The organism is Actinosynnema sp. NPDC004786, from assembly GCF_053601135.1.
Map to the genome: position 1 here is coordinate 1 of NZ_JBSGBG010000016.1, position 55,503 is coordinate 55,503.

General features: G+C 73.7%; 54 protein-coding genes and 1 pseudogene (1 of these 55 only partly in view). 21 read left to right on the forward strand and 34 right to left on the reverse strand.

Going from position 1 to position 55,503, the window contains the following annotated elements:
* Window positions 1-105 precede the first annotated feature (105 nt).
* The 7 genes from ACWEFJ_RS16415 to clpS all read right to left on the reverse strand — a co-directional run bounded on the left by ACWEFJ_RS16415 (window position 106) and on the right by clpS (window position 3,950).
* Complete coding sequence (locus ACWEFJ_RS16415; protein ID WP_449714209.1) at window positions 106-1,056, reverse strand: PLP-dependent cysteine synthase family protein; 951 nt, start codon at window positions 1,054-1,056, stop codon at window positions 106-108.
* Window positions 1,057-1,076: 20 nt separating this feature from the next.
* Window positions 1,077-1,349, reverse strand: a complete 273-nt coding sequence (locus tag ACWEFJ_RS16420) for a MoaD/ThiS family protein (protein ID WP_378095273.1) — start codon at window positions 1,347-1,349, stop codon at window positions 1,077-1,079.
* 71 nt (window positions 1,350-1,420) lie between these two features.
* The gene (locus ACWEFJ_RS16425) at window positions 1,421-1,876 is read right to left on the reverse strand and encodes a Mov34/MPN/PAD-1 family protein (protein WP_073889135.1); all 456 of its coding nucleotides are present in this window, start codon (window positions 1,874-1,876) and stop codon (window positions 1,421-1,423) included.
* Window positions 1,877-1,928: 52 nt separating this feature from the next.
* A complete protein-coding gene (locus tag ACWEFJ_RS16430) occupies window positions 1,929-2,450 on the reverse strand; it encodes a DUF2231 domain-containing protein (protein ID WP_449714210.1) in 522 nt (173 codons plus the stop codon).
* Between the two features lie 89 nt (window positions 2,451-2,539).
* Window positions 2,540-3,097 (reverse strand): P1 family peptidase, encoded by a 558-nt coding sequence (locus ACWEFJ_RS16435; protein WP_378095268.1) that lies wholly within the window; start codon window positions 3,095-3,097, stop codon window positions 2,540-2,542.
* Window positions 3,097-3,654: a DUF2017 domain-containing protein gene (locus tag ACWEFJ_RS16440; protein ID WP_378095266.1), complete on the reverse strand. Its 558-nt coding sequence runs from the start codon at window positions 3,652-3,654 to the stop codon at window positions 3,097-3,099. Before ACWEFJ_RS16440 ends, ACWEFJ_RS16435 begins: the two co-directional genes overlap by 1 nt.
* Window positions 3,651-3,950 carry an ATP-dependent Clp protease adapter ClpS gene (gene clpS, locus ACWEFJ_RS16445; protein ID WP_053717098.1) on the reverse strand — a complete coding sequence of 100 codons (300 nt, stop codon included), beginning with the start codon at window positions 3,948-3,950 and terminating at the stop codon, window positions 3,651-3,653. Before clpS ends, ACWEFJ_RS16440 begins: the two co-directional genes overlap by 4 nt.
* 76 nt (window positions 3,951-4,026) lie before the next feature.
* On the opposite strand from clpS, the gene ACWEFJ_RS16450 reads away from it, so the two are divergent.
* Both ACWEFJ_RS16450 and ACWEFJ_RS16455 read left to right on the forward strand, forming a co-directional pair.
* Window positions 4,027-5,301, forward strand: coding sequence for a nicotinate phosphoribosyltransferase (locus ACWEFJ_RS16450; protein WP_449714211.1), 1,275 nt, complete (start codon window positions 4,027-4,029; stop codon window positions 5,299-5,301).
* A gap of 13 nt (window positions 5,302-5,314) precedes the next feature.
* A complete protein-coding gene (locus ACWEFJ_RS16455) occupies window positions 5,315-5,884 on the forward strand; it encodes an isochorismatase family protein (RefSeq protein ID WP_378095264.1) in 570 nt (189 codons plus the stop codon).
* 173 nt (window positions 5,885-6,057) lie between these two features.
* Here ACWEFJ_RS16455 and ACWEFJ_RS16460 read toward each other — a convergent pair whose 3' ends face one another.
* From ACWEFJ_RS16460 to ACWEFJ_RS16470, 3 genes are all read right to left on the reverse strand, one after another.
* Complete coding sequence (locus tag ACWEFJ_RS16460; protein WP_378095262.1) at window positions 6,058-6,720, reverse strand: hypothetical protein; 663 nt, start codon at window positions 6,718-6,720, stop codon at window positions 6,058-6,060.
* A gap of 130 nt (window positions 6,721-6,850) precedes the next feature.
* Window positions 6,851-8,014: a non-hydrolyzing UDP-N-acetylglucosamine 2-epimerase gene (gene wecB, locus ACWEFJ_RS16465; protein WP_378095260.1), complete on the reverse strand. Its 1,164-nt coding sequence runs from the start codon at window positions 8,012-8,014 to the stop codon at window positions 6,851-6,853.
* Window positions 8,015-8,266: 252 nt separating this feature from the next.
* Entirely contained in the window at window positions 8,267-9,019 is a 753-nt protein-coding gene (locus ACWEFJ_RS16470; protein ID WP_378095256.1) for a choice-of-anchor P family protein, read from the reverse strand.
* Window positions 9,020-9,287: 268 nt separating this feature from the next.
* Between ACWEFJ_RS16470 and xrtP the strand changes: the two genes are divergently transcribed.
* From xrtP to ACWEFJ_RS16485, 3 genes are all read left to right on the forward strand, one after another.
* A complete protein-coding gene (gene xrtP / locus ACWEFJ_RS16475; RefSeq protein WP_378095254.1) occupies window positions 9,288-9,806 on the forward strand; it encodes an exosortase P in 519 nt (172 codons plus the stop codon).
* Entirely contained in the window at window positions 9,803-11,161 is a 1,359-nt protein-coding gene (locus ACWEFJ_RS16480) for a glycosyltransferase family 2 protein (protein ID WP_378095252.1), read from the forward strand. Before xrtP ends, ACWEFJ_RS16480 begins: the two co-directional genes overlap by 4 nt.
* 215 nt (window positions 11,162-11,376) lie before the next feature.
* On the forward strand, window positions 11,377-13,311 hold the full coding sequence (locus tag ACWEFJ_RS16485; protein WP_378095279.1) for an ATP-dependent DNA helicase: 1,935 nt from the start codon (window positions 11,377-11,379) through the stop codon (window positions 13,309-13,311).
* 135 nt (window positions 13,312-13,446) lie between these two features.
* On the opposite strand, the gene ACWEFJ_RS16490 is transcribed toward ACWEFJ_RS16485, so the two are convergent.
* The 5 genes from ACWEFJ_RS16490 to ACWEFJ_RS16510 all read right to left on the reverse strand — a co-directional run bounded on the left by ACWEFJ_RS16490 (window position 13,447) and on the right by ACWEFJ_RS16510 (window position 19,671).
* On the reverse strand, window positions 13,447-14,856 hold the full coding sequence (locus ACWEFJ_RS16490) for a phospholipase D-like domain-containing protein (protein WP_449714212.1): 1,410 nt from the start codon (window positions 14,854-14,856) through the stop codon (window positions 13,447-13,449).
* A gap of 30 nt (window positions 14,857-14,886) precedes the next feature.
* A complete protein-coding gene (locus ACWEFJ_RS16495) occupies window positions 14,887-15,567 on the reverse strand; it encodes a peptidyl-tRNA hydrolase (protein WP_378095277.1) in 681 nt (226 codons plus the stop codon).
* A gap of 14 nt (window positions 15,568-15,581) precedes the next feature.
* Window positions 15,582-16,808 carry a phosphoserine phosphatase SerB gene (serB, locus tag ACWEFJ_RS16500; protein WP_378095248.1) on the reverse strand — a complete coding sequence of 409 codons (1,227 nt, stop codon included), beginning with the start codon at window positions 16,806-16,808 and terminating at the stop codon, window positions 15,582-15,584.
* A 90-nt stretch (window positions 16,809-16,898) separates the two neighbouring features.
* A complete protein-coding gene (ctaD, locus tag ACWEFJ_RS16505; RefSeq protein ID WP_378089645.1) occupies window positions 16,899-18,686 on the reverse strand; it encodes an aa3-type cytochrome oxidase subunit I in 1,788 nt (595 codons plus the stop codon).
* 196 nt (window positions 18,687-18,882) lie between these two features.
* Complete coding sequence (locus tag ACWEFJ_RS16510) at window positions 18,883-19,671, reverse strand: hypothetical protein (RefSeq protein ID WP_449714213.1); 789 nt, start codon at window positions 19,669-19,671, stop codon at window positions 18,883-18,885.
* 253 nt (window positions 19,672-19,924) lie between these two features.
* On the opposite strand from ACWEFJ_RS16510, the gene ACWEFJ_RS16515 reads away from it, so the two are divergent.
* Window positions 19,925-20,533, forward strand: coding sequence for an HD domain-containing protein (locus ACWEFJ_RS16515; RefSeq protein WP_449714214.1), 609 nt, complete (start codon window positions 19,925-19,927; stop codon window positions 20,531-20,533).
* On the opposite strand, the gene ACWEFJ_RS16520 is transcribed toward ACWEFJ_RS16515, so the two are convergent.
* The 7 genes from ACWEFJ_RS16520 to ACWEFJ_RS16550 all read right to left on the reverse strand — a co-directional run bounded on the left by ACWEFJ_RS16520 (window position 20,508) and on the right by ACWEFJ_RS16550 (window position 26,780).
* Complete coding sequence (locus ACWEFJ_RS16520; RefSeq protein WP_378089639.1) at window positions 20,508-21,080, reverse strand: 1,2-dihydroxy-3-keto-5-methylthiopentene dioxygenase; 573 nt, start codon at window positions 21,078-21,080, stop codon at window positions 20,508-20,510. The genes ACWEFJ_RS16515 and ACWEFJ_RS16520 overlap by 26 nt on opposite strands.
* Before the next feature lie 5 nt (window positions 21,081-21,085).
* A complete protein-coding gene (mtnB, locus tag ACWEFJ_RS16525) occupies window positions 21,086-21,673 on the reverse strand; it encodes a methylthioribulose 1-phosphate dehydratase (protein WP_449714215.1) in 588 nt (195 codons plus the stop codon).
* On the reverse strand, window positions 21,670-22,335 hold the full coding sequence (gene mtnC / locus ACWEFJ_RS16530; protein ID WP_449714216.1) for an acireductone synthase: 666 nt from the start codon (window positions 22,333-22,335) through the stop codon (window positions 21,670-21,672). Before mtnC ends, mtnB begins: the two co-directional genes overlap by 4 nt.
* Complete coding sequence (locus tag ACWEFJ_RS16535; protein WP_449714217.1) at window positions 22,328-23,335, reverse strand: s-methyl-5-thioribose-1-phosphate isomerase; 1,008 nt, start codon at window positions 23,333-23,335, stop codon at window positions 22,328-22,330. The genes mtnC and ACWEFJ_RS16535 overlap by 8 nt, the downstream gene beginning before the upstream one ends.
* On the reverse strand, window positions 23,335-24,459 hold the full coding sequence (locus tag ACWEFJ_RS16540) for an acyl-CoA dehydrogenase family protein (RefSeq protein ID WP_449714218.1): 1,125 nt from the start codon (window positions 24,457-24,459) through the stop codon (window positions 23,335-23,337). Before ACWEFJ_RS16540 ends, ACWEFJ_RS16535 begins: the two co-directional genes overlap by 1 nt.
* Before the next feature lie 93 nt (window positions 24,460-24,552).
* On the reverse strand, window positions 24,553-25,689 hold the full coding sequence (locus tag ACWEFJ_RS16545; RefSeq protein WP_449714219.1) for a hypothetical protein: 1,137 nt from the start codon (window positions 25,687-25,689) through the stop codon (window positions 24,553-24,555).
* The gene (locus tag ACWEFJ_RS16550; protein ID WP_449714220.1) at window positions 25,686-26,780 is read right to left on the reverse strand and encodes an XRE family transcriptional regulator; all 1,095 of its coding nucleotides are present in this window, start codon (window positions 26,778-26,780) and stop codon (window positions 25,686-25,688) included. Before ACWEFJ_RS16550 ends, ACWEFJ_RS16545 begins: the two co-directional genes overlap by 4 nt.
* 199 nt (window positions 26,781-26,979) lie before the next feature.
* Here ACWEFJ_RS16550 and ACWEFJ_RS16555 point away from each other — a divergent pair, with 199 nt between their 5' ends.
* Window positions 26,980-27,216 carry a hypothetical protein gene (locus ACWEFJ_RS16555; protein ID WP_449714221.1) on the forward strand — a complete coding sequence of 79 codons (237 nt, stop codon included), beginning with the start codon at window positions 26,980-26,982 and terminating at the stop codon, window positions 27,214-27,216.
* 67 nt (window positions 27,217-27,283) lie between these two features.
* Complete coding sequence (locus ACWEFJ_RS16560; protein ID WP_449714222.1) at window positions 27,284-28,111, forward strand: hypothetical protein; 828 nt, start codon at window positions 27,284-27,286, stop codon at window positions 28,109-28,111.
* A gap of 77 nt (window positions 28,112-28,188) precedes the next feature.
* On the opposite strand, the gene ACWEFJ_RS16565 is transcribed toward ACWEFJ_RS16560, so the two are convergent.
* Window positions 28,189-29,967: a family 20 glycosylhydrolase gene (locus ACWEFJ_RS16565; protein ID WP_449714223.1), complete on the reverse strand. Its 1,779-nt coding sequence runs from the start codon at window positions 29,965-29,967 to the stop codon at window positions 28,189-28,191.
* A gap of 440 nt (window positions 29,968-30,407) precedes the next feature.
* Window positions 30,408-32,615, reverse strand: coding sequence for a terpene synthase family protein (locus tag ACWEFJ_RS16570; protein WP_449714224.1), 2,208 nt, complete (start codon window positions 32,613-32,615; stop codon window positions 30,408-30,410).
* Window positions 32,616-32,843: 228 nt separating this feature from the next.
* Here ACWEFJ_RS16570 and ACWEFJ_RS16575 point away from each other — a divergent pair, with 228 nt between their 5' ends.
* The 4 genes from ACWEFJ_RS16575 (at window position 32,844) to ACWEFJ_RS16590 (ending at window position 37,246) form a co-directional block, all read left to right on the forward strand.
* Window positions 32,844-33,302: an SRPBCC family protein gene (locus tag ACWEFJ_RS16575; RefSeq protein WP_449714225.1), complete on the forward strand. Its 459-nt coding sequence runs from the start codon at window positions 32,844-32,846 to the stop codon at window positions 33,300-33,302.
* A 90-nt stretch (window positions 33,303-33,392) separates the two neighbouring features.
* Window positions 33,393-34,211 (forward strand): ABC transporter ATP-binding protein, encoded by an 819-nt coding sequence (locus ACWEFJ_RS16580; protein WP_378089615.1) that lies wholly within the window; start codon window positions 33,393-33,395, stop codon window positions 34,209-34,211.
* 36 nt (window positions 34,212-34,247) lie between these two features.
* Window positions 34,248-35,216, forward strand: coding sequence for an ABC transporter substrate-binding protein (locus ACWEFJ_RS16585; RefSeq protein WP_449714226.1), 969 nt, complete (start codon window positions 34,248-34,250; stop codon window positions 35,214-35,216).
* Window positions 35,216-37,246, forward strand: coding sequence for an iron ABC transporter permease (locus ACWEFJ_RS16590; RefSeq protein ID WP_449714227.1), 2,031 nt, complete (start codon window positions 35,216-35,218; stop codon window positions 37,244-37,246). The genes ACWEFJ_RS16585 and ACWEFJ_RS16590 overlap by 1 nt, the downstream gene beginning before the upstream one ends.
* Before the next feature lie 2 nt (window positions 37,247-37,248).
* Here ACWEFJ_RS16590 and ACWEFJ_RS16595 read toward each other — a convergent pair whose 3' ends face one another.
* The gene (locus tag ACWEFJ_RS16595; RefSeq protein ID WP_449714228.1) at window positions 37,249-38,535 is read right to left on the reverse strand and encodes a hypothetical protein; all 1,287 of its coding nucleotides are present in this window, start codon (window positions 38,533-38,535) and stop codon (window positions 37,249-37,251) included.
* A gap of 126 nt (window positions 38,536-38,661) precedes the next feature.
* Between ACWEFJ_RS16595 and ACWEFJ_RS16600 the strand changes: the two genes are divergently transcribed.
* Window positions 38,662-39,204 carry a nuclear transport factor 2 family protein gene (locus tag ACWEFJ_RS16600; RefSeq protein WP_378089608.1) on the forward strand — a complete coding sequence of 181 codons (543 nt, stop codon included), beginning with the start codon at window positions 38,662-38,664 and terminating at the stop codon, window positions 39,202-39,204.
* On the opposite strand, the gene hisS is transcribed toward ACWEFJ_RS16600, so the two are convergent.
* The 3 genes from hisS to ACWEFJ_RS16615 all read right to left on the reverse strand — a co-directional run bounded on the left by hisS (window position 39,201) and on the right by ACWEFJ_RS16615 (window position 43,610).
* The gene (gene hisS / locus ACWEFJ_RS16605; protein ID WP_449714229.1) at window positions 39,201-40,499 is read right to left on the reverse strand and encodes a histidine--tRNA ligase; all 1,299 of its coding nucleotides are present in this window, start codon (window positions 40,497-40,499) and stop codon (window positions 39,201-39,203) included. The genes ACWEFJ_RS16600 and hisS overlap by 4 nt on opposite strands.
* Before the next feature lie 63 nt (window positions 40,500-40,562).
* The gene (locus ACWEFJ_RS16610; protein WP_449714230.1) at window positions 40,563-41,936 is read right to left on the reverse strand and encodes a serine hydrolase; all 1,374 of its coding nucleotides are present in this window, start codon (window positions 41,934-41,936) and stop codon (window positions 40,563-40,565) included.
* A gap of 54 nt (window positions 41,937-41,990) precedes the next feature.
* Window positions 41,991-43,610 (reverse strand): sulfatase-like hydrolase/transferase, encoded by a 1,620-nt coding sequence (locus ACWEFJ_RS16615; protein WP_449714231.1) that lies wholly within the window; start codon window positions 43,608-43,610, stop codon window positions 41,991-41,993.
* A 136-nt stretch (window positions 43,611-43,746) separates the two neighbouring features.
* On the opposite strand from ACWEFJ_RS16615, the gene ACWEFJ_RS16620 reads away from it, so the two are divergent.
* Window positions 43,747-44,418, forward strand: coding sequence for a RibD family protein (locus tag ACWEFJ_RS16620; protein WP_449714232.1), 672 nt, complete (start codon window positions 43,747-43,749; stop codon window positions 44,416-44,418).
* Here the strand turns inward: ACWEFJ_RS16620 and ACWEFJ_RS16625 are convergent.
* On the reverse strand, window positions 44,400-44,801 hold the full coding sequence (locus ACWEFJ_RS16625; RefSeq protein WP_449714233.1) for a DoxX family protein: 402 nt from the start codon (window positions 44,799-44,801) through the stop codon (window positions 44,400-44,402). The two genes, ACWEFJ_RS16620 and ACWEFJ_RS16625, sit on opposite strands and share 19 nt — an antisense overlap.
* A complete protein-coding gene (locus ACWEFJ_RS16630) occupies window positions 44,794-45,510 on the reverse strand; it encodes a CDP-alcohol phosphatidyltransferase family protein (RefSeq protein WP_449714234.1) in 717 nt (238 codons plus the stop codon). Before ACWEFJ_RS16630 ends, ACWEFJ_RS16625 begins: the two co-directional genes overlap by 8 nt.
* A gap of 32 nt (window positions 45,511-45,542) precedes the next feature.
* Here ACWEFJ_RS16630 and ACWEFJ_RS16635 point away from each other — a divergent pair, with 32 nt between their 5' ends.
* Together ACWEFJ_RS16635 and ACWEFJ_RS16640 are read left to right on the forward strand one after the other, a co-directional pair.
* Window positions 45,543-46,520, forward strand: coding sequence for a dehydrogenase (locus ACWEFJ_RS16635; RefSeq protein ID WP_449714235.1), 978 nt, complete (start codon window positions 45,543-45,545; stop codon window positions 46,518-46,520).
* Entirely contained in the window at window positions 46,507-47,190 is a 684-nt protein-coding gene (locus tag ACWEFJ_RS16640; RefSeq protein ID WP_449714236.1) for a creatininase family protein, read from the forward strand. The genes ACWEFJ_RS16635 and ACWEFJ_RS16640 overlap by 14 nt, the downstream gene beginning before the upstream one ends.
* An 82-nt stretch (window positions 47,191-47,272) precedes the next feature.
* Here the strand turns inward: ACWEFJ_RS16640 and ACWEFJ_RS16645 are convergent.
* The 4 genes and pseudogenes from ACWEFJ_RS16645 to ACWEFJ_RS16660 form a co-directional block, all read right to left on the reverse strand.
* Window positions 47,273-48,112 (reverse strand): annotated as a pseudogene (locus ACWEFJ_RS16645) (lysylphosphatidylglycerol synthase domain-containing protein); the annotation flags it as partial.
* A 106-nt stretch (window positions 48,113-48,218) separates the two neighbouring features.
* Window positions 48,219-49,004: a class I SAM-dependent methyltransferase gene (locus ACWEFJ_RS16650; protein ID WP_449714237.1), complete on the reverse strand. Its 786-nt coding sequence runs from the start codon at window positions 49,002-49,004 to the stop codon at window positions 48,219-48,221.
* A complete protein-coding gene (locus tag ACWEFJ_RS16655) occupies window positions 49,001-50,020 on the reverse strand; it encodes a glycosyltransferase family 4 protein (protein WP_449714238.1) in 1,020 nt (339 codons plus the stop codon). Before ACWEFJ_RS16655 ends, ACWEFJ_RS16650 begins: the two co-directional genes overlap by 4 nt.
* Window positions 50,017-50,415 carry a 6-pyruvoyl trahydropterin synthase family protein gene (locus ACWEFJ_RS16660; RefSeq protein WP_449714313.1) on the reverse strand — a complete coding sequence of 133 codons (399 nt, stop codon included), beginning with the start codon at window positions 50,413-50,415 and terminating at the stop codon, window positions 50,017-50,019. Before ACWEFJ_RS16660 ends, ACWEFJ_RS16655 begins: the two co-directional genes overlap by 4 nt.
* 87 nt (window positions 50,416-50,502) lie before the next feature.
* On the opposite strand from ACWEFJ_RS16660, the gene ACWEFJ_RS16665 reads away from it, so the two are divergent.
* From ACWEFJ_RS16665 to ACWEFJ_RS16685, 5 genes are all read left to right on the forward strand, one after another.
* Window positions 50,503-51,123, forward strand: a complete 621-nt coding sequence (locus tag ACWEFJ_RS16665; RefSeq protein ID WP_449714239.1) for a GTP cyclohydrolase II — start codon at window positions 50,503-50,505, stop codon at window positions 51,121-51,123.
* Window positions 51,124-51,318: 195 nt separating this feature from the next.
* Window positions 51,319-52,725: an alpha/beta hydrolase gene (locus ACWEFJ_RS16670; RefSeq protein ID WP_449714240.1), complete on the forward strand. Its 1,407-nt coding sequence runs from the start codon at window positions 51,319-51,321 to the stop codon at window positions 52,723-52,725.
* Between the two features lie 12 nt (window positions 52,726-52,737).
* A complete protein-coding gene (locus ACWEFJ_RS16675; RefSeq protein ID WP_449714241.1) occupies window positions 52,738-53,823 on the forward strand; it encodes a sensor histidine kinase in 1,086 nt (361 codons plus the stop codon).
* Entirely contained in the window at window positions 53,820-54,464 is a 645-nt protein-coding gene (locus tag ACWEFJ_RS16680) for a response regulator (RefSeq protein ID WP_378093559.1), read from the forward strand. Before ACWEFJ_RS16675 ends, ACWEFJ_RS16680 begins: the two co-directional genes overlap by 4 nt.
* Before the next feature lie 50 nt (window positions 54,465-54,514).
* Window positions 54,515-55,503, forward strand: partial view of a hypothetical protein gene (locus ACWEFJ_RS16685; RefSeq protein WP_449714242.1) — the 5' portion only. 487 nt of this gene lie beyond the right edge of the window; only the first 989 of its 1,476 coding nucleotides appear in the window; the start codon lies at window positions 54,515-54,517; its stop codon lies beyond the right edge, outside the window.

Below are 55,503 nucleotides of genomic sequence, written 5' to 3' on the forward strand. Positions count from 1 at the left end.
CGGCCCGACCCGCCCGTACGGCGGCACGTTCCTGGTGTTCAGCGACTACATGCGGCCGGCGGTCCGGCTCGCCGCGCTGATGAAGTCCCCGCCCCTTCTCCGCGCTCAGGCCCAGAGGTGGCCGTCGAGCCGTTCGGCCGCCTCGTCCAGCGTGCCCGCGTACGCGCCGGTGGACAGGTACTTCCACCCCGCGTCCGCGACCACGAACGCCACGTCCGCCGACTCGCCGCGCGCCGCCGCCTTCTCCGCCGCGGCCAGCGCCGCGTGCAGGATCGCGCCGGTGGAGATGCCAGCGAAGATGCCCTCCACCTCCAGCAGCTGCCGGGTGCGGCGCAGCGCGTCGTACGAGCCGACCGAGTAGCGGCCGGTCAGCACCTCGGCGTCGTACAGCTCCGGCACGAAGCCCTCGTCGAGGTTGCGCAGGCCGTAGACCAGCTCGCCGTACCGCGGCTCGGCCGCGATGACCTGCACGTCCGGCTTGTGCTCGCGCAGGTACCGGCCGACGCCGACCAGCGTGCCGGTGGTGCCCAGGCCCGCGACGAAGTGCGTGATCGTCGGCAGGTCCTTGAGGATCTCCGGCCCGGTGCCGTGGTAGTGCGCGCCGGGGTTGGCCGGGTTGCCGTACTGGTACAGCATCACCCAGTCCGGGTTCTGCGCGGCGAGTTCCTTCGCCAGCGCCACGGCCTGGTTCGAGCCGCCCGCCGCGGGCGAGAACACGATCCGCGCGCCGTACGCCTGCAGCAGCTGCTTGCGCTCGGCGGACGTGTTCTCGGGCATCACGCACACCAGGCCGTAGCCCTTGAGCTTGGCGGCCATGGCCAGGGCGATGCCGGTGTTGCCCGACGTCGGTTCGAGGATCGTGCAGCCCGGCGTGAGCACCCCGGTCCGCTCGGCCTCCTCGATCATCATCAGGACCGGGCGGTCCTTGATGGAGCCGGTCGGGTTGCGGTCCTCCAGCTTCGCCCACAGCCGCACGTCCTTCGACGGCGACAGCCGGGGCAGCCCCACCAGGGGCGTGCCGCCGACCGCGTCGAGCAGTGACTCGTACCGGGCCACGATCAGACCTCCGGGATCGGTCAGCCGCCCGCGACGGCCGGGAGGATCGTCACGGTGTCGCCGTCCTTGACCGCGGCGTCCAGGCCGCCCGCGAACCGCACGTCCTCGTCGTTGACGTAGACGTTGACGAACCGGTGGAGCGCGCCCTCCTTGACCAGGCGCTGCTTCAGGCCACCGTGGTTGCTCTCCAGGTCGTCGATGACCTCCGCGAGCGTGGTGCCCGCGGCCTCGACGGACTTCTGCCCACCGGTGTGGGTGCGCAGGATCGTGGGGATGGAGACGGTGACGGCCATGCTGGTACCTCCGAGGAGCCGGGTTTGGTGAGAGTGGTGCCACGAGTGGTGCGCGGGCGCACCTGGAGGGCTCAGGGACAGTCGGGGGTGTCGTCGGCGCCGGTGTGCGCGAACATGTACGACTCCACGACCTCGACCGGCTCTTCGGTCACCACGCCGTCCACGATCCGGTAGGAGCGCAGCTCGTGCTGCTCCGGGTCACGGGTCGAGATGAGCACGTAGTGCGCCTGCGGCTCGCTGGCGTAGGAGATGTCCGTGCGGGACGGGTACGCCTCCGTCGCGGTGTGCGAGTGGTAGACGACGATCGTCTCCTCGTCGTTCGCGCTCATCTCGCGGTGGACGCGCAGCTGCTCCATCGAGTCGAAGCGGTAGAACGTGGGCGAGCGCTCGGCGTTGTCCATCGCGATGAACCGCTCCGGGCGGTCGGAGCCCTCGGGGCCCGCGATGATCCCGCATGCCTCGTCCGGGTGGTCACGACGGGCGTGAGCCACCATCGCGTCCACGAGGTCACGGCGAATCACCAGCACGTCCACCATCCTACGTGGTGGGGGAAGTCGTCCCGCCGTGTGAGAACCCGCACTACACCGGTTCGCGGACGCCCCGAACGGCCGTCCGGTCGACCGCGCGGACGCCCAGCAGCCCGCCCGCGCCCAGTGCCGCGAGCCCGAGGGCCGAGACGGCCCTGGCCACCACGCCGAAGCCGTGGCCGCGGAGGCGGAACGACGTGAGGTAGCACACGTTCGCCGCCGCGTTGGCCGCGAGCTGCACGAAGGCCGTGCGCCGCTGCTCCTGGTCCAACGTCCCGTACTCGGCCAGCTCGGTCGCCAGGGCGGCGGGCGCGAGGGCGAGCCCCGCGCCGATCGCCGCCCGTGCCGCGCGGGAGCTGCCGGGCATGAGGTCCAACGCCGCCGACGCCGCGTACAGCCCGATGGGCAGCGCCACGACCGCCGGGTGCACCGGCCGTCCCAGCGCCCGCGCGCGCAGCAGGTCGGTCACCTCACGGCGGCGCAGCGCCGCCGGCACCGCCTCGGCCAACGCCCCGGCCGCCTTGTCGACCGCCGGACTGGTCCGCACCCACCTCAACGCCCTCTCCACACCCATGCCGACCGGGTACCCGCTCCTGAGCGTTGAATTCGGGTGTTCTGAACGTTGGACACTCGCGTTCCGAACGTAGGACTCACGCGGAGGGGTCAGGGCGTCGCGCGTTCGAGGGCGTCGGTGGCGCTGGTGCACAGGTCGTTCAGCGGGGTGGCGGTCGGGCGGCCGGTGGCCACCGCGAACACGGTCGCCGGCACGGTCACGCCGGCCCGCGCGAACCCGTCGTGCGCCGACATCGCGACCCTTCGGCATTCCGCCGGCCCGAGTTCGGCGTCCACCACGACGAGCCCCACCGCCGTCCCGCCGACGAACGCCAACGCCCGCTCATCGGACACCGACGCCGCCTCGCACGCCGCGTAACCGTCACCCCCGGGCATCCCCAGGGCCTCCGCCGCCGGCACGATCGGCACCACCTCGAACGGCCGCGCGCCGACCGCGAACCCGTGCCCCCGCTCCGCCAGCCACCGCACCACCCCGTCGACCGCCGACGGCCCGCCCAGCACGACCGCGTGCACCCGCCGCACCAGCGTCGAGGGGTCCAGCAGGTCCAGCTCCCGCGTGCCGACCGGCGCGCCCCGGACGTCCACCCCGGCCACCGCGCCGTCCGGCGCGAGCAGCACCGCCACCCCCGGCGCGCGACCGACCAGCATCAGTCCATGACCGCTTCGACCAGCGTCTCCTGCACCCACGTCAGCCAGTGGTACACGCCCAGGTGCGGCGACCGCGGGTCGTCCGGCGGCAGCTCGTCGGGCATGTCCTCCTGCACGTCCAGCGCCGTGCCCAGCGCCAGCCGCACGTCGTTCAACGCCGACAGCCACGCCTCGGCCTGCTCCAGCGCCAGCCGCACCTCGCCGCCGTCCGGCGGGCACGTCCGCAGCACCACCGCCGCCACCCCGGTCTTCAGGTCCAGCAGCTCGGGCTCGTGCAGCGACCGCAGCGCGTTGGCCGAGTCGACCTCGGACGGGTCGGGCGCGTCCGGGTCGAGCCGGTGGAAGTCGGGCAGCAGCCGGCCCAGGATCGGGTCGTCGGGCGGCGTGGACGGCCCGGTGCGGATGCCGGTCAGCTCCGCCAGCTCGTCCCGCGGCGCCTCCTCGGCACGGGCCAGCAGCATGTCCTGGATCTGGCTCACCAGGCCGCGCACCACCGCGGCCTCCTGCCGGTCGAACCGGCCGAGCACCTGGTCACCCCTGCGGGTCCACTTCTTCACGACGAACGCTGCATGGTCGCCCAGAGCCCGGCCGCGTGCAGCTTGGCCACGTCGGCCTCCACCTTGTCCTTGGTCCCCGACGACACGATCGCCCTGCCCTTGTGGTGCACGTCCAGCATCAGCTTGGTCGCGTGGTCGCGGCTGTAGCCGAACAGCTTCTGGAACACGTACGTCACGTAGGACATCAGGTTCACCGGGTCGTTCCAGACCAGGGTCTGCCACGGGCGGTCCTCGGTGCGGACCTCCTCGCCGGCTGGGTCAACCTGCGTCCGCTCATGCTCGACGGGCGTGGTCATACCGCCAATGGTGTCATGTTCCGCTCCGCGGTGGAGCCCGCAGGGCCGCCGTTTCGGACCGCTTAGGCTTCCGTGCATGTCGACGTCGCTGTTCACCGACCACTACGAGTTGACGATGCTCGCCGCGGCGCTGCGCGACGGCACCGCCGACCGGCCGTGCGTCTTCGAGGTCTTCGCCCGGCGACTGCCGGAGGGCAGGCGCTACGGGGTGGTGGCGGGCACCGGCAGGCTGCTGGACGCGATCACCGACTTCACGTTCACCGAGAGTGACCTGGAGCTGCTGCAACGCACCAACGTGGTGGACGACGCCACGCTCCAGTGGCTCGCCGACTACCGGTTCACCGGGGACGTGGACGGCTACCCCGAGGGCGAGCTGTACTTCCCCGGCTCGCCGATCCTGTCCGTGCGGGCCCCGTTCGGCGTGGGCGTGGTGCTGGAGACGCTGGCCCTGTCGATCCTCAACCACGACAGCGCGATCGCCTCGGCGGCGGCGCGGATGGTGGGCGCGGCCAACGGCCGGCGGATGATCGAGATGGGGTCGCGCCGCACGCACGAGGAGGCGGCGGTGGCGGCGGCGCGGGCCGCGTACCTGGCCGGGTTCACCGCGACGTCGAACCTGGAGGCGGCGCGGCGGCACGGCATCCCGACCGCCGGGACGTGCGCGCACGCGTTCACGCTGCTGCACGACACCGAGGAGGAGGCGTTCCGGGCGCAGGTCGAGGCGCTGGGCGTGGACACGACGCTCCTGGTGGACACCTACGACATCACCAACGGCATCAAGACCGCCGTCGAGGTCGCCGGGCCGGGGCTGGGCGCGGTGCGGATCGACTCGGGCGACCTGGGCGTGCTGGCGCGGCAGGCGCGCGACCAGCTCGACTCGCTGGGCGCGCGCAACACCCGGATCGTCGTGTCGGGCGACCTGGACGAGTTCTCGATCGCCATGCTGCGGGCCGAGCCGGTGGACGCGTACGGCGTGGGCACGTCGCTGGTCACGGGGTCCGGCGCGCCCACCGCGGGCATGGTCTACAAGCTGGTCGAGGTGGACGGGCGGCCGGTGGCCAAGCGCAGCTCGCACAAGGAGTCGCGCGGTGGGCGCAAGAGCGCGCTGCGGCGGCACAAGGAGACCGGGACGGCGTTGGAGGAGGTCGTGTTCCCGCACGAGGCGCAGCCGGAGCTGGGCGAGCACGACCGGCTGCTCGCCGTGCCGCTGGTCCGGGGCGGCCGGCGGGTGGACGGCCTGGACACGTTGGCGCAGAGCCGCGACCGGTTGCGTGCCGCCCTCGTGACCGTGCCGTGGGAGGGTTTGAAGCTGTCCCGCGGCGAGCCCGCGATTCCGACGACCTTCCTGTAGGGGGCTGGGTTCCATGAGCAAGGCGCTGATCGTGGTGGACGTGCAGAACGACTTCTGCGAGGGCGGCTCGCTGGCGGTGGCCGGGGGCGCGGCCGTGGCGGCGGCGATCTCGGCGCACGTCGCGTCCTCGTCGTACGACCACGTGGTGGCGACCCGCGACTACCACGTGGACCCGGGGTCGCACTTCAGCGAGACGCCGGACTTCGTCGACTCGTGGCCGGTGCACTGCGTCGCCGGGACGCCCGGCGCGTCGTTCCACCCCGAGCTGGACGTGACGGCGGTGGAGGCGGTGTTCTCCAAGGGCGCGCACGCGGCGGCGTACTCGGGGTTCGAGGGCGCGTCCGGCGGCGGGGAGCGGCTCGTGGACTGGCTGCGGGCGCGTGGCGTGGCGCAGGTGGACGTGGTCGGCATCGCCACCGACCACTGCGTGCGGGCGACGGCGTTGGACGCGGTGGACGCCGGGTTCGCCACGACCGTGCTGCTGGACCTGACGGCGGGCGTGGCGCGGGCGACCGTGGACACCGCGTTGGCGCAGCTCGACGGGGCCGGGGTGGCGCTGACGGGCACGCCCCGGGTCGGCTGACGCCCGCGTCCGGACGTCCCGGGGCATGGCCGCCGGGGCGTCCGGACGCGCGGGTCGCGTGTTCCGAGCGTTGAACTCGGGTGTCCCGAACGTAGGACTCACGCGTTCTGAACGTAGGACACACGCGTTCTGAACGTAGGACTCACGCGTTCTGGACGTAGGACACGCGTGGGTCAGGGGGTGGGGGAGCAGGCGGTGGCGCCCAGGACCACGTCGCCGGTCACGCCGGAGGCGTCGGTGAACCGCAGGTGCAGCAGGTTCATCCCGATGCTGCCGTCGTTCGGGTTCGGCGGGATGGTCTCGCCGAACGTCGCGGTCGCCAGCACCGTGCCGTCGCCCGCCTTGACCTCGTGCACGTAGTTCGGGTGGATCTCGTCGGGCAGCCCCGCGAAGCCCTGCAGGCCGTCCGCCGCCCAGCCCGCGGTCGTGCCCGACTCGGTGCCCACGCAGGTGATCTTCCACCGGGCCACCCGCAGCCGCGGCCCGCCCGCCGACACCAGCGCCGACAGCTCGAACTCCGTGCCCACCGCCTCGGACGTCGACCGCGTCGTGCCGCTGCCGGGGTCCACCACCGCCGTGGTGCACGACGAGGAGCCGGCGCCGAACCGGACGCCCGTGCGCGCCACCGCCTCGGTCGAGCCGGACGTCGGGCCGTGCACCGAGCACGGCGCGAGCGGCGGCACGGTCACCCTGGTGCCGTCCTTGGTGAAGTCGGCGGAGCCCACCGACGCCACCCCCGCCGGGTTGGCCGCCCACGCCGGCGGCGCGGCGACGGCCAGGCCGAGAGCGAGCGCCGCGACCACGGCGCCGACCCGGCGTGCCCCGATCTGCTTCATCGTGTCGTCCTCCTGCTTCTCCGGAACGACAGGACTATCGAACCGTCACGGCCACGAGCCGATGATCCGGACCGCCACATCACCCGGCCGTGGACGACCGATACCTGATCGAGTGATGGTCCTTCCGTCGTCAGCACGGGATGCGGACCGGCAGCGGCGCCGCGGAGAAGTCGTTCGGCAGCCCCACGAGCCGCTCCAACGCGCCGCGCACGCGGGCAGCGGCCCGCCCGTCGCCGAACGGGTTGTGCCCGAGCGGCAGGCGCAGCCGCGCGCCGAGCACCCAGCCCGCCTCGGCCACGATCCGGATCGGGTCGGTCCCGACCAGCCACGCGCCGCCCGCCTCGACCGCGGAGACGCGTTCCGTGGTGTCCCGCAGCACCAGCACGGGCACGCCGAACGTCGGCGCCTCCTCCTGGATGCCGCCGGAGTCGGTGAGCACCAGCGCGGACCGGCGCAACGCGCGCACGAGGTCGGAGTAGGCCAACGGTTCGGTCACCACGATCCGGTCGTGCCCGCCGAGCACGGCCCGTGCCGCCGCGCGCACCCGCGGGTTCGGGTGCACCGGCGCCAGCACGCGCACGTCGGGGTGCCGGTCGGCGATGGACCGCACGGCGCGCAGCACGCGTCCCAGCGGCTCGCCCCACGACTCCCGCCGGTGCACGGTCGCCAGCACCAGCCGCCCGGGTCCCTCGTCGAGCGCGCGTTCCAGCCGTGCGAGGTCCGGGTCGCGGGCGGGCCGGTCGGCCGCGGCGACCCGCTGCACGGCGTCGACCACGGTGTTGCCGGTGACCACGATCCGGTGGTCGGCGACGCCTTCGCGCACGAGCGCGGCGGCGGCGTCGTCGGTCGGCGCGAGGTGCAGCGTGGCGATCCGGGCGATCATCTGCCGGGTGCCCTCCTCGGGGAACGGCCCCGCGAGGTCGCCGGTGCGCAGGCCCGCTTCCAGGTGCGCCACGGGGATGCCGCGCCAGAACGCGGCGAGCGCGCCCGCCAGCGCGGTGGTCGTGTCGCCCTGCACGAGAACGACGGCCGGGTCGCGCTTGCGCAGCAACCGGTCCAGCTCCGCGATCAGCCGGGCCAGCAGCTCGGCCTGCGCCCCGGTGGTCCGCGGCACGTCCAGCTCCACGTCCACGAAGAGCCCGAACGCGCCCAGCGCCTGCTCGACCATGCCGGCGTGTTGTCCGCTGTGGACGATGACGGGCCGGAGCACCGGGTGGTCGGCCAGCGCCAGCGCGACCGGTGCGATCTTCACCGCTTCGGGCCGGGTGCCCGCGAGCAGCACGACTTCCTTCACCTTGCTCCTTTCCTCTGGTGACCATGGGGTGCGGCGCCCCGGGGCGCGCCTGGGGGCGGGCGCGCTCCGGGGCGCACGCGCGCTACTCGTCGGCTGTCGCTCGTCGCCTGCGGAACGCGTGGGTCAGGAAGAGGCCGGCCACCAGCAACACCACACCGGCCACCACCCACCACGCGACTCCGGCGCCGGTGGCGGCCAACGAGCCGACTCCCGTGCCGACCGCGACTCCACTGCCGGGGACCCGGTACACGGTCAGACCGCCGCGAGGTCGTGCCGGCGCCGCAGCGCCACCGCGCCGACGGGCACGCCGAACAGGGCGAGCAGGCCGAGGCCGATCCACAGGCCCGCGCCCGAGGCCATCGGGATGGGCAGGCCCGCGGGACCGCAGGTCGCGGACGACAGCACCAGGTCGCCGCCGCCGAGTTCGCCGCCGGTCAGGGTGAGGTGGAAGGCGTTGACGGTGAGGCTGCCGTCGGGGTTGCGGACCTGCTCGTTGAGCACGAGCTTCGCCACGTCCACGCCGAGGAGGTCGACGTCGACGGTCGTGTTGGCGGCGGGTTCGGCCTCCAGCCCGCCAAGCCGGCCGAGGTGCAGCCCCGCGAGCGTCGACGTGCCGGTGACGCCCTTCTGGGTGGCCGAGCACTCGGCTTCGACCAGTTCCGCGGACACGTCGCCGAGGGCGAGCCGGAGCAGGTCGAGCCGGACGTCGGCGGTGCTCGCGCGGGAGGTGACCGCGCCGGTCTTGTCGTCGCGCGAGGCGGACGTGGTGAGCACGCCGCTCTTGACGACCTGCGGCACGTCCAGACCGGCGAACGTGTTGGTGGTGGGGCCGTCCGCGGTGGCGGCGGCGAACGGGCCGGCCGTCACCGCGCCGCCGACGGGCAGCGCCAGGTCGAGCCGGGCCCCGTACGAGGAGGCGTCGCCGGGGGCCGCCGAGGCGGGCGCGGCGCCGAGCAGCATCGCCGCGACGGCGACCAGTCCGGCCGCGGGGGCGAGACGTGTCATTCGGACACGCATGGAACTCCTTTCGCACAACGGTTTGTCAGGCAAATGCCCCTATCGGCTTTACGTCCGTCGGATTAAGGGTTGCTGACCGTAAAGGGGGAGCCTGTCCACTCGTTTCGCCCAACTGCACCCACCGAACGTGGGTCTGCCACCTCAATTCGCCGCGACTTGTCACACGTTCCGGGGGTGAGGTTCGCCGGACGGGCGTCCGATGACCACCACGCAGCCCCTATCGGGCGATCCCCGATCGAAGGAAAGGATTCGTCCAGTGGCGTTTGCCGTGCCCCGCACCGAACACCTCAACCGGGTGATCGTCGCCGCACTGGTCGTGGCCGCCGCCGGCCTCGTGGTAGCTCACCGTGCCTACCGCACGGCGGAGGTCGTGCTGTCCGGGTTCCTGCTCGGCCTGATCGGCGTCGACGGCGTGGAGGTCGTGACGGCTCGGCAGACCGTCTACTTCGGGCTCGGCTCCGACGCGCCGCTCGGCCTGCGGATGACGCCGGAGTGCACGTCGGCGTTCCTGGTCGTGCCGCTGCTCGCGGTGGGCGCGGTGATGATCGCGCTGCGGCCCCGGATCACGCGGCGGGTGCTGTTCGCGCTGGCGGTGGCCGTCGTGGCGGTGGTCGTGGTCAACCAGCTGCGGGTGCTCACGTTGGTGGCGCTGGTCGGGTGGCTGGGCGTGGACACCGGCTACCACTGGGGCCACACGCTGCTCGGCTCGCTGGTGAGCGTGTTCGGCGGGGCGGCGGCGCTGGTGGCGTTCGTGTGGTTGGCGACGCGGCGATGAGCCTGGACGTCCTGCTGGGGTTCACGCAGGCGCTGGCGTTGACGATGAGCGTCGCGTTCCTGACGTACGTGTTCCTGATCGTCGTGCCGTACCTGCGGTACCGGCCGGGGGCCGTCGGGTCGGCCGCCGACTTCGAGTGGCACTTCGTGGTGCCGTGCCGGGACGAGGAAGCCGTCATCGGCGACACCGTGCGTTATCTGCGCACGACGTTCCCCATCGCGCACGTGTGGGTGGTGGACGACGACTCGGACGACGGCACGGCGGCGGTCGTGCGCGGGTTCGGCGACGATCGGAACACCCACCTCGTGCGGAGGCGTCGGCCGTACGCGCGGACCGGGAAGGGCGACGCGCTCAACGACGCGTACCGGACGTTGAAGCTGTGGATGGGACGGCACGCCGACGCCGACCGCGCGGTGGTCGTCGTGGTCGACGCGGACGGGCGGCCCGCGCCGAACTGCCTGGACGTGTGCGCGGCGGCGCACCTGTTCGGCGACCCGGCGGTGGGCGCGGTGCAGGTGGACGTGCGGATGGTGAACGCGGGCGTGCGGCAGGCCGGGGTGCCGCGGTGGCGCGGGCTGCTCGGCGACCTGCTGGTGCGGATGCAGGACCTGGAGTTCCGGACGGCGATCGCGGCGATCCAGCTGTCGCGGGGCGTGACCGGGACGATCTCGCTGGGCGGCAACGGGCAGTTCACCCGGCTGTCGGCGCTGGACGCGGTCGCGGGACCGGCCGGGCGGCCGTGGCGGGGGTCGTTGCTGGAGGACTTCGAGCTGGGGGTGCACCTGCTGACCGCCGGGTGGCGGACCGGGTTCACGATGGACACGCACGTGCGGCAGGAAGGGCTTTACAGCCTGCGGCGGTTCCTCGCGCAGCGGACGCGGTGGGGGCAGGGGACGATGCAGTGCCTGCGGTACGTGCGGCGGATCTGGGACTCGCCGCACCTGTCGACCGCGGGGGCGGCGGAGATCATGTACTACCTGGCCCAGCCGTGGATGCAGCTGCTCGGGACGCTGGTCTACCCCGTGCCGGTGGTCCTGCTGGGGCACCGGGTGGCGACCGCGCCCGGCGAGGTGTGGGCGTGGTTCGCCGACGGCGCGTGGGTCCTGTTCACCGTGTACGGCATGTTCGGCCTGCTGCCGTTCGTCCTGTGGGGTCCGGTGTACCGGCTCCGCTGCGAACCCTCGACCACCTGGCCGCGGGCCTTCTCGTACGGCCTGGTGTACGCGCTCTACATCTACACCTTCTACATCACGTCGTGGCGGGCGGTCGTGCGCCTGGCGCGTGGCCGCAACGGCTGGGCCAAGACCCGCCGGAACACCGAGCGCACCACCGGCGAGGTCGCCCTCGACCACTGACCACGCGCGTGTCCTACCTCCAGAACGCGCGTGTCCTACGTTCAGGACACCCGAGTTCAACGCTCAGGACGCCTTGGGGTGTCCGGACCACGGTGGCGGGGCGGGCGGGTACGGTCTTCGCCGTGCCCGCCACCACCGCGATCCCCGACACCAGGACGTTGCTCGCCGTCGCCGTGGAGGCGGTGGGCGGAGCCGAACGGCAGGGCCAGGTCGAGATGGCCGAGGCGGTCGAGCGCGCCATCCGCACCGGCGAGCACCTGGCCGTCCAGGCGGGCACGGGCACCGGCAAGTCGCTCGCCTACCTGGTCCCGGCCCTGCGGCACGCGGTCGCCGAGGAGTCCACGGTCGTCATCTCCACCGCCACGATCGCGTTGCAGCGCCAGCTCGTGGACCGCGACCTGCCCCGGCTCGCCAAGGCGTTGCGCAAGGAGCTGGGCCGCGAGCCGCGGTTCGCCATCCTCAAGGGACGCCGCAACTACCTGTGCATGCACCGCCTGCACACGGGCGCGCCCGACGAACCCGAGGACGCCGGCCTGTTCGACCCCTTCGCGGTGTCCAAGATGGGCCGCGAGATCAAGCGCCTGCACGAGTGGTCGTCCGACACGGAGACCGGTGACCGCGACGAGCTGGTGCCCGGCGTCACGGACCAGGCGTGGCGCCAGGTCTCGGTGACCGCGCGTGAGTGCCTGGGCGTGAACAAGTGCCCCATCGGCACGGACTGCTTCGCCGAGAAGGCCCGTGCCGAGGCCGGCAAGGCGGACGTCGTGGTGACCAACCACGCGATGCTCGCCGTGGACGCGCTGGAGGGCTACCAGGTCCTGCCCGACCACGACGTGGTGGTGATCGACGAGGCGCACGACCTGGTCGACCGCGTCACGTCGGTGGCCACGGAGGAGCTGAGCGCGTCCCTGGTCGCCACGGCCGCGCGGCGGTGCGGGCGGCTCATCGACCAGGGCGTGGCCGACCGGATGGCCGAGGCGAGCGACGGCCTGGCGATGATCCTGGAGGAGCTGCCGCCGGGACGGCTCGACAGCCTGCCGCAGGCGTTGGCCGGCGCGTTGCGGGCGACGAAGGACGCGGCGCACGCGTGCATCACGTCGCTGGGGCCGGAGCGCAAGGAGGACGTGGACGGCGCGACGTCGCGGAAGCTGGCGTTGTCGCTGCTGGACGACGTGCACGACTGCGCGACGCGGATGCTGGAGGCGTTCGACGACGACCACGACGTGGTGTGGGTGTCGGGCGACTTCGCGGACCGCAACAAGCCGCCGTCGCTGCGGGTCGCGCCGTTGGGGGTCGGCGGGCTGCTGCGGGAGCGGTTGTTCGGGAAGCGGACCACGATCCTGACGTCGGCGACGTTGACGCTGGGCGGCACGTTCGACACGTTGGCGCGGCAGTGGGGGCTGCCGACGTCGTCCGCGGCGCGCAAGGCGGAGGGGACGGCGACGGACAAGGAGCCGCCGTCGGACCTGGGCGGCCCGCGGTGGCAGGGGCTGGACGTCGGCTCGCCGTTCGAGCACGGCAGCAGCGGGATCCTGTACGTGGCGCGGCACCTGCCGCCGCCGGGGCGCGACGGGCTGCCGCCGTCCTATGTGGACGAGCTGGAGGGCCTGGTCAACGCGGCGGGCGGGCGCACGTTGGGGCTGTTCTCCTCGATGCGCGCGGCGAAGGCGGCGGCGGAGGCGTTGCGGGGCAAGGTCGAGTACCCGGTGCTGTGCCAGGGTGACGACGCCACCGGGCAGTTGGTGAAGCGGTTCGCCGAGGACGCGCGGACGTGCCTGTTCGGCACCCTGTCGCTGTGGCAGGGCGTGGACGTGCCGGGGTCGGCGTTGCAACTCGTCGTGATGGACCGCATCCCGTTCCCGCGGCCGGACGACCCGTTGGCGTCGGCGCGGCAGAAGGCCGTGGAGTCGCGGGGTGGCAACGGGTTCCTCACCGTGGCGGCGACGCACGCGGCGTTGCTGTTGGCGCAGGGCGCGGGGCGGCTGCTGCGGTCGATGAACGACAAGGGCGTGGTGGCGATCCTCGACCCGCGGCTGGCGACGGCCCGTTACGGCGGGTTCCTGCGTGCCTCGCTGCCGCCGTTCTGGACGACGTACGACCCGGAGGTCGTGCGGGCGGCGTTGAAGCGCCTCGACGCGGCGAGCAAGTGACGGGTGTTTCCGCAGGTGGCGCGTTCCGAGCGTTGAATTCAGGTGTCCTGAAGGTACGACTCACGCGTTCCGAACGTAGGACTCACGCGTTCTGGACGTAGGACACGCGCGTTCTGGACGTAGGACACGCGGGGGTCAGCCGTCGACGAGGAGGCCGCGCAGGGGGCCTTGGAGGCGGCCGGCGCGGCGGGATACGCCCGGCAGGGCGGTCAGGCGGTGCTTGCCGGGCGAGGTCAGGGTGGGGCGCCACAGGGTGTCCACGACCTCGTGCGCCGGGCCCGAGACGTCGGACAGCGGGCGTTGCAGGTGCTCCGACCACAGGCGCAGGCGGGTGTCGCGGGCCACGGCCGGGTCGTCGGTGACGACGTTGACCTCGGTGTCGTTGAACAGCGAGTGCTCGTTCAGGTTGGCCGAGCCGACGCTCAGCCAGCGGTCGTCCACGATCGCCAGCTTGGCGTGCACGTAGACCGAGGACGACGTCTCACCGTCGTGCGAGGCGAGGGTGGCGGCCACCAGGCGGTGGTTGCCGTCGTCGGCGTCCAGCAGCCGGCCGAGCTGGCCGCGGGTCGTGTCGGCGCCGTTGCTGGGCTTGCGCGGCAGCACGAGCACGACGCGGAAGTCCGGGTGCGGCGGGGTGCGCAGCTTCGCCAGCAGCACCTCCGTCACCTCCGGCGACCAGAGGAACTGGTTCTCCAGGTAGACCAGGCGCTCCGCCGAGCGCAACGCCCGCAGGTACGAGTCGAGCAGGCTGAACTCGCCGCGCGGGATGAAGTCGTAGGTGCGCTCCGGGATCGTCCGCACGAGCTGCGCCGACGACGAGCCCGCCGGCGCGGGCGGCGCGACCGGCGGCAGCGCCTCCCCCGCGATCTCCTGCCAGCGCTGCCGGAAGTGCTCGGCGACGTCCGTGACGATCGGGCCGCGCAGCCGGGTGCCGATGTCGTGCCACCCCAGCGGCCGGCGGACCGGGTGGGACGGCTTGTCGTGCCGGTCGCCCTCGACCGCGGTCAGGTCCATGCCGCCGACGAACGCCACCTCGTCGTCCACCACGACGATCTTCTCGTGGTGGCAGTGCAGCGTCCGCTCCCGCGCGTCGATCTCGCACCGCACCGCGCTGTCGCGGACGAACTCGCGCTTGCTCGCCAGCACCCGCTTGCGCGTCGGCTCGAACATCGGCACCGGCGGCCCGGCCCACAGCAGCACGCGCACCGGCACCCGTTCCGCCGCCGACGCCAGCAGCTCGCGCAGCGTCGGCGAGCCCGGCTCACGGGTCAGCCGGAAGTCCGGGCTGGCGCACCAGCCCGCCAGGTGCACCGACTTGCGCGCGGACGCGATGGCCGACTCGATGGCGGGCAGCACCTCGTGCCCGTCCACCAGCACCTCGACCCGGTTGCCCGTCCGCACCGGGCGGCGGGGCGTCCACCAGCCCGCCTCCCCCGCGAACGCCTCGCCCCAGCCCAGCTTGCGCAACCGCCGGGCGTGGTGCGCGCACAGCACGCTCTCCAGTCCGTCGCCGAGTTTGGCGTCGAGCACGTCCAACAGGCCCACGCCGGGGATGATTGCCGCATATGCGACGGATCAAACGTTGACCGCCACCGTCGCGGTGCCGGGCGCGACCTCCGTGTACCCGGCGTCGCGCACCAGCACGACGTCCGGCCGCGCCACCAGCGCGTCCCAGTCCGCGGCCGACGGCGTCCGGACGGCGCACCGGTAGTCCAGCGCGGCCCACTCCTTCAGCTCCGCCTCGGACAGGTGCGGCGCCAGCAGCATCGACGCGTGCCCGACCTGGGCCGCCGCCTTGCCCGCCGTCATCTCCACCCGCGGGTTCAGCCACAGCTCGTACGCGCCGGCGGGCACCGGGCCGGGTGTGTCGGGCGGCAGCTCGCTGCCCGAGATCTGCAACCGGCTCAGCTCCTTCGGCAGGTCGGCCACCCGCCCCGGAACGAACGCCCGCACCGACGCGCCGCCGACCGTGATCGTCACGCCGGGCAACGCCTGCACGGCCTCCCAGTGCGCGCCCCGCGCCCGCCGCGACACCTTCCGGATCCGGCCGCGCACCCACGCCACCAGCTCGTCGTGCCACTCGCCGCCGGGCAGGGCGCGCTCGTCCAGGCACACCGCGATGGCGGCGGCCGCGGCGGCCTCCAGCACGTCGGTCCGGGACGGCGGCGCGGACCGCTCGATCCGCAACACCACCGGCATGGCGCGCACCGACGCCGGGTCCTCCTCGTCGGTCGCGTAGTGCCGGTCCACCAGCATCCGCAGGATCGGGTTCACAGCCGGTTCAGCTCCAGACCGTCCGCCGCGTCCGCGGCCTCCACCTCGGCCCGGGTCACGCCGAGCACGAACAGCACCGCGTCCAGGAACGGGTGCGACAGCGCGGTGTCCGCGACCTCCCGCAACGCCGGCTTGGCGTTGAACGCGATGCCCAGCCCGGCCGCGCCGAGCATGTCGATGTCGTTCGCGCCGTCGCCGACGGCGACCGTCTGGGCGAGCGTGATCCCCTGCTCGTCGGCGAACCGCCGCAGCGCCTCGGCCTTGCCCGCCCGGTCCACCACCTCGCCGACGACGCGGCCGGTCAGCCTGCCGTCGACGACCTCCAGCTCGTTGGCCGCGCAGAAGTCCAGCCCCAGCTCGTCCACCAGCCGCCGGATCACCCGGGTGAACCCGCCGGACACCACGCCGCAGCGGAACCCGAGCCGCTTCAGCGTGCGCACGGTCGTGCGCGCGCCGGGCGTCAGCTCCAGCGACGCCGCGACCTCGTCCAGCACGGCCTCGTCCAGGCCCTCCAGCAGCGCCACCCGCCGCCGCAGCGACTCGGTGAAGTCCAGCTCGCCCCGCATGGCCGCGTCGGTGATCTCCTTGACCTGCGGCTCCACCCCGACGTGCGCGGCCAGCATCTCGATCACCTCGCCCTGGATGAGCGTGGAGTCGACGTCGAACACCACCAGCCGCTTGGCCCGCCGGGTCAGCCCGGCCCGCTCCACCGCGACGTCCAGCCCGCCGCGCACCGCCACCTCGGCGAGCGCCGAGCGGAGCTGCGCGTCGCTCTCGGGCGTGTCGGCGGCCACGGACACCCGCAGCTCCAGGCCGGTCACGGGGTAGTCGGCCACGCCCCGGATGGCGTCGATGTTCACGCCGAGCGCGGCCAGCCGCCGCGCCACCTCGGTGAACGCGCGGGCCGTGACCGGGCGGCCGAGCAGGATCAGCACGTGGCTCGACTCCAGCCGCGCCGTCCGCCGGGAGTCCGCGCCGATCTCCACCTCGACCTGCATGGACACCGTGGCCATGGCCTGCTCGACGGCCTCCTGGAGCCCTTCCGGGTCGTGCTCGGCCGAGACGAGCACGCCGAGCACCAACCGGCCGCGGATGACGACCTGCTCGACGTCGAGGATCTCCACGCCGTGCCTGGTCAGCACCGCGAACAGCACCGAGGACACCCCGGGCTTGTCCGGTCCGGTGACCGTGATCAGGACGGGTGTGGCGCTGGGCTTGGTCACTGATGGCTCCTATGCCAGACAGCGGCGAGCCCCGGCGACCGGGGACGGTCGTCGGGGCTCGCCGGTGAACCTGCGTCCAGGTTACAAGCGCTACTTGTGGTCGCCCTCGGTCCCTTCCGACGCTGTGCCGGATTGCACAGCGGCGGCGGCCGCCTCGGACGGGGCCTTCGGGGCGTCCTCGTGCGCGATCGCCTTGCCGGTGAACGTCACGTGCGCCTCGCTGTGCAGCCGCTCGATCATGTGCGGGTAGTGCAGCTCGAAGGCCGGGCGGGCGGAGCGGATGCGGGGCAGCTCGGTGAAGTTGTGCCGCGGCGGCGGGCACGAGGTGGCCCACTCCAGCGAGTTGCCGAAGCCCCACGGGTCGTCCACGTGCACGGTCTCGCCGTAGCGGTAGCTCTTGAACACGTTCCAGATGAACGGCAGCGTGGACGCGCCCAGGATGTACGCGCCGATCGTGGAGATCGTGTTCAGCGTGGTGAAGCCGTCGCTGGGCAGGTAGTCCGCGTACCGGCGCGGCATGCCCTCGTTGCCCAGCCAGTGCTGCACCAGGAACGTGGCGTGGAAGCCGAGGAACGTGGTCCAGAAGTGGAGCTTGCCCAGGGGCTCGTCCATCATCCGGCCGGTGATCTTCGGGAACCAGAAGTAGATGCCCGCGAAGGTGGCGAACACGATCGTGCCGTAGAGCACGTAGTGGAAGTGCGCGACGACGAAGTACGTGTCCGACACGTGGAAGTCGATCGCCGGCGCGGCCAGCAGGATACCGGACAGGCCGCCGAAGAGGAACGTGACGATGAAGCCGATGCTGAACAGCATGGGCGTCTCGAACGTCAGCTGCCCCTTCCACATCGTGCCGATCCAGTTGAAGAACTTGATGCCGGTCGGCACGGCGATCAGGAACGTCATGAACGCGAAGAACGGCAGCAGCACCGCGCCGGTGGCGTACATGTGGTGCGCCCACACCGCCACGGACAGCGCCGCGATGCCCAGCGTCGCGTAGACCAGGCCGTTGTAGCCGAAGATCGGCTTGCGGCTGAACACCGGGAAGATCTCCGACACGATGCCGAAGAACGGCAGCGCGACGATGTAGACCTCCGGGTGGCCGAAGAACCAGAACAGGTGCTGCCAGAGGATCACGCCGCCGTTGGCCGGGTCGAACACGTGGGCGCCCAGGTGGCGGTCGGCCAGCAGGCCCAGCAGCGCGGCGGTCAGGATCGGGAACGCCAGCAGCACGAGCACCGAGGTCACCAGGATGTTCCAGGTGAAGATCGGCATGCGGAACATGGTCATGCCGGGCGCGCGCAGGCACACCACGGTGGTGATCATGTTGACCGCGCCGAGGATGGTGCCGAGACCACCGACGACCAGGCCGGAGATCCACAGGTCGGCGCCGACGCCGGGCGAGTGGATGGCGTTCGACAGCGGGGTGTAGGCGAACCAGCCGAAGTCGGCCGCGCCACCCGGCGTGAGGAAGCCCGCCATCACGATCAGGCCGCCGAACAGGTACAGCCAGTACGAGAAGGCGTTCAGGCGCGGGAACGCCACGTCCGGCGAGCCGATCTGCAGCGGCAGGACGAAGTTGGCGAACCCGAAGACGATGGGCGTCGCGTACAGCAGCAGCATCACCGTGCCGTGCATGGTGAAGAGCTGGTTGAACTGCTCCTGCGACAGGAACTGCATGCCCGGTCGGGCCAGCTCGGTCCGCATCAGCATGGCCATCGCGCCGCCCACCATGAAGAAGGCGAACGAGGTGACCAGGTACATGATCCCGATCTGCTTGTGGTCCGTGGTGCGGAACATCCGCAGCAGGAACGAACCCTTGACCGCCTGGCGAGTCCCGAAGGGCCGCGTTGCGATCGGCTGCGGGGCTACGGCCGTCACGGTGCCTCCTGCACTGTCTGGTTCTGGCTTCGCCGGCGGGTGGCGCCGCCGGCTCATCGGATCGTAGACGGCTGCGTTCCGGGGGTCTGCGCTGGGCCGGCCCCTGGATCAAGTGAGGTAGCGCAGGTCACAACCGTCGTGAGCGCCGAGGGCCGCCCCCGCGGGGGTGCGGGGGCGGCCCTGTGCGGCGGCGGGGTCAGCGGCGCAGCAGGCCGCGCAGCTTCGGCGAGGCGACGAACGCCGCGCCCGCGGCGACCAGCCCGAGGCCGACGACGAGCAGCCAGCCGCCGTCGAAACCGGTGTTGGCCAGGTCGTTGTCGTCGGCGACGGGCGCCGCGACCGGGGCGGAGGTGCTGGTCGGGGTGACCGCGACGGACGTCGTGGAGGTCGGCGTGACCTCCTCCGTCTCCTCACCGGGGTTCTCCCCGCCGGGGTTCTCGCCGCCCGGGTTCTCACCACCGGGGTTCTCCCCGCCCGGGTTCTCACCACCCGGGTTCTCGCCGCCGGGGTTCTCCCCGCCGGGCTCCTCCGACGTGGTCTTCTCGGCGCAGAAGAACCAGTGGCTGATGCCCGCCGGCTTGCCGTTCGGGTTGAGCGGCGAGTGCAGGCCCTCCCACGGCAGGTCGCCGAGCGGCTTCGTGCCCTCCGGCGGGGTCGTGAAGTAGACGTTGTAGCCGTCGCCGCCCTTCACCACGACGCCCGTCACGGTGTAGCCCTCCAGGCCGCCCGTGATCGTGACGTGGGTGTCGGTCTGGGTGCTCGGCAGGGTCGGCGTGCCCTCCTCGTCGAACGCCTGCCCGGCCAGGCCCGCCCTGGCGCACGCGTTCTCGTGGTTCCACTCCAGGTTCTTGGCGTGCGGGACGGCGCGGTCGTCCCCCGCGGCCGGGGTGCCGCCGGAAGGGGACGCCGTGGCGGTGCCGCCCAGGAGGCCGGAGGCGCCCAGGGCCAGGAGGGTCGCTGCTCCGAACAGGCGACGGGAGGTCATGCGCATGGTGCTGCTCCGCAGGTGTCGAGGGCTGACCGGGGGATCGAACTACACCGGCTGTCCCTCTATCGATGTAGCCCATTCAGATGACCCGGGTTGCGGTCCATTCGTTATGCGGTGGTGACGTTACCGATCGGTAACGGCTCGGCGTCGTCAGTGCGCACCGCTGTCGGGTCGTGGCGCACGGCCACCGGGATGGCACGATCCAAGGCACGCGTCCGACGACGGCGCGACCGGCACGGTGGGGGGTGCGATGCTGACCGAGCGCTGGCACGAGGCGGTCCGCGTGCTGGGCGGCACGCACGGTCCCGGCGACCTCGTCGAGCGGTACGCCGAGCCGCACCGCCGCTACCACGACGCCGATCACGCGCTGGCCGTCGTGCGCGACGCCGACGCGCTCGCCGAGGCCGACGGCCGCACGGCACGGGAGCGCGCGGTGCTCACGCTCGCCGCCCTGGCGCACGACGTCGTCTACGACGGCCGCCCCGGCGAGGACGAGCGCCGCAGCGCCGAGTGGGCGCGGGCCCGGCTCGCCGGGCTGGCCGAGGCCGACGCGGTGGCCGGGCTGGTGCTCGCCACCGCGGACCACACCTCGGACGACCCGTTGACGTGCCTGCTGCTGGACGCCGACCTGGCCGTCCTCGGCGCGGACCCGGAGACCTACGAGCGGTACCGGTCCGCCGTGCGGGCCGAGTACGCGCACGTGCCGGACGACGCGTGGCGGGTCGGGCGCGCCCGCGTGCTGCGGTCGCTGGCCGGGCGCGACCGGCTGTACGTCACGCCGCGCGCCCGCGCCCGCTGGGAGGACCGCGCCAGGGCCAACCTGGCGGCGGAGCTCAGCTCGCTCGGTGACCCGCCATGAGCGCGTCGAACGTCGGGAACGCCTTGGCGATCTCGCTGCCGGTGAAGTTGCCGACCCAGCCGTCGTCGTCGTGGAAGAACCGGATCGACACGTAGTCGGGCCGGGTGCCCATGTCGAACCAGTGGGTGGTGTTCGCCGGCACGCTCAGCAGGTCGCCCGCCTCGCACAGCACCGCGTGCACGCGCCCGTTGACGTGCAGGTAGAACACGCCGGCGCCGCGCGCGAAGAACCGGTCCTCGTCGTCGTCGTGGGTGTGCTCGGCCAGGAACTTCAGCCGCGCCTGCCCCGCCGACTCCAGCCACTCCGGGTCGTCCGACGGCGTCATCTCCATCGCGTCGACCAGGGTGTAGCCCTCGGTCTCCGTCACCCGGGCGACCTGCTCGGCGTAGACCTCCAAGGCGTTCTCCTTCGTCACCCCCGGCGCCACCGGCCACCGCTCGTAGCGGACGCCGAGCTGCTTCAGCTCCACCGCGATCTCGGCGGGGTCGGCGGTGCGCACCAGAGCGGTCCCCGGGTCGGTGTCCGACCACACGGTCAGCAACGTCATCGCGCCTACCTCCTGTGGGTTTCGGCCTTGAAGCGGAGCAGCCACTCCAGGCACTCCAGCCGGTGCCGCGCCTGGTAGAGGTCCTCACCCCACACGTACACCCCGTGCCGGGCCACGATCAAGGCGGGCACGTCCTCGGCGTAACCGGCCTCGAACGCGTCGCCCAGCACCTTCATGTCCTGGCTGTTCGGCACCACGGGGACGACGACCACGTCGTCGTGCGCCCGGCGGCCGAAGCCCTTGAGCATCTCCAGGTCGCGCAGCTCGACGCCGTCGGGCCACAGCTCGCCCGCGACCACGGGCGCGAGGGCGTGCACGTGCACCACCGCGCCCGCGCCGGACACCGCCGCGATCCGCCCGTGCAGGCTCGCCTCGGCCGACGGCACGCGCACCGGGTCGTCGGTGCGGCCCTCGGCGTCGACCAGCACCACGTCGTCGGGGGTCAGCTCGCCCTTGTCCTTGCCGCTGACGGTCACCGCGAGCCGCAGCGGGTCGCGGTCCACGACCACGGACAGGTTGCCCGACGTGCCGCGCATCCAGCCCATCGCGGTGTACCGGGCGCACTCGGCGGCCAGCGCCTCGCCGGGCGTCACAGGGCCCGCACCGTCCGGTGCGGGCCGAAGTCGGCGTCGCCGTAGGGCTCGCCGGGGCGCGCCACGCCCACCGTCGCCCAGCCGGCCTCGGCGGCGGCGTCCAGCTCGGCGGGCACGTCGGAGTAGAACGTGATGTCGGTCGAGCCGAGCACGGAGGCGATCTTGAGGTAGGACCCGGCCTCGCGCTTCGGGCCGGCGTTGGCGGTGTCGAAGTGGTGCTCGAACAGCGGCGTGAGGTCGCCGTCGGTGGTGTGGGCGAAGAACGCCACCTGGCCCGCCACCGAGCCGGACGAGAACACGGCGAGCCGCACGCCGTCCGCGTGCCACCGGCGCAGCGCCGGGACCACGTCCGGGAAGAACTCGGCCACCAGGTCGCCCACGGCGTAGCCGCGCTGCCAGATCAGGCCCTGCAACGTCTTGAGCGGGGTGGCCTTGCGGTCGGCGTCCATCCAGCCGTGCAGCACGCGCACCAGCTCGTCCGTGCCGCCGTCCACACCGGACAGCTCGCGGATCTGCGCCACGGCCTCGACCACGGCCGGGTCGTCGGCGTGCGCGTCGAGCCACGGGCCCAGGCGCGGCCGGGCGTAGTCGTACAGCGTGACCAGGACCTGGTCGGTGGCGCTGAGCGTGCCCTCGATGTCCAGCACGACCCACTTAGTCATGAACGTCCCCAACGTAGTAATCGGCCAACCCGTGCGGAGCGTACGCACCGCGGTCGGTCACCACCTGCGTCACGAACCGCGGCGGCGTCACGTCGAACGCCGGGTACAGGCCCCGGGCGCGGTCGGTGGCCGTGCGGCGGCCCAGCGTGTGCCGCACCTCGTCGCCCGGCCGGTGCTCGATGGGCACGTCGGCGGCGGTCGGGGCCAGGCGGTCCGGGGCCTGCACCATGGCCAGGAACGGCACGTCGAACGCGTGCGCGGCGACCGCGAGGCCGAGCGTGCCGACCTTGTTGACCACGTGCCCGTCCATGGTGACCCGGTCGGCGGCGGTGAGCAGCACGTCCACGTCGCCGGTGGACATGACGGCCGCGCCCATGCCGTCGGTGATGAGGGTGGTGTCCACGCCCATCTCCCCCAGCGTCTCCGCGGTGAGCCGGGCGCCCTGGAGGTACGGGCGGGTCTCCGTGCAGACGAACCGCAAGCGCTTGCCCATCGCGCGGGCGGCGGTGACGGTCTCGGTCAGGTACAGGTCGGCCCAGCAGTGCGTGAGCACCGCGCCGTCGTCGGGCAGCAGCTCGGCGGTGTGCGTGCCGAGCCGGCGGCTGCGGTCGCGGTAGCGCCGGTCCCCCGCCTCCGCGCCGGCCAGCGCCCCGGCTTCGAGGTCGTCGTGCGCGTCCACGCCCGCGAGCACCGCGGCGACCGCCTTGCGCAGGTGGTTGTTGGTGGGCCGGGTCTCGACCAGGAGCCGGCCCGCCCGGTCGAGGCGGGCGCGGGCCTCGTCGCGCGGCAGGCCGCGGGCCTCCCGGGCGGCCAGCACCATGCCGTACAGCGCGGCGAAGTACGGCCCGGAGGACTGGGTGACCATGTCCTCGATGGCCTTGGCGACCTCGGCGACCGTGGCGCACCGCACCCACGTCTTCTCGAACGGGAAGTTGCGCCGGTCGAGCACGTGCACGCCGTCGTCCTCCAGGCGCACGCTGCGCGCGAGCAACGGCTCCATCAGCTGTACCCGGTCAGCGGGGCGCGCTCGCCGGTCAGGTAGTGCGCGCCGACCTCGCGGGCCTTGTACGACACGGGGTCGTGCAGGGTGAGCGTGCGGGCGTTGCGCCAGAACCGGTCGAAGGCGTAGCCGGCGGCGGTGGCGCGCGCGCCGCACAGCTCGAACACCCGGCTGGTGGTCTGGTTGGCGACCCTGGTCGCGACGACCTTGGCCGACGAGATGGCGGCGGCGGTGTCGGCGCGTTCGTCGGCGGTCAGCGCGGCGCCGCGGGCACTGGCCCGGTCCAGCCGGTCGGAGGCGTGGTCGGCGAGGAGGCCGGCGGCCTGCGTCTCGGCCACCAGCTCGCCGTAGGCGGCGAGGATGTACGGGTCGGCGGTGGCGCTGTCCACGCCGCTGAGGAACCACGGGCGGGTGGTCGTGCGGGTGTAGCGGGCGGCCTCGGCCAGCGCGCCCTCGGCCATCGCCACGTACAGCTGGGCCAGCACGGCCTGGAAGCCGAGCGCGGCCAGCGACAGGCGTTGGTCGTTCTCGTCGTGCGCGCCCAGGACCTGCTCCTCCGGCACGTGGACGCGGTCGAACACGACGCCGCCGCTGGCGGTGAGGCGTTGGCCGATGTTGTCCCAGTCGCCGGCGTAGGTGATGCCGGCGGCCTTCGCGTCGAGGGTGAAGGTCACCTTGCCGCCGGTGTCGGTGCGGGTGGCGCTGACCACGAGCCGGTCGGCGACCGACGCGCCGGTGGCGAACGTCTTGCGCCCGGACACCTCGAACCCGCCGGTCACGGGCCGCAGCTCCAGGGCGGCGTCCAGCGGGTTGCTGACCCCGGCCCAGAACAGGTTGTCGCCCGCGTCGAACGCGGGGTTGTCGAACAGGCCGCTGCGCCAGACCTGGAGGTAGTGGTAGCCGAGCAGGTGGCCGACGTTGGCGTCGGCCGCGCCGACGACCCGGGTCACGGCCTGCTGCGTGCCCCAGTCGGCGACGGTCAGCAACCCGGACCGCCGCAGCGCCTCCACCTCGGCCACGGGCTCCGCACCGCGCCGGTCCCGTTCCGCCGCGTCCACCCGCAGCGCCTCGGCCAGCTCCTCGGCGACGGTCAGCCACTTCCGCCGACCATCGGTGCTCGTCATGCGCCCTGCCTCCCGCTCGTCCGCGTCCCAGCAGGCGAGCCTAATCGCCGGCGCGGGCGGCGGGCTGAGCGTTCCGCCACATGGGAGGCGCGGTCAGGGCGCGACGTAGGTGGCGTGCCCGACCAGCCGCAGCTCCGTCACGGCGCCGCGCAGGTCGGCCGCGCCGCGCGGGAAGGTCCCGACGTGCGCGGCCCACGCGCGCCGGTCCTGGGCCAGCGCCTTCAGGTACCGCACGCACAGCGACGGCGGGATGGCCTCGCACCGCTTGCGGGCCGCCCGCAGGGCGATCTCCATCAGCATCGCCTCGTCGTCCGGCCGCCCCCGCGACCGGATGCGGCCGAGGATGCCGTCGATCAACGCCATCCGGCTGTGCAGGAACTTCTCCCAGTAGCCCTCGTCCCCCGCCGCCTCGAAGCCGCCGTCGTCGTCCAGCAGCGCGAACACGCCCTCGGCGAGGCAGTCGCCGAACTCCTCCATCTCGGCCCGCTGCTCGGTGGCGAAGGGGTCGTACGGCTTCTGCCGCACCCGGCCCGTGACCGCCGAGCGGCGCAGACCGGCCTCGTCGAGCAGGAAGAACCAATCCTCGTTGTAGATCGTCGGGAAGAACGAGGTCATGGACTCGCGGCCGATCACCAGCGCGCCGCCGCCGATGAACGTGCCCTGGTCGCCGCCGGTCTCGCGGTGCGCGTGGCAGACCACCGAGTTGTCCGGGAAGCCGCCGACCTCCAGCCCGACGGCCGCGTAGCCCTCCGAGACCAGGCCGGCCGCCGCGTCCAGGTCGGCGGGCGCGGGCACGGTGATGTCGTCGTCCAGGAACGCCACCCGGTCCCACCCGACCACCCGGGACACGAGCAGGCCGAGGTTGCGCTTGAAGCTCGTGTCGGTGTGCCGCACGAACTCCGTGGGGCTCAACACCTTCGCGGTGGCCGACAGGCGGGGCATCAGCGAGGCGGGCAGCGCGCGGACGTCCACCACCAGCGCCTCGACGCCCCGGGTGCGGGCGAGCTTCGCGGCCCGGTCGGGCGCGGCGGCGCCGCTGGCGAGCACGACGAGGGGCCGGCCGAGGTCGGCGGCGACCCCGACGGCCTTCTCGAGGTGGCGCCACGGGCGGTTGGTCGGCACGACGATCGCGTCGACCCGGCCCGGCGGGCAGTCGGCGACGTCCACTCTGGTCAGCAGCTTGCCGTGCGACGCGTGGTGCGCCACGGGGGCGGGCGCGGTGGTGTTCACCCGGTGTTCTCCGGCCATTCGAAGAGGCGGGACTCGGGCAGGTTCCAGTCCGGGGTGACCACCCGGCCGTTCACCACCAGCACCCGGGTGAGGACGCTGTAGGAGTCGAGGCCCGGGAATCGCCGGGTGAGGTACTCCGCGTTGCGGTCGCGGAACCTGCCGTCGGTCAGTGCCCGCACGACGCCGAGGGTCCCCCGACCGTACTGGCCGTTGCAGATCGTCACCGTTCGCTTGTGGTTGAACGGGTTCGTGCCGCGGTAGAAGTGGGCGACGTCCTCCAGCAGGACCTCGCGGTCGCCCTTGCGGGCCAGCCTGGGCGCGTAGAGGCGTTCCTCGCCGCCGGGCGTGCGCACCACGAACCCGCCCGCCTCGGACTCGTCGTGGCGGGCGACCTGCGTGACGGGGAGGTCGACGCGGTCGAGCAGCTCGCGCGTGACCAGGTTCCAGTCGACGCCGCCGAGCAGCACGAGGTGCGTGGTGTAGTCGTCGGGCGCGAGGTCGGACGCGATGCGGAAGTTGACCTGGCTGCGCGGGTTGACCGAGCGGATGTGGCCGTGCAGCTCGATCAGGGCGTCGAGGTCGGCGTAGGTGTACAGCTCGACGTAGTCCGGCTGGGTCGGGTCGGAGTAGGGCATCCGGGCGCGCATGTCGGCCGGGAGCTGGGCGACCACGATGGTGATGTCGTGCCGGTCGTCGAAGTACCAGAAGCCGCGGTTCGCGCGGTCCCCGACCGGGGACGTGCCGTCCCGGCGCTGGTCGGCGGCGCGCAGGTCGGTCAGCTCGCGCAGCAGCTCGTCGCGGTGGCGCAGCTCCTCGGGCGTCAGCTCCTCGACCGGCAGCAGGCGGTAGGGGCGGGTGGCGACGGAGCGCCGGGTGGCGAAGAAGGTGGCGTAGGCGGCGAGGCGGTGCAGCGGCGGGGTCTTGGGCTTGCCGCGGCTCTCCCACGACGACAGCAGGGGCACGCTGGCGGGCTTCTCGGCGCTGAACGCCTGCGCGAGGTCGCTCTGGGTGATCGTGACGTCCGGCCAGCGCTCCTCGCGCAGCGCCCGCAGGCGGTGCGCCAGGCGGTGGGAGTCCTCGGAAACGACCACGTCCGCGCGCCCTTCAGTGAACTTCAGCGTATCCGCTGAAGCGTGAAACATACACGATGGCGACGAAAAGTCACGAGCTGATACGCCCGGACGGGTCTTGTCAGTGAAGTACAGCGCCACTTACCCTCATGTTGCTGAGGTTCAGTCAACTTCAGTGAGTCAAGGTGAAGTCCACCCAGGAAGCCATCCGGGGGTCGCCATGTACCTGCTCACCGCGTTAGCCCAATCCTCCGAGACCGCCGAGTGGACGCCGGTCGCGCTGGTGGTCCTGATCGGCGCGTTGGCGCTGGTCATGGGCCTGGCCAGGCTCCTGCGCCGGATGCTCGGCCTGGTGACCAAAGTCCTGCTGTCGGCCGGGGCGGCCATGACCGGGATCGCCTCGATGCTCGTCCTGTGCACCGCGCTGACCACGGTCCTGCTGGTGTACGCCCGGTGAACCACCGCGTGCGGAGCACCCCCTTCGTCTACGGTATGCGGGCCTGTACCGAAGGGGGAGCCGCACGATGGACCTGTCGCGCAGATCGTTCTCCGGGGGGACCGCCGTGGCCGCGGGGGCGCGGCCGACCCCCGGTGCGACCGCCGCGCCGGCTCGGGCGCTGCCGCGTCCACACCGGACGTCCACACCGCACCTGCTGGAGGCGGAGCAGCTCGTCGGCTACCTGTCGCTGCCGACGTGCCCGCTGGCGAACAACACGTACAAGGAGCCGGACCAGCCGAACGTGGTCCGGTGGGGCACGCCGGGCGACGCGTCCGACTGGGTCAACCGGAGCCAGTGCGCGTCGTTCCTGACCGCCGTGCTGAAGCGGACGTACCGGTGGGCGACGTCGGCGTTCTTCACCGCCCACTTCGGGGTGGCGAGCCCGTTCGCGCGCGACTACCGGGCGGCGTTCGCGGAGCGGGAGATCCCGCACTTCGAGCGCGTCACCAGGGTGGCGGACCTCCGACCGGGCGACCTGATCGCGATCGACTACCGCAACGACCAGGACACCAACACCGGGCACGTGGTGATGGTGCGGTCGGTCAAGGGCGTCTACACCGCGCCCGGCTCCGGCCTGAACTTCCCCGGCGAGACGCAGTACGCCGTGGAGGTCGTGGACTGCACGGCCGTGCCGCACGGCGTGTACGGGGTGGGCAACTACTTCCGGTTCCCGGACAACCGGATCTTCAACGCGACCGCGTCGACCGACGGCGCCGGGTACGGGCACATGATGTTCTACGCGTCCGACGCGACCGGCGGCTTCAGCCGGTACCGGTGGAGCGTGAACACGTCCTCCGCGGGGGCCTACACGATGGCCCAACGCCCCGTGTCGGCCGCCCGCGTCACGTCCTGAGCGTTCAACTCGGGGTACCTGGACGTAGGACACACGCGACCTGGACGTAGGACTCACGCGCGTGTCCTACGTTCGGGTCAGAGGCGCTGCCAGAGGGCGGGGACGTTCGGCGGCTCCCAGCCGGGTTGGGACGTGTGCGCCTGGCGGCACTGGTAGGTGACACCGTTGTAGGTGACCTGGGCACCTACCGCGTACGCCCGGTTCGGGGCCCAGGTGCCGGACGGCTGCGTGGTCGTGGTGGTGGTCGTGGTGGTCGTGGTGGTGGTGCCGCCGTTGTCCCACGGCACCTGCGGTGAGCGGTAGAAGTCGATGCCCATCGCGGTCCAGCGCGGGCCCTGCGCGCCCAGCCGGAGGCGGAACGCCTCCCAGTCGTGCGTCGACCACGGCGACCAGCCCAGCTCGGCGATCGCGGCCAGGCGCGGGAACGCCATGAAGTCGAGGTGCGCCGGCGTCACGATCGTCTCCGTCCACAGCGGGGCCTCGACGCCGCGCACGGCCGACTCCGGCACCCCGCTCACGTGCGTGCCGGGATTCCAGTTGTAGGCGTCCCGGACCTCGACCAGCCCGGCCCAGCTCAGCCCGAGCGGCGTGCCCGAGTGGTACTTCATGTCCAGGTACGCCTTGTTCGCGGGCGACATCAGGATCTTCTGGCCGCGCGCGGCGGCGTTCTGCACCACGGCGTTGGACGTCGTCGTGCCCCAGTACTGCGCGACCGCGCCCGGGTCGGTGGTGGTCTTGACGAACTCGTGCCAGCCCATCGCCTTCTTGCCGTACTTGCCCACCAGCGGCAGCACCCGGTCCATGAACGTCCGGTACTCCTGGTCGGTGGTCGCGTTCGCCTCGTCGCCGCCGATGTGGAAGTACGGGCCGGGCGTCAGCGCGGCGATCTCGCGGATCACGTCCTCCACGAACGTGTAGGTGATGTCCTTGGACACGCACAACGACGAGTAGCCGACCGCGATGTCCGTGCGCAGCGCGGGGGCGACGCCGTTGCAGTTCAGCTCGGCGTAGGAGGCCAGCGCCGCGTTGGTGTGGCCGGGCAGGTCCACCTCGGGCATGACGGTGATGTGCCGGGCCGCCGCGTACGCCACGATCTCCTGGTACTGCGCCTTGGTGTAGTACCCGCCGGGGCCGCCGCCGACCTGCGTGCTGCCGCCGTAGGTGGCCAGCCGGGGCCAGCTGTCGATCGCGATGCGCCAGCCCTGGTCGTCGGTCAGGTGCAGGTGGAAGTAATTGACCTTGTAGAGCGCGAGCTGGTCGAGGTACCGCTTGACCGTGGCCACGGGGTGGAAGTGGCGCGCCACGTCAAGCATCGCGCCGCGGTGGGCGAACCTCGGGTAGTCGGTGATCGTCGCGCCCGGCACGGTCCACGGCCCGGCCTGCGCGGTCCGGCTCTCGACCTTGGCGGGCAGGAGTTGGCGCAACGTCTGCACGCCCGCGAACAGGCCCGCCGGGGTGTTGGCGCGCAGCTGCACGGCCGCGGCCGTGACGACGAGGTGGTAGCCCTCGTCGCCGACGGACGCGGGCGCGCCGCCGAGGAGCAGCGAGATGCCGTCGGCGGGCGTGCCGGTGGTGTCGGTGACGGGCAGGGCGTAGCCGGTCGGGGGGCGCAGCAGGGCGGCCAGCCGGTCGCCGACGGCGTGCGCCGCGGGTGAGGTGTAGATCTTCGCGTCGGCGGCGACGGTGTGCGTGACACCGGCGGCGGGCTGCACCGAGACCGGCACGGGCACGATGCCGCGCAGCGGTTCGGCGGCCGAGGCCGCGATGGTTCCTGAGGCGGCGTTCCACGTGACGGTCGCACCGACGACGGTCACCAGGACGGCGAGCGCGCGGGCCGTCCTCGCTGGGAGTTTCACCGTTGGACCTCCTCGGGGGCGGGGCGGCGGCCGGCTGCGCCCAGCGTGCGGACGCCCGGGAGGGTCTGTCAATGGGTCTAGACCATTTGCGCCCGAAGTCAGCCCCTTGGCCCCCGGGACCGGCAGGTTCAAGGTTCGTCCCAGGTTCGTCCCCGGTCGCCCGGGCAGGGTGGCCCCATGACCGCGGACGGGTGAGGGGAACACCGGCGCACCCCGCGGTCCACGAGGGGTCGGCGTCCCGACCGGCGCACCCCCGCCGGTCGGGACGCCGCGTCGTCCGTGCCCGGGGACGGTCGGCCGGGGGGTGCGGCGGTCCACGGGCGAAGTGGCGTGGGAGTCAGCTCCCGGACCCGCGCCCGAGCTGCCCGCCGGCGCCGGAGGGCGGCTCGCTGTCGCGGGGAGTCCCGTGCATCAGGTCGACGGGGGTGTCGGGTGAAGCGTCACCTGTTCACCAGGGTGCGGGTCGACGCGGTGCCCAGGCCCGTCGGGCCGCGCAACGTCTGCGGGGTGAACGCCAGCTCCGGGACGCCGAAGTGCTTGGCCAGGTCGGCGTCGTGGTAGCGGACCACGCTGCGGTGCCAGTTCAGGATGCCGGACAGCCAGTCCTCGAGTTCGCGGACGTAGGCGTTGAGCGCGTCCTGCGCCTCCCGGTCCAACCGGAACTCCTCGAACAACGCGGGCAGCTCCACCGCGACCGAGTGCCGGAACTGCGCCAGCCGCGCGTTCGCGAGGTCGGTCGCGATCGTCCACGCCCGGTCCGGGTCCACGTCGAGGAACTGGCGCACGACGAGCACGAGGTTGTGCACCTCGCCCTCGAACTGGATCTCCTTCCGGTACGAGAACAGGTCGTTGAGGATGATGGCGTAGTCCATCGCCGAGTTCTCGATGTTGCGGATGGTGCGGGTCCGGTAGATCTCGTCGGGCACGAGCCGGCCGTGGCCGAGCCGGGCCAGGCTCATGGTCAGCTCCGAGCCGAACGTGTGCCGCCGCATCTCGATGTAGTCGACCGGGTCGGGCACGCGGTTCTCGTGCTGGTTCTTCAGCTCCCACATCCAGCTGTCGAGCATCAGCTCCAGCGCGTGGCGCAACTGCCGGCGGTTGTCCTGCGGCATCGGGGCGGTGGTGCGCTCCCACACGTCGGCGAGGCCGCGTTCCAGCGGGGTCACCGGCGACGGCGGCGCGCCCTCCAGCGGCATCATCTGCTTGAGCCGGTCGGTGACGGCCTTGGCCACGGCCAGGTCGGGGGTCCGGCCGAACGCGACCGGGTAGTAGTCGTCGCCGTAGGTGCCCCAGGTCAGCCAGAGCGCGTTGATCTCCAGCTCGTCCGCGGTGGCGTCCGGGTCGATGCCCGCCGAGCACAGCGCGAGGTCCATGTCGCGCAGCCGCTCCTCGGTCCACACGCGCGGCACGTCGTCGAACATGCCCATCTCGCGCGCCCAGGCGACGCTCTTCTCCCGCGCGTGCGCCCAGTGCGGGCTCACCGACAGCTCGAACGGCATGTCGAGCGCCGGTTCGGGCATCGACGGCACCTCTTCGAACGGCACGTGGCTGAAGCTGCGCAGCCGTTGCGGCGCGGTGGCGATCAGCGCGCGGGCGGCGCTCGTGCCCAGGCCGGTCGGACCGCCCAGCACCGGGTTCGCGGTGTCCAGGCCCTGGTTCATGTAGCGGCTGGAGCGGGCGTGCCACTCGTGGCCGCCGGACTGCCAGTCCTGCAGGCCCTTCACGTACGCCAGCACGGCGAGCCGGCCCGCCGGGTCGATCGCGTGCTCGTCGAGCAGCAGCGGCACCTCGGTGACGGCCGTGTGCTCGAACTGGTGCAGCCGGGACGTCAGCAGGTCGTTGACCGACTCGGCGGCCTCCTGGGTCGGCAGGTCGAGGAACTTCTCCAGCACCAGGACGCCGTTGCTCAGCTCGCCCTCGTCCAGCACCTCGCGCTCGTAGGAGAACAGGTCGTTGCGCAGGTGCACGGCGTCGGCGAACGTGTCGCGCAGGACGCCCATCGGGCGGGTGAGGGCGATCCGGGCGGGCACCTCCATGCCGGTGACGTGCTCGACCAGGTTCGCCGACCACGGCGCGCCGCCCACCTTGCGGCGCATCTCGATGTACTCGATCGGGTTGGAGAGCCTGCCCTCGGAGATGTTCAGCAGCTCCCACATGGACTCGTCCAGCAGGTGCTTGGTGTTGTCGGCGAACCGGCGGCGCCAGTCCTCGGAGTGGCTGCCGACCGTGCGCGTCCACAGGTCGGCGAGGCCCTTCTCGACCGGGTTCGTCGGCTCGGCCGTGATCGCGCCGTCGACCGGCATGAACAGCGGCAGCCGGTCGAGGTACGCCTTCGCGCCCGCCACGTCCGGGTTGCGCTTGTACAGCTCCACGAAGTGGTCGTCGAAGTAGAAGACCCACACGTACCAGTCGGTGACGAGGTCGAGGTCGTCGGGCGTGGCGTCGGGGTGGGTGTAGGCGCAGAGCAGGGCGTAGTCGTGCGAGTCGAGGTCGTGCTCGGTCCAGATCACCGTGCCGTGCTGCGGCACGTCGATCATGTCCATCTCGCGCGCCCACGCCTTCGTGTGCGCCCGCGCGCGTTCCAGGCTGGGGTTCAGCCGTGCCGGGTACGGCGTGTAGAAGTCCGGCAACTGGAACGGCTGCGGCATCGGGTCGCACCTCTCGTCATGACCTGTCCGGTGTACGGAACCAGTGCCGGGGCAAGGCGGCCAAGACCCACCGCCGTGATCCACACGTTCGGGCGTTCGGTCCCCCCGACCGGCGCAACCGCGTGCTGCTTTGGGTGGCGTCCGCGGACCGCGACCGCACCGGTGCGGCTTCCCCGCGACCCGGCCGGGCGAGCGGTGGAAACGCACCGGAGGCGGCACACTGGACCCGTGCCCCGCCTGGAGCCGTTCGAGGTCGGTTTCTTCGAGTCGGCGCCGCAGCGCCACAGCTACGTGCTGGACCTGCCGGTGTCACCCGAACGTGTGTGGCGTGGGCTGACCGCGTCCAACCCGCTGTGGTGGTGCCGGCTGCTGTCGTCGTCCGAGTACACCTCGCGCCGCCCGTTCGGGGTGGGCACGACGCGCCGGACCTCCGTGCTGGGCGTGCTGCGCCTGCACGAGCGCTTCATCCGCTGGGAGGAGGGGCGGCGGCAGTCGTTCGCGGCAGACCGGGCGTCGCTGCCGGTGTTCCGCCGGTTCGGCGAGGACTACCTGGTGGAGCGGGCGGACGGCGGCTCGCGGCTCACCTGGACGTTCGCCTACGAGCCCGCCCTCAAGGTCGGCGGCCGGCTCAACGAGGTGGTGTTCCGCTCGCTCGTCGCCGACACGCGGCGGCACTTCGAGGGCTGATTTCGACCGCGCAGCGTTACGAGCTGGGCCGGAAAGTGCAGTAGATCACGCCCATATGGGTGATTAGCGAGATTAGGTTAGGCTCCCCTCATGTCTAAGGGAGACGCGCTGCTCGCCGGTGAGGAACTGGTTCTCGCGCACCACGACCGCGCGGTGGTGCACGGTGTCTCGCTCGGACTGCGCGCGGGCGCCGTGACGGCGCTCGTCGGCCCCAACGGGTCCGGCAAGTCGACCGTGCTGCGGTCCCTGGCGCGCCTGCACCGGCCGCGCGAGGGGCAGGTCCGGGTCGGCGGGCGGTCCGTGTGGGGGCACTCGCCGCTGTCGGGCAAGGAGTTCGCCCGCAACGTCACCCTCCTCACCCAGCAGCGGCCGACGCCCTCGGGCGTGTCCGTGCGCGACGTCGTCTCCTACGGCCGGTACCCGTACCGGACGGGGTGGCGCGGGGTGGACCTGGAGGGCGGCGCGGCCGTCCAGCGCGCCATGGACCTCACCGGCGTGACCCCGATGGCCGACCGGGGCGTGGACGAGCTGTCCGGCGGCGAGCTGCAACGCGTGTGGCTCGCGTCGTGCCTGGCGCAGCAGACCTCCGTGCTCCTGCTGGACGAGCCGACCAACCACCTCGACCTGCGCTACCAGGTGGAGGTGCTCGACGTGGTGCGCGACCTGGCCAACGACCACGACGTCGCGGTCGGCGTGGTGCTGCACGACCTCGACCACGCCGCGATCATCGCCGACGAGGTCGTGCTGCTGTCCGAGGGCCGGGTCGTCGCGGCGGGCGGGGTCCGCGACGTCCTCACCGCCGAGCACCTGACCCGCGCCTACGGCGTCACGGTGCACGTGGCCGACGACCCGGTGACCGGCGCGATCCACTGCCGCCCGCTGGGCAGGCACACCCCGCGACCGGCCTGACCGCCCCATCCCCCTTCACCCTGAGAGGTTCCAGCCATGCGCTTGCTCGCCCCTGCCCTCGTGACGGCGGCCGTGCTGCTGTCGGCGTGCGGCACGACGGAGACCCCGGCGTCCACCGCCCCGACCGGGTCCGCCGGCGGCCCGGTGACCGTGACCGACGCCCGCGGCAAGGAGGTCAAGCTCGACTCCCCGGCCGCGAAGGTCGTCACGCTGGAGTGGGCCGAGACCGAGACCGTCGCCTCCCTGGGTGTCATGCCGGTGGGCGTCGCGGACGCCGCCGGTTACAAGACGTGGGACGCGGCCGTGCCGCTCGCGGACGACGTGAAGGACGTCGGCAAGCGCAACGAGCCCAGCGTCGACTCGATCGTCGCGCTCGACCCCGACCTGGTGATCATGGCCAAGGGCCGGGACGAGACGCTGGTCGGCCAGTTGGAGAAGTACGTGCCGGTGATCGTCACCCAGGCCAGCGACGCCTCCCGCAACCTCGACCGGCTGCGCGAGGACACGAAGCTGATCGCCCGGGCCATCGGCAAGTCCGCCGAGGGCGACGCGCTGCTGTCCGAACTGGACGCCGCGATCGCCGACGGCAGGAAGGCGGTCGAGGCCAAGGGCGCGACCGGCACGCCGTTCGTCATGGCCGACGGCTGGCTGGAGGGCAGCACGGTCAACATCCGCCCGTTCGGCAAGGGCTCGCTGGTCTCCGACGCCGCCGAGGCGATCGGCCTGAAGAACGCGTGGACCGGCGAGGTGGACCCGCAGTGGGGCCTGGGCGCGACCGACGTCGAGGGCATGACCGCGGTCACCGACCCGAAGACCATGCTGTTCTACAGCGCCTCCGAGGAGGACGTGTTCACCACCGGCCTGGCCGCGAACCCGGTGTGGCAGCGGCTGCCGTTCGTGGCGAACGGGAAGATCGTCAAGCTGGAGCCGGGCACGTGGACGTTCGGCGGGCCGAAGTCGGTCGTCGGCGTCGTCGAGCAGTTCGTGAAGGCTGCCACCGCCTGATGCGCACCGCCGTCGTGACGGCGGGGATCGTGGCGCTCATCGCCGTGCTCTCCGCCGTCCACCTCACCCAGGGCACCGCGTCGACCGGTGTGCTCGACGTGCTCAACGCCGTGGTGGGCAACGGCGACGCGCAGACGCTCGCCGTGCTGGAGGGGTCGCGCGTGCCGCGCCTGCTGGCCGCGTTGCTGCTCGGCGTCGCGCTCGGCGTCGCCGGCGCGGGCATGCAGTCGGTCGCGCGCAACCCGCTGGCGTCGCCGGACACGCTCGCCGTCAACGCGGGCGCGCACCTGGCCGTGGTCGCGATCGCGGCGTTCGGGCTGAGCCTGCCCACGCTGCCCGCGGGCGGGGCGGCGTTCGTCGGCGGGCTGGCCGCGTCGGTGGTCGTGCTGGGGTTGTCCGGCGGCGGTTCGACCAGCCCCCGGCTGGTGCTCGTCGGCTCGGCGGTGATGCTCACGCTCCAGTCGGGGACCATGTTGCTGCTGCTGATGTACGAGCAGGAGACGACCGGGCTGTTCGCCTGGGGATCCGGGTCGTTGACCGTGAGCGACCTGGACGCGACCGCGCAGATGACGCCGGTCGTGCTGGTCGCGGTGGCGGTGTTGCTGGTGATGGGCCGGTCGCTCGACATCCTCGCGCTGGGGGACGACAACGCGACCGTGCTGGGGTTGAGGGTGCGGCGGACGCGCGTGGGCGCGGTGCTGCTGACCGTGGCGCTGACCGCGGCGGCGGTGACGATCGCCGGTCCGATCGGGTTCGTCGGGCTGAGCGCGCCGGTGATCACCCGGCTGCTGACGCCGTTCGTGCCGGGGCTGGGCAGGCACCGGGCGCTGCTGCCGGTGTCCGGGCTCGTCGGCGTGGTGATCGTGCTCGGCGCGGACGTGCTGCTGCGCGCGGTGATCGGTTCGGCGGCGGCGGTGCGGGTGCCGACCGGGGTCATGACGACGGTGCTCGGCGCGGTCGTGCTGATCTGGCTGGCCCGGCGGGGTCGGTCCGGGGGCGCGCCGCGGCAGGCCCCCGCCGGGCGGGTCGGGGTGGCCACGTCGTCCCGCCGGCTCGTGGTGACGTCCGCGGTGCTGGCGGTGCTGCTGGTCGTCGCGCCGACCGTCGGGCTGATGCTCGGGGACCGGGTGGTGCTGCTGGGCGACCTGGCGAACTGGTTCGCCGGGCGCACGGGCACCGCGTTGACGTTCGTGCTGGACCAGCGGCTGCCGCGGGTGCTGGCGGCGCTGGTGGCGGGCGCGGCGCTGGCCGTGGCCGGGTGCGGCATCCAGTCCGTGAGCCGCAACCCGTTGGCCGAGCCGGGCCTGCTGGGCATCACGGCGGGCGCGGGGCTGGGCGCGATCGGGTTGATCACGGCCGTGCCGATGGCCGGGGCGTGGCACGTCGCCGGGGCCGCCGGGGTGGGGGCCATGGTGGCGTTCGCGCTGGTCTACGGGCTGGCGTGGCGGTCAGGGCTGGACTCGGACCGGCTGGTGGTGATCGGCATCGCGATGTGGTCGGCCGGGATGGCGCTGATCACGCTGATGATCGTGACGTCGGACCCGTGGAACACGGCGAAGGCGTTGACGTGGATGTCCGGCTCGACCTACGGGCGGACGCTGGAGCAGGTGGTGCCGACCGCGCTCGCGCTGGCGCTGCTGACGCCGTTGCTGTGGGCGCGGCACCGGGAGCTGGACCTGCACAGCCTGGACGAGGACACGCCGCGCGTGCTCGGCATGCGGGTGGAGCGGTCGCGGCTGGTGATCCTGGTGGCGGCGGGCGTGCTGGCGGCCACGGCCGTGTCGGCGATCGGGGTGGTGGCGTTCGTCGGCCTGGTCGCGCCGCACCTGGCCCGGTCGCTGGTCGGCGGGCGGCACGCGCGCGTGCTGCCGGTCGCGGCGGCGGTGGGCGCGGTGCTGGTGAGCGCGGCGGACACGGTGGGCCGGACGGTGATCGCGCCGGCGCAGGTGCCGGCCGGTCTGGTGATCGCGTTGATCGGCACGCCGTACTTCGTGCTGGTGCTGTGGCGGACGCGGGAGATGCGCACCTGACCTCAGCGGCCGAGGACGAACAGCTGGCTCGCCTGACCGGTGCACGTGGTCTGGACGAGCTGGACGCCCGGCTCGGCGCGGCCGGAGAGGACGCCGATGCAGTACGCCGCGCCGGGCACCGAGCGGAGCCGGTAGCCGCCGTTGGCCGGTTCGAGGGTGAACCGCTGGTCGGCCCGGTTCGCGCCGCAGTTGTCGCCGGCGAGGAGGAGGCCGTCGTGCGTGCCGCCGTAGTCGACGGTGGCGCAGCCCAGGCCGTACTCGGCGTTGTGCAGCTTGATGCGGTAGGTGCCGTCGGCGAGGCGTTCCAGTTCGGTGGGCGGGGTGGCGGTGGCGCAGTCGTGCTGGCCCAGCACGATCCGCTGCGGGTTGGCCCGCTCCGGTCCTTCGCCGACGCACAGGCCGGTGTGGGCGAGGCGGATCTGCTGGATGCCGTCCCTCGGCCCGGCGGCCGGGGGCGGTTGGGGGGCCGGGGGCGGCGCGGTGGCGGTGGTCGTGGTCGCGGCGGGCGGGGCTTGGGGTGCGGTGGTGGGCGGCGGCGTGGTGGGCGGTGGGGTGGAGGGTTCGGTGGTCGTCGGGTCCGCGGGCGGGGCGGTGGTGGAGGTGGTGGTCGGGGTGGTGGAGGCGGCGTTGTTCTGGGCGGGGGCCTCGGTGCCGTCGGTGAGGACGACGGCCAGGGCCACGGTCGCGACCACGACGAGCACCCCGGCCACCAGCGCGAGCCGTCGGCGGGTGGGGCGCGGGGGAACGTGGGTCGGGGTCGGGGTCGGGGCGGGCGGCTGCGGCAGGGGTGCGCTGGGGGCGGGCGGGGGTTCGGCGGGCTCGGACTCGACAGCCTCGGCCGCGACGGGCTCTGGCGCGACGGGTTCCGGTGCGACGGGTTCCGATGCGGTCGGCGTGGGCTCGGCGGGCGTGGGCTCGGCGGGCTCGGACTCGGTGTTGTCGGCCTCGGGGTCGTCCGGCTCGGCGGTGTCCGGGCGAGCGGCGTCCGGGGTGGGGGTCGCGCCGGGAGCCAGGGAGGCCACGGCCAGGTCGGCGCGCAGGGCGGTCCAGGCGGCCACCGCCGCGTCGTCACCCCCGCACGCGCGGATGTAGGCGGCCAGCAGTTGTTCACGGGGCAGCGTGGCGCGGGACAGGGCGGTGCTCAGCGTGGACGCCGGCAGGACGTCCCCCGCGCGCGCCGCGCGGCGTTCGAGCTGCCGGTAGCTCAACCCCGACCGGACCCGCAGAGCGCGCAGGGCCGCGGTGAACTCGGCGGCGTCCCGGATTTCCGGCGGTGCCAAGCCTTCCACTGCGATTCCTCCCCCAAGGTCGGCCGACAGCATGGCACAACGGACCACCGCGCGCGGCACCCCATAACCGAACGGCATCGGCACAGGTCTTGGACACCGCGCGACCCGCCGCCCACGATCGGGACCATGACCGAGGAGCAGAACGCCCCCACCGTGTCCCGGGCCGACGTGCTGCGCGGCCTGGGCGCGACGGCGGTCGGCGTGGCGACGGGCTCGTGGCTCACCGCGGGCACCGCCACCGCCGCCGAACGCGACCACCCGCACGTGCGGCTGATCAAGGACTACTACGCGGCCTACGCCGCCGGCGACGTGGCCGCGCTGCGCCGGTTCTTCGCCGACGACATCCGGTGGACGATCCCCGGCCACCACCCGCTGTCCGGCACCAAGACCGGCGTCGAGGAGGTGCTGGCGTTCTTCGCCGAGCTGGCCAAGGCCGGGTTCCGCGCCGAACCGCTGTTCCTCGCCGCGGACGGCGACTGGGTCGTGGACCTGCACCGCGGCTGGAGCACCCGGCCGGCGGGCCTGGACATCACCTGGGCGCTGGCGTTCCGGATCCGCGGGCGGCGGATCGCGGAGGCGGTCAACTTCGCCGCCGACCAGCACGCGGCCGACCGCTTCTTCTGGCAGGCGTACCCGCTGGCGCGCATCCCGGACCGGCTGGCCCGCTAGCGACCGGGCCGGCCCCGGTCACGTGACCAGGACGCCGGGTCGGCCTCCTCCTGCACGCCGGTGGCCAGGTCCTTCACCTCGTGCGGCCGCCCGTCGGCGAACGGCGGGAACCACGCGAACGGGATGCCCTTGCGGGAGGCGTACCGGAGCTGCTTGGCGACCTTGTCCTCCTGGTGGTACAGCTCGACGGCGAGCCCCCGGTCCCGCAACGCCTTCGCGGTCGCCGTCGCGGTGCGCCGCCGGTCCTTCGGCAGCACCACGAGCACGTCCGCGGGCGAGGCGGGGCCGGTGTCGAGCAACCCCTCGGCCAGCATCTTGGCGAAGATCCGGGAGAACCCGATCGACAGGCCGACCCCGGGCAGCCGGCGGCGGATGAACGACCCGGCCAGGTCGTCGTACCGGCCGCCCGAGCAGATCGCGCCGTACTCCGGCCACTCCACGAACCGGCCCTCGTAGACCGTGCCGGTGTAGTAGTCCAGGCCGCGGGCGACGGAGAAGTCGGCGACGACGTTCGGCAGGTCGGACAGCTCGTCCAGCACGAAGTCCAGCTCGTCGAGCCCTTCCGCCAGCAACGCCGACTCCACGCCGAGCGCGCGCACGGCCCCCACGTCGCCGCGCAACCGGGCCAGCTCCAGCACGGCCTCGACCTGCGCCGGCCGGAGCCGTTCCGCGAGCAGCGCCGCCACCCCGTCCGGGCCGATCTTGTCGATCTTGTCGACGGCGCGGACCACGTCGAGCGGCTCGGCCACGCCCAGCCCCTCGCAGAAGCCCTGGAGCACCTTGCGGTTGCTGACGGCGAGGGTCCACGGGGGCAGGTCGAGCGAGGTCAGGACGTCGTGCACGAGGCGGGGCAGCTCGGCGTCGAAGTGCGGCGCGACCTCGTCCACGTCGATCACGTCCACGTCGCACTGGGTGAACTCGCGGAACCGCCCCTCCTGCGGCCGCTCGCCGCGCCACACGCGCTGGATCTGGTACCGCTTGAACGGGAACACCAGCTCGTTGAAGTGCTGCGCCGCGTACCGCGCGAACGGCACGGTGAGGTCGAAGTGCAGCCCGAGCCGCCCCTCCTCCGCGCCCTGCGCCCGACCGAGCGAGTAGACCTCCTTCGACGTCTCCCCCTTGGCCAGCAGCACCTCCATGCGCTCCGCGGACGGCGTCTCCACCGAGCAGAACCCGTACCGCTCGAACGCCGCCCGGATCGCGTCGAGCCACCGCAGCTCGACCAGGCGCACGTGCGGCAGCCACTCGGGGAAGCCGCCGACGGGCACCGGACGCAGCACGGGTTGCTCGCTCATGACCGGAAGTGCACCGGAACCGCGCCCGACCCACCAACCGGATTTCCGATCGGGTGACGCGCGTCAGCGCGGCGTCGTCATGATCCGGTCGACGGCCGCGCCCAGCTTCGCGTACTTCTCGGTGTAGAGCACGGGGAAGACGCCGGGGCGGTCGGCCGGGCGGTGGCGGTCGACGTAGTCGGTGCCCAGGTTGCCGAACGCGACCACGACGTAGTGCCGTTCCGCCCCGCCCGGCAGGGACTTCACGATGCCCGCGTCGGCGGCGCTCGTGTCCACCCACCCCGTCTTGTGGCCGAACGCCACCTGCGCCACCGCGTCGCACGGCCGCACGTCGCTGTCGTACACGGCCGGCCCCACGGTCACCGTGCCGTCCGGCCCGACCCAGCGCGGCGGCGTGAGCTGGGGGATGCCCTGCGCCGGGTAGTCGCGTCCGCAGTGGTTCGTGGTGGACAGCATCTCGTTGTGGCCCTGGTCGGCCAACGACGCCAGGAACTGCGCGCGGGACGCCGCGCCGAGCCGGTCGGCGGTCACCTCCACACCCGCCTCGGTGACCCACAGGACGCCGGGCCCGCCGTTGACCAGCAGCAGCAGCTTCGCGGTGTCGATGGCGCCCATGTTCGACCCGATCCACCGGCCGCCGTTGCCCGGGTCGGTGCCGGTGACCATGAGCGTCGGCATGCCCAGCTCCGCGAACGTCCGGTTGACCTCGTCCCACGCGCCCAGGTCGTGCAGCATCTTGATCAACGCGCAGGTGGACTCGTTGCGCGACATGGTGATCATCCGGTCGAAGTGCCACCGGACCACCTCGGCGGACGGCCCGCCGCACACCGGGTGCGGTGTCACGGGCGAGTAGTCGTAGACCGCGTCCAGGTCCACCCGCCCCTGGTCGGCCAGCCGCAGCACGCCGAAGCCGACCATGAGCTTGAGCACCGACGCCGGGTACGGCGAGGTGAAGTCGATCGGCGCGCCCTCCCGGCCGGCGAGCACGTCGCGCGTGCCCCGACCGCCGTTGACGTCCCACTCGGTGTCGTCCCACCAGCGGTAGCGGACCTGGTCGGTGGACAGGGTCCGCCGGTCCAGCGGCACCACGACGCCGTTCGGGTACTGCGGGCTGAGCAGCACGTCCGCCATCGCGGTGGGCCGGCCGAGGCGGTCGAGCGCGATCACCGCCAGGTCCAGGTTCGGCGTCTGGTGCAGCGGTTTCGGCTCGGCCGGCCGGACGACCTCCCCGGCGGGCAACGGGTCGTGCTTCTCCGGCGCGCCCGCCCGTGAGGCCGTCGCCGCCGGCGGCGTCAGGTCGAGCACGTCCTTGAAGTCCTGCGCCACCACGGCCTGCCGCAGCGACTCGGCCAGGGCGTCACCGCCCGTCGCCCCGGCCGGCGTCGTCGTCACCACCACCGCGACGACGGCGATCAACGCGTGCCGAACGGTCGTCATCGGGCACCTCCGGTTGCCGCTGCGGACGGTAGTGCATCCGTCACCGCGGCGCAGTCAGGAGAACGTGCCCAGGAACTGGTCCCGGAACGCGTTCATCGGCCGCACGGGGGCCTGCGGTGACGGCGCGAGCCCGTCGGTCCAGCCCCTGGCGGCGACCCGGGCCGTCACGGCGGGGTCGCGCGCCACGACCGTGACCGGCACGTCGCGCCCAGCCCCGGGACCGGTCACGAACGGCGCGGGTTGGTGGTCGCCCAGGAACACCAGGACGAGGTCGTCGTCCCCGTAGGTCTCGACGTACGAGACGAGGGTGTTCACCGAGTACGCGACGGTCCGCGCGTAGTCGGCGCGCACCGCCGCCGGGTCGCGGCCGAACACGTCCTCCGCCGGGGCCTCGCCCGACGTCATCGAGTGGTAGACCGAGCCGTCGCCGAGGGCGTCCCAGCCGACCGCCGCCGGGGACGGCGACCACGGCGCGTGGCTGGACAGCAGCGGGATCACGGCCATCACCGGCGCGTGCGCCCCCGCCCGCTCGAACTGCTGGAACCGCGCCAGGGTGAACTCGTCGGGCACGGCGGCGTAGCCGAAGCGCGGGCCCCGGTAGCCGAGGTCGTCGAGCGCGTAGACCCGGTCGTAGTCGAAGAACGCGCCCTCCGGCCACGCCTGCGTGATGCCGGGCATGACGCCGACCGACCGCCAGCCCGCGCGCCGGAACGCGCCGCCCAGCGTCAGCCGGTCGCCCGCCAGCAGGGTGCGGTAGCGCTGCTGGTTGTCGACCCACAGCCCGGACAGCAGGGTGGCCTGGGCGAGCCAGCTCCCGCCGCCCGCCGTGGGCGAGGTGAGGTATGCGCTGCGCGCCGAGTACCCGGCCGCCGCCAACCGCCGCCCGCCCGCGTCGAGCGCCGGGCGCAGGAGCGGCGCGATGCCGGGGTGCTCCACCGCGGCCCGGCCGTAGCTCTCCACGAACGCCACCACGACGTCCTTGCCCCGCAACGCGGTCAGCAGCTCGCCGCCCGCCGTGCCGCCGAACGCGTCCACCGCCGACTCCGCCTCGAACTCCTCCCGGTCCCGCAGCCCCACGCCCACCTGGCGCGCGTGGTCGTAGAGGAACTCCGCCGTGCTGCCCGACGCGATCGGCCCGACGTGCGTGATCCGCACACCCGGCACGGCGAGCGCGACCCACGCGACGGCCAGCACCGCGACCGCCCGCGCGGCCGCCCCGCGCCGCCGCGCCACCACACCGCCGAGCCGCACCGCGGACCGCGCCATCAGGAACACCACCGCGAGCGCGAGCAGCACGGCCACCACCACGACCGCCACCGCCGCGAACCGCCCCGCCGTCACGTCCACGTAGTCCACCGCCGGCCCCAGCAACGGCCAGTCGAGCACCAGGTCGAACGGCCGGTACAGCACCGCGTCGAACCCGATGTCCAGCAGCTTCACCAGGAACACCACGCCGAGGCCCGCGCCGCCGACCGCCGCCGCCACGGGTCGCGCCCGTGCGGGCAGGACCAGCACCAGCGCCACGCCGAGCAGCCCCTCGACCGGGAAGCGCAGGAACGACAGGGGCGTCACCGAGTCGAAGTCGCCGGGCGTGACCAGGGCCAGCAGCACGAACACCGAGGCCAGGGCGGTGACCGCGACCCGACGGCCACGACGGTCCACGGTGTCGGTCATGCGGTCCTCTCCGGTCGTCCCACCCGGTACAACGCGAGCACACCCGGCGCGGTTCACCCGGGACCACCCGCGCCAGGGCGGACCGGCCGCAGCGCCGGAGCCACGACCGCCGCGCGGCCGTCGGTACGGTGAGGCGGTGACCCGTCCGTACGTCCTGCTCAGCGTCGCCGTCAGCGTGGACGGCTACATCGACGACCACGGCGCGCAACGGTTCCCGCTGTCCAACGCGGAGGACTTCGACCACGTCGACCAGGTGCGCGCGGAGTCCGGCGCGATCCTCGTCGGCGCGGGGACCGTCCGCCGCGACAACCCGCGCCTGCTGGTCAACTGCGCGCGCCGGCGCGCCGCCCGGGTCGCGTCCGGCCGGCCCGAGTACCCGGTGAAGGTGACCGTCACCGGCACCGGCGACCTCGACCCGGGCCTGCGGTTCTGGCACCACGGCGGCGACAAGGTCGTCTACACCGCCGAACCCGGGCATCGGCGGGCGGCCGCCGCCGTCGGCCACGTGGCGGACGTGGTGTCGCTCGGCCCGTCCGTCGACTTCGGCGCGCTGCTGGACGACCTCGGCGAGCGGGGCGTGGACCGGCTCATGGTGGAGGGCGGCGGCACGATCCACACCGCGTTCCTGGCCGCCGGGCTGGCCGACGAGCTGCGGATGGCCGTCGCGCCGATGCTGATCGGCCAGGCCGCCGCGCCGCGGTTCGTGAACCCGGCCGAGTTCCCCGGCGGTCCGGCGCGGCGGTTCCACCTGGAGGACGTGACCAGGCTGGGCGACGTCGTCGTGCTGCGCTACTTCCCGAAGCGCTGAACGGCGGCGCGGACCGCGTCGCGGCGGAACCACGCGATCACCGCCGCCACCGCCAGCAGCGCCGCGGGCAGCACCGCGCCTCCGGTGTCGCGCAGGATGACCAGCTCCGTGGCCACCGCGCCGGCCATCACGCCGGCCAGGCCCGCCGCGGCGAGCCCGCACAGCCGCGGCACGAGCAGGCCGAGCGCGCCCGCGAGCTCCAGCGCGCCCGTCACGTACCGCAGCCACTGCCCGAGCCCGATCCGGTCGAACTTGCCGACGAAGTCGTCCCCGAGCAGCGACACCCCGCTGTAGGCGAAGTACGCCGCCAGCCCCACCTGCGCCACCCACAGGACGACGTTCCCGACACCGCGGGCGACGTCCACCCGAGCCGCGTCAGACATGGTTGATCCCTTCCACCGGGGCCGGGGCACCGCGCCACAACCGGGCGATGTCGCGGCCGAACGACCAGACGAGCGACACCAGCGCGAGCGCGACCAGGACGCCCGCGTGCGGCATCCAACCGGAGGCGGCGGCCGTGAGCATGACGCCCTGCACCGCGGCCACGACCTTGCGCGCCCAACTCGGCGGCAGCGGACCGCGCAGCCACGCCAAACCCCAGGAGGCCGCCACGAACGCGTACCGCAGCGCGCCCACGACCAGCACCCACGGACCGAACTCCGCCGCGACGCGCACGCTCAGCACGAGGATCAGGAACGCGTCGACCTCCATGTCGAAGCGCGCGCCCAGCGGGGACGCCGTGCCGGTGCGCCGCGCGACCCGGCCGTCGACGAAGTCGAGCGCGAGCGCGACGGCGGCCAGCGGCACCAGCAGGGCCGCGGGACCGCCGTCCGCCACCAGCGCCGTCACGCCGCCGACCAACAGCCCCCGGGCGAGCGTCACCCGGTCGGCCGGCCCGAGCACGCCCCGTTCCGACCGCCGGAGCGCGCCGCCGAGCAGCACCGGGGTCGCGACGGCGTAGGCGAGGCCCGCGAGCCAGCCGAGCGGCCCCAGCCCGACCGTGCCCTCCAGCACGCCCAGCAGGAGCACCTGCCCGCCCGCCCAGGCGAGGGGTTCCGCGTCACCGGCCGCGGTGTGGTGGAGTGTCGTCATCGCGCCCCTCGTCGTGTTCGGAGGTTTGACAGGTGACACGCACGGCGAGGGCCCTCTGGTTCACCGCGGCCGGGAAGTGCGAGGTGCGGCCGGTCGCGCTGCCCGAGCCCGGACCGGGCGAGGTGCTGGTCCGGACGCTGCACACGGGCGTCAGCCGGGGCACGGAGAGCCTGGTGCTGCGCGGCGGCGTGCCGGCGGGCCAGCGCGCGGTGATGCGGGCCCCGTTCCAGGACGGCGACTTCCCGTGGCCGGTGAAGTACGGCTACCTCAACGTGGGCGTGGTCGAACGGGGACCGCTGCTCGGCCGCACGGTGTTCTGCCTCTACCCGCACCAGACGCACTACGTGGTGCCCGCCGCCGCGGTGACGCCCGTGCCGGACGCGGTGCCCGCCGGGCGGGCCGTGCTGGCCGGGACGGTGGAGACGGCGGTCAACGCGCTGTGGGACGCCCGGCCGCTGGTCGGCGACCGGGTCGCGGTCGTCGGCGGCGGGATGGTGGGGTGCTGCGTGGCCGCGCTGCTGGCCCGGTTCCCCGGCGTGCGGCTGCAACTGGTCGACGCCGACCCGGCGCGGGCGGCCGTGGCGGCGGCGCTCGGCGTCGGGTTCGCCTCCCCGGACGAGGCGGCGGGCGACTGCGACCTGGTGGTGCACGCGAGCGCGTCGGAGGAGGGGCTGGCCCGGTCGTTGGAGCTGCTCGCGCCCGAGGGCCGGGTGGTGGAGCTGAGCTGGTACGGCGACCGCCCGGTCGCGGTGGCGCTGGGCGAGTCGTTCCACTCGCGCCGGCTGCGGCTGGTCGGCAGCCAGGTGGGCGTGGTCGCGCGGCCCGACCGCACGCACGCCGAGCGGATGGCCCTGGCCCTGGAGCTGCTGGCCGACCCCGCGTTCGACGCGCTGATCACCGGCGCGAGCCGGTTCGAGGACCTGCCGTCCGTGCTGCCGCGGCTGGCGAGCGGCGCGCTCCCGGCCCTGTGCCACCGCGTTGACTACGGTGCCGGGCATGTACCTGCCTGACACCACCGAGGACGTGCGGCGGCGCGCGGCGACCGTGGCGGTGCTGCCCGTCGGCAGCCACGAGCAGCACGGCCCGTACCTGCCGCTGGCCACGGACACGGTCGTCGCGTGCACGATCGCGCGGGCCGTCGCGGACGCGCACCCGGTGCAGCTGCTCCCGCCGATCACGATCTCGTGCTCGCACGAGCACGCGGCCTGGCCGGGCACGGTGAGCATCTCGGCGCGGACGCTGCACGCGGTGGTGCGGGACGTCGCGAACTCGCTGCGCCGGTCCGGCGTGCCGAACCTGGTGCTGGTCAACGGGCACGGCGGCAACTACGTGCTGGCCAACGTCGTGCAGGAGGCCGAGGGGATGGCGTTGTTCCCCGGCGGCGGCGACTGGAGCGCGGCCCGCGCGGCCGCCGGGCTGGCGACCACGGCGCACGGCGACATGCACGCGGGCGAGCTGGAGACGTCGATCCTCCTGCACGCCCACCCGGACCTGGTGAAGCCCGGCTACGAGCGGGGCGACCACCTGGCCGACGACCGACCGCACCTGCTCACGCTCGGGCTCGCGCCGTACACGTCGTCGGGCGTGGTGGGGCGGCCGTCGCTGGCGTCAGCCGACAAGGGCCGGGCCGTGCTCGCGCGGCTGGTCGAGGCGTTCGGGTCGTGCCTCGCGGTGTTCTGAAGCGGCCCAGCGCGAGCACGCCGGGCAGGCTGCCGACCATCGCCAGCACGCCGTGGACGACACCCGTCGCCAGCCCCTGGGCCGCGCCGAGCCCGGCCGCGCCGAACGCCACCGCCAGGAACGCCTCCCGCGGCCCGAAGCCGCCGACGTTCAGCGGCACGGCCATCACCAGCAGGGCGAGCACCGCCAGGGGCACGAGCCGGCCGAGGGGCGCGTCGACGCCCGCCGTCCGGGCGGCGAGGAGGAACAACGCCACGTGCCCGGCCAGCGCGGCGACGGACAGCAGGGCCGCCTTCGGCAGCACCTCGCGGTTCACCAGGCCGGCGCGGGCGTCCCGCCAGGTGGCCCGGACCGCCCGCCGGACCCGCCGCGACCGCCCGGCCACGACCGCGACCGCCACGACCAGGAGCGCGACCGCCGCGACCAGGAGCGCGGGCACGCGGAGGTCGGGCAGCCCGACCGGCACGACCCCGGCGCAGAGCGCCACGAGCGCCGCCGCGACCAGCACGACCTGTCCCGCGCACCGCTCGAACACCACCGCCCGCACGCCGCGGCCGAGGTCGCCCGACCGGTGCCCGTGGCCGACCGCCCGGTGCACGTCGCCGAGGACGCCGGCGGGCAGCACGGCGTTGAGCAGGAGCGCGCGGTAGTAGTCGGGCACGGCGGCGCGGAGGGTGAGCGGGAGGCCGAGGCGGCGGGCGACCAGGCACCAACGCCAGGCACTGGCCACCGTCGAGACCAGCCCGATGCCGAGCGCCCCGACCACCGCCCACCCGTCCACGGCCCGCAGGCCGGCCAGGAAGGCGTCCGCGCCCCACCGCCACCCCAGGAGCGCCAACACGGCGACCGCCGCCACCACCCTCACCCACGGCCACGCGCGCCGCACCGCCGACTTCACCCCGGCACCGCGGGCCGCACCCACGGCAACGCGCCGGACACCGCCACGCGTGCCGCGCCGGCTTCAGCCACGGCGCGCCGCCACACACGCCGCGGCACCGCGCCGAGCCGCCGAAGGTCCCCACCCCGCCTCAACCACGGCGCGGCACTGCCAGCAGGTCGGTGTGGTGCACCACGACCAGGGGGCCGTGGTCGAGCTTGCGCCACACGTAGCCGGGCGCGTCGGCGGCCAGCCGGGGCTCGTGCTCGACCGCCGCGTCCACCCACCCGCGCAGCCACTCCCCCGCCAGCGCCGCCTGGTCCGCGCCCAACCGCCACGGGCTGGGGCTCGTCACCACCTCCGCGCCCCGCCGCGCGAACGCCTCGGCCGCCGCCTCCACCGCGTCCGGCCCGAGCAGCCGCCGCCCGTCCACGACCCGCCGCTGGTGGGCGTTGAACGCGGCCGCGAAGTCCTGGTCCAGCGGCTCGGCCGGGTCGAACTCCACCCGACCCGTCACGGACAGCGTGAACAACGCCGGGCAGCCCGCGCCGACGCACGCCGCCGCCAGCGCGTCCACCTCGCCCGCCGTCAGCAGGTCGAGCAGCGCCGACGCGGTGACCAGCGACGTCCCGGCCAGGTCGGCGGCGGTCAACGCGGTGACGTCGCCCTCGTGCGTCTCGATCGTCACCCCGCTCATGGTCGCCGCCGCGATGCTGAGCAGCCTGGGGTCGCGGTCGTGCAGCACCCAGTGCTGCGGACCGCCCAGCCGCCCGGCGAGCCACCGTCCCAACGAACCCGTTCCACACCCGAGATCACGCACCACGAGGGGGTCGCGGTTCAGATCGATCTCCCGGACCCGCTCGACCAGGTCGAGCGCACGGGCCTCGGCGTCGGCCTTCTCGCGCAGGGACAGCCATTCCGGTGCGAAGGTGCTCATGGCCGCAGGGTAGCCGGCACCGCCGCCAGGGCCTCGGCCGTCGCGTCCCAAGTGGACAGCCCGCCGCGGCGCGCCGAAGCACGGGCGCGCAGGTCACGCCGCCACGCCTCGTCCGTGAGCCAGCGCCGCAACGCGCGGCCGAACGCCGGCGCGTCGCCCGGCGGCAGGAGCAGCCCGCCGTCGCCGAGCGCGTCCGGCACGGCGCTGGCCACCACCGGCACGCCCCGCGCCAGCGCCTCGGTCACCACCATGCCGTACGTCTCGGCCCGCGACGCCAGCACGAACAGGTCCGCCGTCGCGTACGCCCGCGCCAGCGCCGCGCCGGCGAGCGGACCGGTCACCTCGATCCGCGACCCGAGGCCGTGCCGGGTGATCAGCCCGTCGACCGGCTCGCGCACCGGCCCGACGAACGCGCAGGTCCACGGCAGGTCCGCCACCGAGGCCAGGGCGCGCACCAGCACGTCGTGCCCCTTGCGCGGGGTCAGCGACGCCACGCACAGCAACCGCGAGACGCCGTCCGTGCCCGTCGCGAGCGGTGCGGGGTCGGTGCCGGGCTCGGCGACGTGGACGCGCTCCAGCCCGTGCCGCGCGGCGAGCCGCCGGGCCGCGGACGGGCTCGTGGCCACGACCGCGTCGACCGCGCGCAGGCACGCCCGTTCGGCGGCGTCCAGCCGGGCCGCCACGTCGGCCGCCAGGCCCGTCTCGTCGGCCAGCGGCAGGTGCACGAGCACCACCAGCCGGAGCCGGCCGGCGTGCGGCGTCACCACGTCCGGCACGCCGCACGCCACCAGACCGTCCAGCAGCACGACCGCGCCGTCGGCGATCGCGGCCAACGCCCGTCCCAGGTGCCGGCGGGCGTGGTCGTCCGGGCGCGGCCACGTGCCGGGCACCGCTACCTCGCGCACGTCCGTCCCCCGCGCGCGGAGGGCGTGGACCGCGCGGCGGTCGTAGGTGTTGCCGCCGCTGGGCGAGCGCGGGTCGTCCACGCCGTCGGGCAGGACGAAGTGGAGGGTCACAGCGGCCGTTCGTAGCTCGCCCACGCGACGTGCGACTCGTGCAACGTGACCCCGATGGACGCCAGGCCCCGCGCGCCCTCGCCGAGCCGTCCCGCGTGGACGGCGTCGGCGAGCCGGTCGGCGACGTGCCGGGCGAGGAACTCGGTGGAGGTGTTGATCCCGGCGAACTCGGGCACGTCGTCGAGGTTGCGGTAGTTGAGCGCGCCGAGCACCTCGCGCAGCCGCTCGGTCGCGAGTCCGATGTCGACCACGATGTTGTCGGCGTCCAGTTCGGCCCGCGTGAACTTCGCGTCCACCACGAACGTCGCGCCGTGCAGCCGTTGCGCGGGACCGAAGACCTCGCCGCGGAAGCTGTGGGCGACCATCACGTGATCGCGAACGGTGATGCTGAACAGGGTGACCTCCGCGGAGTTGCGGGCTACGGTGCAGGTCCGGCCGAGCGTAGTGAACGCCCCGCCGTCGCCGGGTGACGAGGGAGCCGGATGCGCGAGACAGCCTTCGACGACGAGGACGTGGCGGAGTCCGACCTGGTCACGCGCCGGGGGGCGTTCCGCGCGGTGGCGTTCCGCGACGGCGGGCACGAGCACCTGGCGCTGGTGCACGGCCGGCCGGCGGGGTGCGAGGACGTGCTGGTCCGCGTGCACTCCGAGTGCCTGACCGGCGACCTCTTCGGCGCGCTGCGCTGCGAGTGCGGCGACCAGCTCGGCGCGGCGCTGGACCGGATCGTCGCCGAGGGCGGCGGCGTCCTGGTCTACCTGCGCGGTCACGAGGGGCGTGGCATCGGGCTCGTGGCCAAGGTGCGCACGCACGTGCTGCAGGACGAGCAGGGCCTGGACACGCTCGACTCCGCGACCGCGCTGGGCCTGCCGGTGGACGTGCGGGACTACGCGCCCGCCGCGCGCGTGCTGCGGCACCTGGGCGTCTCGTCCGTGCGGCTGATGTCGAACAACCCGGACAAGGTGCTGGCCCTGCGGGCCAACGGCGTCGAGGTGTCCGCCCGCGTGCCGCACCTGGCGCCGCCCAACCCGCACAACGTCGGCTACCTGATCGCCAAGCGCGACCGACTGGGCCACGACCTGCCCCAAGTCCCCGACCCCGCGTGAGTCGAACCCCCGGGCCCCAAGTGTCGAACGCTCGCGTACCCCGAATTCCACGCTCGGGTACCCCCGCGGCCGTCCTGAACGTGGAACTCACGGGTCCCGAGCGTTCGACACACGGGACGTGAGGGTTCGACTCACGCGGAAGATCTGTCGGAAGGCAGACGACCGGTGGCGGGTGGCCCGGCGACGCTGGGGCGCATGAGGAGAACGATGAAGGGCGTGGTCGGGGCGGTCTGCCTGCTCACCGCGCTCACCGTCGCGCCGGGCGTCGCGCACGCCGCACGCGCGCTCTCGTGGACCGACTGCGGTGACGGGTTGCAGTGCGGCGAGGTCACCGTCCCCGTGGACTGGCGCGAGCCGCGCGGCGGCACGATCGCGCTCGGCGTCGCCCGCCTGCCCGCCCGCGACCAGGCGACGAAGAGGGGCGTGCTGGTGGTCAACCTCGGCGGCCCGGCGCAGCAGGTCTCCGTGCTGCGCGTCGCCAAGGACGCGTTCACCGACCTGACCCGGTGGTTCGACGTCGTCGTCGCCGACCCGCGCGGGTTCGAGACCAGCGCCGGGATCACCTGCCCGTACCCCGCGCCGCTGCCGGAGAACCTGGAGTGGGCCTCGCCCGACCAGGCCACCTACGAGCGGTACCGCGCGGCCAACCACCGGTTCGGCGTCGACTGCGGCCGGGCGGCCGGGCCGCTCGCGGGCCGGCTCGACTCCTGGCAGGTCGCCCGGGACCTCGACGCGCTCCGGGCCGCGCTGGGCCAGACCAGGCTGAACTACTACGGCAACTCCTACGGCACCGTGTACGCGCAGTCCTACGCGCAGTTCTTCCCGCACCGCGTCGGCCGGATGTACCTGGACAGCGTGCTGGACCACACCACCCGCTCCTGGACCGACTGGCTCGTGCCCCGCGCCCGGACCATGGAGCGCGACATGGAGCGGTTCGCCGAGTGGTGCGCCGGCGAGCCGACCTGCGCCCTGCACGGCCGCGACACGCTCGCCGTCTGGGACGACCTGCTCGCCCGCGCCGCGCGGGAACCGATCCCCGGCGCGGGCACCACCGTGAACGCCTCCCGGATCGTGTCGCGCACCAACCCGGCGTTCGAGGGGGAGTGGCCGGACCTGGCCCGGTCCATCGCCGAGGCGCACGCGGGCGACGCCACCCGGTTCGCCGAGCAGCCGGCCGGCGGCCGCGACCCCGACCTGTCCCGGATCGCGTTCTGCGCCGACTTCCCCTACCCGTCGGACTACCGGGTGCTCAAGGCGTGGGAGGCCGAGCTGCGCGCGATCACGCCGCACATCGGGTGGGTCGCCACGTGGCCCATGGCCTACCACTGCGCCGGGCTCCCCGGCACCGGCACGTACCCGCCGCACCGGCTGCACGTGCGCGGTCTGCCGCCGATCCTGATCGCGAGCGGGGCGCACGACAGCACCACACCGCCCCTGGACGCACGACGCGTCGCGGCACAGCTCGGCAACGCCCGCTACCTGCCCGTGCAGGGCGGCCACGCCCTGTACCTCAGCGGCCACCCGTGCGTCCGGGAGCACGTCCACCGCTACCTGACCACCGGCGCGCTCCCACCCGAGGGCACGGCCTGCGGCGTCGCGTAGACCATGGCGGTCATGCGACTCGTCCGGGAAGTCCTGCTCGTCGTGGGCGTCACGGCGCTGCTGGTGCTGCTGACCCTGTGGGAGGGCCGCGGGGTGCCGCCGCCGGCCCCCGCGGTCCTGATCGGGTCGAGCCTGTGCGTCAGCCTGCCGTTGCTGTTGCGGCGCGTGCTGCCGCTGACCGGTGCGGTGCTGTCGGCGGTGGTCGGGCTCGGCGGCCTCGGGTTCCTGCCCGCGTGGCCGGGGATGCTGGTCACGATGGGCGCGTTCTGCGCGGCGGTCTACCACCGCGACCGCGGCCCGGTGCTGGTGCTGGCGGTGTGCGCGGGCTGGGTGCTGGTCAGCGCCGCCATCGCGGGCAGCCCGGTGCGGGTCTTCACGATCACCGACCTGGTGGTGATGGGCGTCGCGCCGGTGGCGACCGGTTACGCGTTGCGGCTGCACCGCGAGCGGGCCGCGCAGACGCTGCGGGTGCAACGCGCGGAAGCGGACCGGGTGCTGGCCGAGGAACGCGCCCAGCTCGCCCGGGACGTGCACGACAGCGTCGGCCACCACCTCACCGCGATCCGGTGGCAGGCCACCGCCGCCCGGCGGGCGCTCGCGGGCGCTCCCCCGGTCGCCGACCGCGCTCTGGGCACGATCGCCGACCTGTCGCTGTCCGCGCTGCACGAGGTGCGCGAGCTGCTGGGCGCGTTGCGGGAGGCGCCGTCCGGCGCGGGCCTGGCCGAGCTGGACCACCTGGCCGCACGGCTCTCCGGCCCGGACCGCCGCGTCACGGTGCGCCGGTCCGGGCCGGACGCGCCGCTGCCGCCCGCCGTCGACCACACCGCGTACCGGGTGGTGCAGGAGGCGCTGACGAACGCCGTCCGCCACTCGACCGCGGCCGAGGTGGACGTCCGGCTGCGCCGGGAGCGGGACCGGCTGGTCGTCACGGTGGTCGACGACGGGCCGCCCGCGGTGCGACCGCACCTGGAGGGGCAGGGCATCCGGGGCATGCGGGAACGGGTGGGGCTGGTGGGCGGCACCCTCGCGGTCGGACCGGACGGGCCGCGGGGCTGGCGGGTGCGGGCGGAACTGCCGACGGGGAGGACGACGCGGTGACCATTCGGGTGCTCGTGGCCGACGACCAGGACCCGGTGCGGGAAGCGCTGCGGATGGTCCTCGACGGCGAACCGGACATCGAGGTGGTCGGCGAGGCCGCCACCGGGGTCGAGGCGGTGCACGTGGCGCTGACCCGCCGGCCCGACGTGGTGGTGATGGACCTGCGGATGCCGCACGGCGACGGCATCGCCGCGATCACCCGCCTCACCGCGACCGCCGCCGCGCCGAAGATCCTCGCGCTGACCACGTTCGACCTGGACGAGTACCTGTTCGGCGCGTTGGCGGCGGGCGCGTCCGGCTTCCTGCTCAAGGAGAGCGACCCGGCCCGGCTGCTGGAGGCGGTGCGGAGCCTGCACGAGGGGCGCGGCCTGATCGACCCGAAGGTCACCGGACGGCTCATCGCCCGCTTCGCCCAGCTCTCGCCCCGACCCGCGCCACCCGCGGCGGACCGGCTCACGCCGCGCGAGCACGAGGTGCTGGCGCACGTGGTGCGCGGGTTGAGCAACGCGGAGATCGCCGCCGCGCTGACCATCGAGGAGGGCACGGTGAAGACGCACGTCGCGCGCATCCTGACCAAGCTGGGCCTGCGCACCCGCGTGCACGCGGTGATCTACGCCTACGAGCACGGCCTCGGCCGGTAGCGATCGACGCGCGGTGCGCGCCGTCGGCGCCACCCCATAGGGTTCGGTGGGTGCCCATCGCATTCGACACGACCGGCTGGCAACAACACGACCGAGCGACCTGGTTCAACCCGGGCAACGGCGACCAGGTCACCCTCAGCTACTTCGACCTGGTGCCGGACCTGCCCGCGTCGCTGGACGACCTGCCGAAGCTGCGGCACGACCTGGCGGTCGTGGTCGGCGAGGTGGGGTGCCTGATCGAGGCCCACGTGGTGCGGCTGGGCGACGTGCCGGCGCTGCTCCAGGTGGTCAAGGTGCCCCTGCCGAACCAGCCGTCCGGCCAGGTGTTCCTCGGCTCGTTCACCGTGCCCAAGGCCGACAGCAGCGCCGTGCTGAAGCTCCAGGCGGCCGAACGCGGCATGACCGGCATGCGCGAGGCGGTGCTGGTGGCGCAGCTCGGCTTCGAGAACTGGGTCATGCCCCACCCGTACGCGCCGGAGGTGCAGGGCCGGCTGCCGTTCCACGCGGGCGACGACCCGCGCTTCGACCCGCAGTTCGCCGACCACCCGCTGTCCCGCCTCCGGGCCTGGGCGCACCACGTGGTCCGCACCGCCCGCGTGGACCCCCGCTTCGCCGCCCTGCCCCCGTTCCGCCCGGCCGCCCAGCCTCCCGCCGCCCAGCCTCCCGCCGCCCAGGCCCCCGCGCCCCAGCCCCCCGCCGACACCGGCGCCGCCGACACCAGCGCCGACGTCACCGGGCCGACGTCCCCCGCCGACTTCACCGCGCCGCCGACCCCGACGCCTCCCGCCGACTTCACCCCGCCCGGCGAATCCCCCGCCGCACCGGAACCGGAACCCGCCGCACCGGAACCCTCGAACCCCGCCGCACCGCCCGGCCCCGCCGTCGGCTCGACCCTGACCACGGTCGTGCCCGGCCTGCCCATCGGCGGCTACCTGCCGCTGTGGGTGGGCGAGCAGTGCACGTTCTGGCGGATGTCCGACCCCGAGGCCGTGCTCGACAAGCTCGGCCTGGGCGCGCTGGCCCGCACCCCGCTCACCGA

Excerpts from the sequence above, each read along its gene's own strand:
- ACWEFJ_RS16420 (WP_378095273.1), bottom strand. The coding sequence starts at position 1,349 with ATGGCCGTCACCGTCTCCATCCCCACGATCCTGCGCACCCACACCGGT.
- ACWEFJ_RS16430 (WP_449714210.1), bottom strand. The coding sequence starts at position 2,450 with ATGGGTGTGGAGAGGGCGTTGAGGTGGGTGCGGACCAGTCCGGCGGTC.
- ACWEFJ_RS16435 (WP_378095268.1), bottom strand. The coding sequence starts at position 3,097 with ATGCTGGTCGGTCGCGCGCCGGGGGTGGCGGTGCTGCTCGCGCCGGAC.
- clpS (WP_053717098.1), bottom strand. The coding sequence starts at position 3,950 with ATGACCACGCCCGTCGAGCATGAGCGGACGCAGGTTGACCCAGCCGGC.
- ACWEFJ_RS16450 (WP_449714211.1), top strand. The coding sequence starts at position 4,027 with ATGTCGACGTCGCTGTTCACCGACCACTACGAGTTGACGATGCTCGCC.
- ACWEFJ_RS16455 (WP_378095264.1), top strand. The coding sequence starts at position 5,315 with ATGAGCAAGGCGCTGATCGTGGTGGACGTGCAGAACGACTTCTGCGAG.
- ACWEFJ_RS16460 (WP_378095262.1), bottom strand. The coding sequence starts at position 6,720 with ATGAAGCAGATCGGGGCACGCCGGGTCGGCGCCGTGGTCGCGGCGCTC.
- ACWEFJ_RS16470 (WP_378095256.1), bottom strand. The coding sequence starts at position 9,019 with ATGACACGTCTCGCCCCCGCGGCCGGACTGGTCGCCGTCGCGGCGATG.
- ACWEFJ_RS16480 (WP_378095252.1), top strand. The coding sequence starts at position 9,803 with ATGAGCCTGGACGTCCTGCTGGGGTTCACGCAGGCGCTGGCGTTGACG.
- ACWEFJ_RS16485 (WP_378095279.1), top strand. The coding sequence starts at position 11,377 with ATGGCCGAGGCGGTCGAGCGCGCCATCCGCACCGGCGAGCACCTGGCC.
- ACWEFJ_RS16495 (WP_378095277.1), bottom strand. The coding sequence starts at position 15,567 with ATGCTGGTGGACCGGCACTACGCGACCGACGAGGAGGACCCGGCGTCG.
- ACWEFJ_RS16510 (WP_449714213.1), bottom strand. The coding sequence starts at position 19,671 with ATGACCTCCCGTCGCCTGTTCGGAGCAGCGACCCTCCTGGCCCTGGGC.
- ACWEFJ_RS16515 (WP_449714214.1), top strand. The coding sequence starts at position 19,925 with ATGCTGACCGAGCGCTGGCACGAGGCGGTCCGCGTGCTGGGCGGCACG.
- ACWEFJ_RS16520 (WP_378089639.1), bottom strand. The coding sequence starts at position 21,080 with ATGACGTTGCTGACCGTGTGGTCGGACACCGACCCGGGGACCGCTCTG.
- mtnC (WP_449714216.1), bottom strand. The coding sequence starts at position 22,335 with ATGACTAAGTGGGTCGTGCTGGACATCGAGGGCACGCTCAGCGCCACC.
- ACWEFJ_RS16535 (WP_449714217.1), bottom strand. The coding sequence starts at position 23,335 with ATGGAGCCGTTGCTCGCGCGCAGCGTGCGCCTGGAGGACGACGGCGTG.
- ACWEFJ_RS16540 (WP_449714218.1), bottom strand. The coding sequence starts at position 24,459 with ATGACGAGCACCGATGGTCGGCGGAAGTGGCTGACCGTCGCCGAGGAG.
- ACWEFJ_RS16555 (WP_449714221.1), top strand. The coding sequence starts at position 26,980 with ATGTACCTGCTCACCGCGTTAGCCCAATCCTCCGAGACCGCCGAGTGG.
- ACWEFJ_RS16560 (WP_449714222.1), top strand. The coding sequence starts at position 27,284 with ATGGACCTGTCGCGCAGATCGTTCTCCGGGGGGACCGCCGTGGCCGCG.
- ACWEFJ_RS16570 (WP_449714224.1), bottom strand. The coding sequence starts at position 32,615 with ATGCCGCAGCCGTTCCAGTTGCCGGACTTCTACACGCCGTACCCGGCA.
- ACWEFJ_RS16580 (WP_378089615.1), top strand. The coding sequence starts at position 33,393 with ATGTCTAAGGGAGACGCGCTGCTCGCCGGTGAGGAACTGGTTCTCGCG.
- ACWEFJ_RS16585 (WP_449714226.1), top strand. The coding sequence starts at position 34,248 with ATGCGCTTGCTCGCCCCTGCCCTCGTGACGGCGGCCGTGCTGCTGTCG.
- ACWEFJ_RS16590 (WP_449714227.1), top strand. The coding sequence starts at position 35,216 with ATGCGCACCGCCGTCGTGACGGCGGGGATCGTGGCGCTCATCGCCGTG.
- ACWEFJ_RS16600 (WP_378089608.1), top strand. The coding sequence starts at position 38,662 with ATGACCGAGGAGCAGAACGCCCCCACCGTGTCCCGGGCCGACGTGCTG.
- hisS (WP_449714229.1), bottom strand. The coding sequence starts at position 40,499 with ATGAGCGAGCAACCCGTGCTGCGTCCGGTGCCCGTCGGCGGCTTCCCC.
- ACWEFJ_RS16610 (WP_449714230.1), bottom strand. The coding sequence starts at position 41,936 with ATGACGACCGTTCGGCACGCGTTGATCGCCGTCGTCGCGGTGGTGGTG.
- ACWEFJ_RS16615 (WP_449714231.1), bottom strand. The coding sequence starts at position 43,610 with ATGACCGACACCGTGGACCGTCGTGGCCGTCGGGTCGCGGTCACCGCC.
- ACWEFJ_RS16625 (WP_449714233.1), bottom strand. The coding sequence starts at position 44,801 with ATGTCTGACGCGGCTCGGGTGGACGTCGCCCGCGGTGTCGGGAACGTC.
- ACWEFJ_RS16630 (WP_449714234.1), bottom strand. The coding sequence starts at position 45,510 with ATGACGACACTCCACCACACCGCGGCCGGTGACGCGGAACCCCTCGCC.
- ACWEFJ_RS16640 (WP_449714236.1), top strand. The coding sequence starts at position 46,507 with ATGTACCTGCCTGACACCACCGAGGACGTGCGGCGGCGCGCGGCGACC.
- ACWEFJ_RS16650 (WP_449714237.1), bottom strand. The coding sequence starts at position 49,004 with ATGAGCACCTTCGCACCGGAATGGCTGTCCCTGCGCGAGAAGGCCGAC.
- ACWEFJ_RS16665 (WP_449714239.1), top strand. The coding sequence starts at position 50,503 with ATGCGCGAGACAGCCTTCGACGACGAGGACGTGGCGGAGTCCGACCTG.
- ACWEFJ_RS16670 (WP_449714240.1), top strand. The coding sequence starts at position 51,319 with ATGAGGAGAACGATGAAGGGCGTGGTCGGGGCGGTCTGCCTGCTCACC.
- ACWEFJ_RS16675 (WP_449714241.1), top strand. The coding sequence starts at position 52,738 with ATGCGACTCGTCCGGGAAGTCCTGCTCGTCGTGGGCGTCACGGCGCTG.